At 41.9% G+C, this 57,671-nt stretch carries 55 protein-coding genes and 1 pseudogene; 43 read left to right on the top strand and 13 right to left on the bottom strand.

What is annotated here, in order from left to right:
• Window positions 1-131 precede the first annotated feature (131 nt).
• From HMPREF0623_RS06900 to HMPREF0623_RS06910, 3 genes are all read left to right on the top strand, one after another.
• Window positions 132-1,148 carry an aldo/keto reductase gene (locus tag HMPREF0623_RS06900; protein ID WP_036671382.1) on the top strand — a complete coding sequence of 339 codons (1,017 nt, stop codon included), beginning with the start codon at window positions 132-134 and terminating at the stop codon, window positions 1,146-1,148.
• Between the two features lie 102 nt (window positions 1,149-1,250).
• Window positions 1,251-2,414 (top strand): galactokinase, encoded by a 1,164-nt coding sequence (locus HMPREF0623_RS06905; RefSeq protein ID WP_036671384.1) that lies wholly within the window; start codon window positions 1,251-1,253, stop codon window positions 2,412-2,414.
• Between the two features lie 366 nt (window positions 2,415-2,780).
• Complete coding sequence (locus HMPREF0623_RS06910; RefSeq protein WP_229785791.1) at window positions 2,781-3,269, top strand: sigma-70 family RNA polymerase sigma factor; 489 nt, start codon at window positions 2,781-2,783, stop codon at window positions 3,267-3,269.
• A gap of 105 nt (window positions 3,270-3,374) precedes the next feature.
• Here HMPREF0623_RS06910 and HMPREF0623_RS06915 read toward each other — a convergent pair whose 3' ends face one another.
• The 3 genes from HMPREF0623_RS06915 to HMPREF0623_RS06925 all read right to left on the bottom strand — a co-directional run bounded on the left by HMPREF0623_RS06915 (window position 3,375) and on the right by HMPREF0623_RS06925 (window position 8,072).
• Window positions 3,375-4,190: a manganese catalase gene (locus tag HMPREF0623_RS06915; protein ID WP_002830662.1), complete on the bottom strand. Its 816-nt coding sequence runs from the start codon at window positions 4,188-4,190 to the stop codon at window positions 3,375-3,377.
• A gap of 114 nt (window positions 4,191-4,304) precedes the next feature.
• A complete protein-coding gene (locus HMPREF0623_RS06920; protein WP_002830661.1) occupies window positions 4,305-6,566 on the bottom strand; it encodes a hypothetical protein in 2,262 nt (753 codons plus the stop codon).
• 30 nt (window positions 6,567-6,596) lie between these two features.
• Window positions 6,597-8,072 (bottom strand): BglG family transcription antiterminator, encoded by a 1,476-nt coding sequence (locus HMPREF0623_RS06925; RefSeq protein WP_004166473.1) that lies wholly within the window; start codon window positions 8,070-8,072, stop codon window positions 6,597-6,599.
• 585 nt (window positions 8,073-8,657) lie between these two features.
• Here HMPREF0623_RS06925 and HMPREF0623_RS06930 point away from each other — a divergent pair.
• Complete coding sequence (locus HMPREF0623_RS06930; protein WP_002830828.1) at window positions 8,658-8,933, top strand: helix-turn-helix domain-containing protein; 276 nt, start codon at window positions 8,658-8,660, stop codon at window positions 8,931-8,933.
• Between the two features lie 529 nt (window positions 8,934-9,462).
• On the top strand, window positions 9,463-9,711 hold the full coding sequence (locus HMPREF0623_RS06935; protein ID WP_002830829.1) for a hypothetical protein: 249 nt from the start codon (window positions 9,463-9,465) through the stop codon (window positions 9,709-9,711).
• A 449-nt stretch (window positions 9,712-10,160) separates the two neighbouring features.
• Here the strand turns inward: HMPREF0623_RS06935 and HMPREF0623_RS06940 are convergent, their stop codons facing one another.
• Entirely contained in the window at window positions 10,161-11,780 is a 1,620-nt protein-coding gene (locus HMPREF0623_RS06940; protein ID WP_226884893.1) for a mucin-binding protein, read from the bottom strand.
• Between the two features lie 81 nt (window positions 11,781-11,861).
• Between HMPREF0623_RS06940 and HMPREF0623_RS06945 the strand changes: the two genes are divergently transcribed.
• From HMPREF0623_RS06945 to HMPREF0623_RS06960, 5 genes are all read left to right on the top strand, one after another.
• Window positions 11,862-13,310, top strand: a complete 1,449-nt coding sequence (locus HMPREF0623_RS06945; RefSeq protein WP_004166475.1) for a hypothetical protein — start codon at window positions 11,862-11,864, stop codon at window positions 13,308-13,310.
• 820 nt (window positions 13,311-14,130) lie between these two features.
• On the top strand, window positions 14,131-15,138 hold the full coding sequence (locus HMPREF0623_RS06950; protein WP_004166477.1) for a serine hydrolase domain-containing protein: 1,008 nt from the start codon (window positions 14,131-14,133) through the stop codon (window positions 15,136-15,138).
• A 46-nt stretch (window positions 15,139-15,184) separates the two neighbouring features.
• Window positions 15,185-16,225: a glycosyltransferase family 2 protein gene (locus HMPREF0623_RS06955; protein ID WP_002830833.1), complete on the top strand. Its 1,041-nt coding sequence runs from the start codon at window positions 15,185-15,187 to the stop codon at window positions 16,223-16,225.
• Between the two features lie 2 nt (window positions 16,226-16,227).
• Window positions 16,228-16,392, top strand: a complete 165-nt coding sequence (locus HMPREF0623_RS09665) for a hypothetical protein (RefSeq protein ID WP_002830834.1) — start codon at window positions 16,228-16,230, stop codon at window positions 16,390-16,392.
• Window positions 16,393-16,415: 23 nt separating this feature from the next.
• Entirely contained in the window at window positions 16,416-17,531 is a 1,116-nt protein-coding gene (locus HMPREF0623_RS06960; protein ID WP_004166480.1) for a collagen binding domain-containing protein, read from the top strand.
• 87 nt (window positions 17,532-17,618) lie between these two features.
• Here the strand turns inward: HMPREF0623_RS06960 and HMPREF0623_RS06965 are convergent, their stop codons facing one another.
• The 4 genes from HMPREF0623_RS06965 to HMPREF0623_RS06980 form a co-directional block, all read right to left on the bottom strand.
• Window positions 17,619-17,804 carry a hypothetical protein gene (locus HMPREF0623_RS06965; RefSeq protein WP_004166482.1) on the bottom strand — a complete coding sequence of 62 codons (186 nt, stop codon included), beginning with the start codon at window positions 17,802-17,804 and terminating at the stop codon, window positions 17,619-17,621.
• A 25-nt stretch (window positions 17,805-17,829) separates the two neighbouring features.
• Complete coding sequence (locus tag HMPREF0623_RS06970) at window positions 17,830-19,245, bottom strand: PTS galactitol transporter subunit IIC (RefSeq protein ID WP_002830651.1); 1,416 nt, start codon at window positions 19,243-19,245, stop codon at window positions 17,830-17,832.
• Between the two features lie 184 nt (window positions 19,246-19,429).
• A complete protein-coding gene (locus tag HMPREF0623_RS06975) occupies window positions 19,430-19,732 on the bottom strand; it encodes a PTS sugar transporter subunit IIB (protein ID WP_002830837.1) in 303 nt (100 codons plus the stop codon).
• Window positions 19,733-19,760: 28 nt separating this feature from the next.
• Complete coding sequence (locus tag HMPREF0623_RS06980; protein ID WP_002830649.1) at window positions 19,761-20,258, bottom strand: PTS sugar transporter subunit IIA; 498 nt, start codon at window positions 20,256-20,258, stop codon at window positions 19,761-19,763.
• A 231-nt stretch (window positions 20,259-20,489) separates the two neighbouring features.
• Between HMPREF0623_RS06980 and HMPREF0623_RS06985 the strand changes: the two genes are divergently transcribed.
• From HMPREF0623_RS06985 to HMPREF0623_RS07010, 7 genes are all read left to right on the top strand, one after another.
• Window positions 20,490-21,257 carry a DeoR/GlpR family DNA-binding transcription regulator gene (locus HMPREF0623_RS06985; protein WP_002830839.1) on the top strand — a complete coding sequence of 256 codons (768 nt, stop codon included), beginning with the start codon at window positions 20,490-20,492 and terminating at the stop codon, window positions 21,255-21,257.
• A 17-nt stretch (window positions 21,258-21,274) separates the two neighbouring features.
• Window positions 21,275-21,703 carry a galactose-6-phosphate isomerase subunit LacA gene (lacA, locus tag HMPREF0623_RS06990; RefSeq protein ID WP_002830840.1) on the top strand — a complete coding sequence of 143 codons (429 nt, stop codon included), beginning with the start codon at window positions 21,275-21,277 and terminating at the stop codon, window positions 21,701-21,703.
• Between the two features lie 18 nt (window positions 21,704-21,721).
• Window positions 21,722-22,240, top strand: coding sequence for a galactose-6-phosphate isomerase subunit LacB (gene lacB, locus HMPREF0623_RS06995; protein WP_002830646.1), 519 nt, complete (start codon window positions 21,722-21,724; stop codon window positions 22,238-22,240).
• Between the two features lie 104 nt (window positions 22,241-22,344).
• Window positions 22,345-23,340, top strand: a complete 996-nt coding sequence (lacD, locus tag HMPREF0623_RS07000) for a tagatose-bisphosphate aldolase (protein WP_004166485.1) — start codon at window positions 22,345-22,347, stop codon at window positions 23,338-23,340.
• Between the two features lie 18 nt (window positions 23,341-23,358).
• Complete coding sequence (locus HMPREF0623_RS07005; RefSeq protein ID WP_004166486.1) at window positions 23,359-24,030, top strand: DUF4867 family protein; 672 nt, start codon at window positions 23,359-23,361, stop codon at window positions 24,028-24,030.
• Between the two features lie 14 nt (window positions 24,031-24,044).
• Window positions 24,045-24,173: a hypothetical protein gene (locus tag HMPREF0623_RS09795; protein ID WP_002830842.1), complete on the top strand. Its 129-nt coding sequence runs from the start codon at window positions 24,045-24,047 to the stop codon at window positions 24,171-24,173.
• Window positions 24,174-24,337: 164 nt separating this feature from the next.
• On the top strand, window positions 24,338-25,543 hold the full coding sequence (locus HMPREF0623_RS07010) for an MFS transporter (protein WP_004166487.1): 1,206 nt from the start codon (window positions 24,338-24,340) through the stop codon (window positions 25,541-25,543).
• Window positions 25,544-25,609: 66 nt separating this feature from the next.
• Here the strand turns inward: HMPREF0623_RS07010 and HMPREF0623_RS07015 are convergent, their stop codons facing one another.
• Window positions 25,610-26,353, bottom strand: coding sequence for a MurR/RpiR family transcriptional regulator (locus HMPREF0623_RS07015; protein ID WP_002830642.1), 744 nt, complete (start codon window positions 26,351-26,353; stop codon window positions 25,610-25,612).
• Between the two features lie 119 nt (window positions 26,354-26,472).
• On the opposite strand from HMPREF0623_RS07015, the gene pfkB reads away from it, so the two are divergent.
• The 3 genes from pfkB (at window position 26,473) to HMPREF0623_RS07030 (ending at window position 31,438) form a co-directional block, all read left to right on the top strand.
• Complete coding sequence (gene pfkB, locus HMPREF0623_RS07020; RefSeq protein WP_004166488.1) at window positions 26,473-27,417, top strand: 1-phosphofructokinase; 945 nt, start codon at window positions 26,473-26,475, stop codon at window positions 27,415-27,417.
• A complete protein-coding gene (locus tag HMPREF0623_RS07025) occupies window positions 27,410-29,290 on the top strand; it encodes a fructose-specific PTS transporter subunit EIIC (protein ID WP_004166489.1) in 1,881 nt (626 codons plus the stop codon). The genes pfkB and HMPREF0623_RS07025 overlap by 8 nt, the downstream gene beginning before the upstream one ends.
• 237 nt (window positions 29,291-29,527) lie before the next feature.
• Window positions 29,528-31,438 (top strand): fructose-bisphosphatase class III, encoded by a 1,911-nt coding sequence (locus HMPREF0623_RS07030; protein WP_004166490.1) that lies wholly within the window; start codon window positions 29,528-29,530, stop codon window positions 31,436-31,438.
• Here HMPREF0623_RS07030 and HMPREF0623_RS07035 read toward each other — a convergent pair.
• Window positions 31,435-32,340, bottom strand: coding sequence for a CorA family divalent cation transporter (locus tag HMPREF0623_RS07035; protein WP_002830637.1), 906 nt, complete (start codon window positions 32,338-32,340; stop codon window positions 31,435-31,437). The genes HMPREF0623_RS07030 and HMPREF0623_RS07035 overlap by 4 nt on opposite strands.
• Window positions 32,341-32,448: 108 nt before the next feature.
• Between HMPREF0623_RS07035 and HMPREF0623_RS07040 the strand changes: the two genes are divergently transcribed.
• Both HMPREF0623_RS07040 and HMPREF0623_RS09555 read left to right on the top strand, forming a co-directional pair.
• The gene (locus HMPREF0623_RS07040; RefSeq protein WP_002830636.1) at window positions 32,449-33,342 is read left to right on the top strand and encodes an SDR family oxidoreductase; all 894 of its coding nucleotides are present in this window, start codon (window positions 32,449-32,451) and stop codon (window positions 33,340-33,342) included.
• 12 nt (window positions 33,343-33,354) lie between these two features.
• Window positions 33,355-33,507 (top strand): annotated as a pseudogene (locus HMPREF0623_RS09555) (DUF2188 domain-containing protein); the annotation flags it as partial.
• 344 nt (window positions 33,508-33,851) lie between these two features.
• On the opposite strand, the gene HMPREF0623_RS07045 reads toward HMPREF0623_RS09555, so the two are convergent.
• Both HMPREF0623_RS07045 and HMPREF0623_RS07050 read right to left on the bottom strand, forming a co-directional pair.
• Window positions 33,852-34,973: a hypothetical protein gene (locus tag HMPREF0623_RS07045; protein WP_002830634.1), complete on the bottom strand. Its 1,122-nt coding sequence runs from the start codon at window positions 34,971-34,973 to the stop codon at window positions 33,852-33,854.
• A gap of 112 nt (window positions 34,974-35,085) precedes the next feature.
• Complete coding sequence (locus HMPREF0623_RS07050; RefSeq protein ID WP_004166493.1) at window positions 35,086-35,883, bottom strand: hypothetical protein; 798 nt, start codon at window positions 35,881-35,883, stop codon at window positions 35,086-35,088.
• 263 nt (window positions 35,884-36,146) lie between these two features.
• Between HMPREF0623_RS07050 and murQ the strand changes: the two genes are divergently transcribed.
• From murQ to HMPREF0623_RS07100, 10 genes are all read left to right on the top strand, one after another.
• The gene (gene murQ, locus HMPREF0623_RS07055) at window positions 36,147-37,040 is read left to right on the top strand and encodes an N-acetylmuramic acid 6-phosphate etherase (RefSeq protein WP_002830632.1); all 894 of its coding nucleotides are present in this window, start codon (window positions 36,147-36,149) and stop codon (window positions 37,038-37,040) included.
• Between the two features lie 12 nt (window positions 37,041-37,052).
• The gene (locus tag HMPREF0623_RS07060) at window positions 37,053-39,029 is read left to right on the top strand and encodes a glucose PTS transporter subunit IIA (RefSeq protein ID WP_004166495.1); all 1,977 of its coding nucleotides are present in this window, start codon (window positions 37,053-37,055) and stop codon (window positions 39,027-39,029) included.
• 37 nt (window positions 39,030-39,066) lie between these two features.
• Complete coding sequence (locus tag HMPREF0623_RS07065) at window positions 39,067-39,903, top strand: MurR/RpiR family transcriptional regulator (protein WP_002830855.1); 837 nt, start codon at window positions 39,067-39,069, stop codon at window positions 39,901-39,903.
• Window positions 39,904-40,020: 117 nt separating this feature from the next.
• Window positions 40,021-40,698, top strand: a complete 678-nt coding sequence (locus HMPREF0623_RS07070) for an MgtC/SapB family protein (RefSeq protein WP_004166496.1) — start codon at window positions 40,021-40,023, stop codon at window positions 40,696-40,698.
• A 365-nt stretch (window positions 40,699-41,063) separates the two neighbouring features.
• Window positions 41,064-41,558: a PTS galactosamine transporter subunit IIB gene (agaB, locus tag HMPREF0623_RS07075; RefSeq protein WP_004166497.1), complete on the top strand. Its 495-nt coding sequence runs from the start codon at window positions 41,064-41,066 to the stop codon at window positions 41,556-41,558.
• A 159-nt stretch (window positions 41,559-41,717) separates the two neighbouring features.
• Window positions 41,718-42,524, top strand: a complete 807-nt coding sequence (agaC, locus tag HMPREF0623_RS07080) for a PTS galactosamine transporter subunit IIC (RefSeq protein ID WP_004166498.1) — start codon at window positions 41,718-41,720, stop codon at window positions 42,522-42,524.
• Window positions 42,514-43,314, top strand: a complete 801-nt coding sequence (gene agaD / locus HMPREF0623_RS07085) for a PTS galactosamine transporter subunit IID (protein ID WP_004166500.1) — start codon at window positions 42,514-42,516, stop codon at window positions 43,312-43,314. The genes agaC and agaD overlap by 11 nt, the downstream gene beginning before the upstream one ends.
• Before the next feature lie 25 nt (window positions 43,315-43,339).
• Complete coding sequence (locus HMPREF0623_RS07090; protein ID WP_004166501.1) at window positions 43,340-43,771, top strand: PTS sugar transporter subunit IIA; 432 nt, start codon at window positions 43,340-43,342, stop codon at window positions 43,769-43,771.
• Window positions 43,772-43,900: 129 nt separating this feature from the next.
• The gene (locus HMPREF0623_RS07095; RefSeq protein ID WP_002830628.1) at window positions 43,901-44,377 is read left to right on the top strand and encodes a hypothetical protein; all 477 of its coding nucleotides are present in this window, start codon (window positions 43,901-43,903) and stop codon (window positions 44,375-44,377) included.
• Between the two features lie 213 nt (window positions 44,378-44,590).
• Window positions 44,591-46,264, top strand: coding sequence for a DUF2075 domain-containing protein (locus tag HMPREF0623_RS07100; protein ID WP_004166502.1), 1,674 nt, complete (start codon window positions 44,591-44,593; stop codon window positions 46,262-46,264).
• 92 nt (window positions 46,265-46,356) lie between these two features.
• Here the strand turns inward: HMPREF0623_RS07100 and HMPREF0623_RS07105 are convergent, their stop codons facing one another.
• Complete coding sequence (locus HMPREF0623_RS07105) at window positions 46,357-47,379, bottom strand: LacI family DNA-binding transcriptional regulator (RefSeq protein WP_002830626.1); 1,023 nt, start codon at window positions 47,377-47,379, stop codon at window positions 46,357-46,359.
• A 173-nt stretch (window positions 47,380-47,552) separates the two neighbouring features.
• Between HMPREF0623_RS07105 and HMPREF0623_RS07110 the strand changes: the two genes are divergently transcribed.
• From HMPREF0623_RS07110 to HMPREF0623_RS07160, 11 genes are all read left to right on the top strand, one after another.
• Window positions 47,553-48,266, top strand: a complete 714-nt coding sequence (locus tag HMPREF0623_RS07110) for a transaldolase (protein WP_002830625.1) — start codon at window positions 47,553-47,555, stop codon at window positions 48,264-48,266.
• A gap of 25 nt (window positions 48,267-48,291) precedes the next feature.
• Window positions 48,292-49,968: a PTS system mannose/fructose/sorbose family transporter subunit IID gene (locus HMPREF0623_RS07115; protein WP_004166503.1), complete on the top strand. Its 1,677-nt coding sequence runs from the start codon at window positions 48,292-48,294 to the stop codon at window positions 49,966-49,968.
• A 7-nt stretch (window positions 49,969-49,975) separates the two neighbouring features.
• The gene (locus tag HMPREF0623_RS07120; RefSeq protein ID WP_004166504.1) at window positions 49,976-50,419 is read left to right on the top strand and encodes a PTS sugar transporter subunit IIA; all 444 of its coding nucleotides are present in this window, start codon (window positions 49,976-49,978) and stop codon (window positions 50,417-50,419) included.
• Window positions 50,391-50,867 carry a PTS system mannose/fructose/N-acetylgalactosamine-transporter subunit IIB gene (locus tag HMPREF0623_RS07125; protein WP_004166505.1) on the top strand — a complete coding sequence of 159 codons (477 nt, stop codon included), beginning with the start codon at window positions 50,391-50,393 and terminating at the stop codon, window positions 50,865-50,867. Before HMPREF0623_RS07120 ends, HMPREF0623_RS07125 begins: the two co-directional genes overlap by 29 nt.
• Before the next feature lie 159 nt (window positions 50,868-51,026).
• Window positions 51,027-52,520 (top strand): BglG family transcription antiterminator, encoded by a 1,494-nt coding sequence (locus tag HMPREF0623_RS07130; protein ID WP_229785792.1) that lies wholly within the window; start codon window positions 51,027-51,029, stop codon window positions 52,518-52,520.
• A complete protein-coding gene (locus HMPREF0623_RS07135) occupies window positions 52,489-52,965 on the top strand; it encodes a PTS sugar transporter subunit IIA (protein WP_002830621.1) in 477 nt (158 codons plus the stop codon). Before HMPREF0623_RS07130 ends, HMPREF0623_RS07135 begins: the two co-directional genes overlap by 32 nt.
• Window positions 52,966-52,968: 3 nt before the next feature.
• Entirely contained in the window at window positions 52,969-53,289 is a 321-nt protein-coding gene (locus HMPREF0623_RS07140) for a PTS fructose transporter subunit IIB (RefSeq protein ID WP_002830620.1), read from the top strand.
• Window positions 53,290-53,293: 4 nt separating this feature from the next.
• Complete coding sequence (locus HMPREF0623_RS07145; RefSeq protein WP_002830619.1) at window positions 53,294-54,382, top strand: PTS fructose transporter subunit IIC; 1,089 nt, start codon at window positions 53,294-53,296, stop codon at window positions 54,380-54,382.
• Between the two features lie 13 nt (window positions 54,383-54,395).
• On the top strand, window positions 54,396-55,259 hold the full coding sequence (locus HMPREF0623_RS07150; RefSeq protein WP_002830618.1) for a class II fructose-bisphosphate aldolase: 864 nt from the start codon (window positions 54,396-54,398) through the stop codon (window positions 55,257-55,259).
• A 37-nt stretch (window positions 55,260-55,296) separates the two neighbouring features.
• Window positions 55,297-56,190 (top strand): ketose-bisphosphate aldolase, encoded by an 894-nt coding sequence (locus HMPREF0623_RS07155; protein WP_002830616.1) that lies wholly within the window; start codon window positions 55,297-55,299, stop codon window positions 56,188-56,190.
• Window positions 56,191-56,453: 263 nt separating this feature from the next.
• Window positions 56,454-57,356, top strand: coding sequence for an endonuclease/exonuclease/phosphatase family protein (locus HMPREF0623_RS07160; protein ID WP_002830615.1), 903 nt, complete (start codon window positions 56,454-56,456; stop codon window positions 57,354-57,356).
• The last annotated feature ends 315 nt before the right edge of the window (window positions 57,357-57,671 follow it).

Below are 57,671 nucleotides of genomic sequence, written 5' to 3' on the forward strand. Positions count from 1 at the left end.
AATAAAGCAAATTAGGAAACTCCAGGGCTGAGAGTAAGTGCTTTTTCTATAAGAAGTGAAGCGGTTACTTGTATTTTATTTTTATAAGCTGTATTGTTGCTGTGACGAGTGATCAAAAAGGAGGAGTAATAATGTATAAAGCTAGTGAACAGCGTTATGACAATATGATTTATAATCGGGTGGGTAACAGTGGATTGAAGTTATCCGCGATTGGGTTAGGCCTTTGGAATAACTTTGGTAGCGTGGATCCGTTAGAAAATCAAAAGGAAATTCTATTTAAAGCTTTTGACCTAGGAATTACCTACTTTGATTTAGCTAATAATTACGGACCCATTCCAGGGAGTGCCGAAGAAAATTTTGGACGGATTATGAAAAGTGATTTACACCACTATCGCGACGAAATGGTAATTGCCAGTAAGGCGGGGTTTGTAATGTGGCCCGGACCTTATGGAAATTGGGGATCCCGGAAGAGCATTATCGCGAGTGCGGACCAAAGCTTAAAACGGACTGGTTTAGATTATTTTGATATATTCTACAGCCACCGTGCGGATCCGAAGACTCCTGTTGAAGAAACAGCGTTAGCATTAGACCAGCTGGTTCGTTCTGGGAAAGCTCTTTATGTGGGAATTTCCAACTATAACGGAGAACAAACGGCGGCAATCACCAAGATTTTCAAAGAGTTACGAACTCCATTTATTATTAACCAACCCCGTTACAACATGTTTAACCGGGACGTAGAAACGGACCTCTTCCCCGTTTTGGAACGCGAAGGGAAGGCGGCAACCAGTTACAGTTCATTGTCGCAAGGATTGCTAACGGATAAATATTTACAAGGAATTGACGAAAATTCACGCGCACAGAAGCAAACCATTCCGTTCTTGAGTCCTGTACAAGTGGAAGAGACCCTTGAAACCGTCAAAAAATTAAACGAAGTTGCGAAAAAGCGGGGACAAAGTTTGGCACAAATGGCGTTGGCGTGGAACTTGCGGAAGCCAGTGGTAGCAAGTGTATTAATTGGTGCAAGTCGGGTACAGCAGGTAATTAACAACGTCAATGCACTCAAAAACCTCGACTTTACCGATGACGAACTCATGCAAATTGATCAAATTTTAGCTGCGCAAAGTCCGATTGATTGGGATGCGCGTTAAACCGCGCCTGGTAGCGTTTCGTTTAATCCTACTAAAAATTGGTGTAGAATATTACGTGAAACCGTTTCCCGTAACAGAATGAAACCAATTTGGAGGATAATTATGCTTAAAGAAGCAATTGCAGAAAAGTTCCATCAAATTTTCAAAACTGAAGCTGAAGAAGTCTATTTTTCACCAGGACGGATTAATTTAATCGGTGAGCATACCGATTATAACGGTGGTCACGTCTTTCCTTGTGCGATTAGCCTGGGAACTTACGGCGCGTACCGTGGTCGTGATGATACGCAGGTGAAGATGTATTCAGGAAACCTCCCGGATACTGGCATTATCGAATTTGACGTTAACGATCTTGAGTACGATGCGAAGTATAAGTGGAGCAACTATTTACGTGGAATGATGCTAGAAATCCGCGAACTCTCTCACGATTATGATCACGGTTTTGAGTTGTATTTGGAAGGTGATCTACCGGATGGGGCGGGGTTGTCATCATCAGCCTCGATTGAAATGCTGATGGGCACCATTTTAAACGACCAGTTTAACTTGCGGATTACGCCGATTGAACTCGTCAAGGCTGGGCAACGCGTCGAAAATAACTATATTAAGGTTAATTCAGGGATTATGGATCAATTTGCGGTTGAAATGGGACGGCGAAACGAAGCCACTTTCCTGGATACCAACACCATGGAATATGACTACGCACCGTTAGATTTGAATAATAACGTAATTTTGATCATGAATACCAATAAACCGCATGAATTAGTTAATTCCGAGTACAACACTCGCCGTGCGGAATGCGAAGAAGCGTTGCGGCGGCTGCAAACCAAACTAAACATTAACGCACTAGGTGAATTAACTAAGGATGCGTTCGACCAGTACGCCTACCTAATTAACGACGAAACGTTGATTAAGCGGGCCCGTCACGCGGTTTTTGAAAATCAGCGAACTATTGAAGCCCGGGAAGCCCTCAAACAAGGCGACCTAAAGCTCTTCGGGCGGTTGGTGAGTGCTTCACACGTCTCTTTACAATTCGACTACGAAGTTAGCGCTCCGGAGTTAGATATGCTTGTAGACGAAGCTTGGCAATCACCGGGAGTACTTGGAGCTCGCATGATCGGCGGCGGTTTTGGCGGGTGCGCAATTGCCCTAATCGAAAAGGATCAAGTCGATGAGTTAGTAAAAACGGTGGGGCAAAAATACCAAGACCGTTTTGGCTATGCGGCTGACTTTTATGAAGCCAAAATTGTCGACGGTCCGCATAAGGTTTAAAAAGATGCTGCAGATTGACTAATTTTTAAAAGCTTTATAATTTATACCAAACGGAAACTTGATTTCGAGAAATGAAATTCGAGTTTCCGTTTTTTGGTCTCATTAATTTGCGATTTTTTAATGGTAATCTCATTTTAACGGCAAACTACACTTTTTTGAGCGAAAACTGCAGTTTTAGTGCCGGAAACGTCCCGTTATATTTGCAAAGCCAGTTACGTATTATAAAAAGCGACCAAGGGCCCTTGGATCTTTTATTTTAGGAGATTCAAGCTATGTCACCAAAAAACCGCACTTTAAAAGCAGGATTAGACCACTTATTAACTAACGGAAACCAAAAAATAGTGTTTGGACGGAAACCAAAAAATAGTGTTTGGAGCACTAAAGAAACTAAACATTCGCCCGTATCAACCGGATTTTGAAGATTTTTTACAGGAAGCGCGGCTAACCTATGCCCGTGCATACGTACGCTTTCCCCGAAATCCCGAAAGTGACCTAAAGGAGTTTCGGATGTTTGCCTACCAAGCAATCTATTGGCGGACACTTAATTCGTTGAAACGCCAGACGATGGTTAAAAATTGGCAAACTGCCGAGCTATCCACGGACGTGACTAACCTTCCGCGACAATATCGCTGTTCCTCTCGTGAGCAACAGGTGTTAGCTGACGACTTATTCCAGCGAGTTTACGCAATTTGTACGCCGCCGGAAAAACGTTTTTTGTACTACCGGTACGTGAAGCAATTATCGGGCCGAGAAATCGCCCAACGAGAGGGGGTGAGTCCCCAGAGCATTTCCAAACGCCGGCGAAAAGTTGGACAGAAGGCGCTAAAGATTATCGCAGAAAATGCTGATAATTAGTTTCAAAGATAAATAAAAGTCCTAGTTATCCGGTTTCACATAACCTGGGTAACTAGGACTTTTGAGTTTTTTAAATGAAAAAAGGTGTTGATTTCTTACTTTTGTTTAAGAACCATACATTTTAGGGTTAACAGGTTTTAAGTCAGGAGCTTGACCTTCCGCTTTAGGTTCTGCTTGCCACTTGTATTCGCCTTCGCCATCAAGAGCTTCACCATGTGCCCAAGCACCTTGGCTACTTTCATCTCCTTTAGAGAAGTTGTAGAAGTCGTAGGCAATGTCCTTACGCTCTTTTTCACGTGGGAAATCGCTTGGCACCAGAATCGTTCCAACTTGTTCCTCTAATTCTTTGATTGCTGCCGCCCATTGATTTTGGTGGTAGCTATCCCGGGCAAGAAGTACGGCTAAGAGATCTTTCACCCCTGGATCGTCGACCATTTCGTAAATCCGCGCCGCTTGCAAACGGCCTTGTGATTCTGCATTAAGGTTGGCGCGGAAGTCAGCAAGTAAATTACCACTAGAAATGATGTAAGCTCCGCTCCATGGATTCCCTACACTATCAGCTGGCCGCGGTCCTAATCCTGCTACAATCGCATGTTGTGGATTCATACCGGCAATCACTGCTCCAACTACGGGATCTTGTTCCATTGCCGCCTGTTGGTCTTCGACAGGTGCATCTTCTAGTAGACGCGCTACCATAGTAGCTAACATTTCTACGTGTCCAATTTCTTCGGTAGCAATGTCGAGGATCATGTCCTTATACTTAGCTTCTCCGCGGCAACTCCAGCCCTGGAAGAGGTACTGCATGGCCACACTCATTTCTCCATACTGACCGCCAATTAATTCTTGTAAATACTTGGCAACCGTTGGATCAGGTTGAGTAGGCTTAGCTTCAAATTGTAATTCTTTTTGGTGTCGAAACATAAAATTCCCCCCTATTCTTTGGTGTGATGCCAATATAAAGGATAGGGGGGATGTTTTACAAATTTAATGCTTAGATTTTTTACTTTAGGTTGCTGAAAAATGTCCAGCAAGTAACTAGGTTTGTTGTGTGAAATTAACTCTGCCAGCTAATGCAGTGAAGAAGGCTCCTAGGTCAGGATCAACCTCGCCACCGTTTCCACCACCGCCGTGGGAGCCGCTAAAGAAGTTATTCGCAGCATCGTCAGGCGGCGCTAAAGGTGATTGTAAACGTGGATCAACCAGATTATGTTTTGCGGAAAAGTGCTGCTTAGCTAGATTTTCCTGTAGCCGAGACCGTTGGGTTAACTCTTCTACTAAAACGGGGTGGTCGCTATTTTTAGAATGAGAACGTTGGTTAGCTTTTTTAGCAGGTTGCTGGTTAGCGGTCGACTGATCAGCGGATTTGCTAGCGGCTAACGCGTTCGTAAATATAGGTGTATCCCGTTTTTGTAATCCAATCCGATAAGTAGCGTTGCCGGTGCCAAATTTTAGTTGGCTGAGTGGCGTTCCTGGCGAAACTAAATCGTAGCCATGACGCAGGAAACCTAAGATGTGGTCAGAAAGTTCAAAAGGAACCCGCGTATTTTGCCAACCACTGTAAATCTGTTGGTCGACCACGTGACCATTTTCATCAACAAACGCAATGGTTACCGTGCCTCGTTTTGGAGAAGCAGAAGCCGTTTTATGGGAACTTGATGGCGTTCCGTGCGAAGGATTCCGTGAACTTCCTTGATGGTCAGAATGGTTACTTGAATGATGATGGCTAGCCGTGGAACTCGAAGAATCTGCGGAATTGTTCGACGAAGCCTTACCGTTACTAGAGCTAGCTGAACCAGGTTCATCAGAATGGTCACTTTGGTGGTTATCCTTACTAGAACCATTATCTTTTGAAGAATGGTCGTCACCAGATGAACCGTTATCTGACGAAGAGTGGTCGTCGCTAGAGGAGCTGTTATCCGACGAAGAATGATCATCACCAGATGAACTACCATCTGATGAAGAGTGACCGTCACTAGAGGAACCATTATCTGGCGAAGAATGATCATCACCAGATGAACTATCATCTGACGAAGAATGGTCATCGCCAGAGGAGCTGTTATCTGACGAAGAGTGGTCGTCGCTAGAGGAACTATCATCTGATGAAGAGTGGCCGTCACTAGAGGAACCATTATCCGACGAAGAATGGTCGTCGCCGCTGGATGAATTATCGCCTGAATCTGAAGAATCAGATGAATCATCCGAGGCTTGGATTACTTTAACGGTCAGGTTGGCCGAACGGCTGATAGTAAGCCTATATTTGATTTTTTGAAGCTGTCCCGTAGCTAATTGATATCCCTTAGGCAAGTGAACTTGATAAATTCCAACATCGTTAATCAAGCCCTTAATTTTATCGGTCGCGACCGTTTTGCCAGTAGTTGCGTCTACGTAACTAACCGTGGCGGTTACTTCCGTTGGATTTTTAGGTAGTACGGTAACTTTTCCGGTTCCGACGTCGCCCAACGTATAGTGCTGGTGGTAAACCCAGTAATCTCCACCCATATCGCCTAACTTTTTCCGTAACGCTTGTTTACCAAGGTTGCTTAAAGTGTATTGGTAAGTCCCCGGTAAATTGGAATTCTTGTCGGTTTCAATCCAATCTTTTTCAATGGAGACTTTGTTAACTACTTTTCCGTCAGGATCCGTTAGACTGAGTTTCAATCCAGCAATATGATCAGCGAGGCTCTGTTCGTCAGTATAGTACTCCGCCGTTGGTAACGAAACGTTTAAAATCGTATTTACGTCCATTGGAAAGTCAGAAATAGGAAGTACTTCAGGAATGTTTGTAAATTTGATACGTCCGGAAGTTTTCGTGCGCACTACTTCGTGGACTAACTTTTGAATAATCGTTTTGGAAAGGGTAGCTCCATAGTAAGTATGCCCGTTTAAATTAATCGGATGGATAGCTCCCGTATTGATAACTTGGTCGCCAACGGTCAAGGTATAAGTTGCGTTGACCGGCGGGGAGTCCAGCTTAAACAGCATTACTCCTTCGGTATCAGGAGTGACAGAGCGATAGCTTCCCAAATGATTAATTAACAAAGAATAAATCCTACCATTAACTTTCACTGACCAACTTTTATCTCTGCTGGTGAACATATTTGTATCGTCGTCATAGTAAATGGAACTTAAGTCAGGGGTTTCATCAGCATGAGCGATTAATTCTGCCAATGGTAATCGGCAGTGTAAAACTGTATTTTTAAGTAGAGGAGCGCTAACGATCCCCACGGTAGCTAAGGAAAAGGCAAATGTCGACCGCAAAAGAGTTGTAAACTTTTTACTTGAATTTTTATTAGACATTCCTTGATTTCTCCTTAATCTTATTAATCATTAGTAAATTGGTTGGTTAAACAATGCAAAAGCTTTTTTAGCTCGAACGTTTTCAATGATATCCCCTAAATTAGTCCAGTCTTCTGGAGTTGGAGGATCTTCCCAAGTTAATTGAGGTTGCTTTACAGATTGTGAATAAATATCAGATACAAAGATGTCTGTATTTTTAGAAATGTTTGTCTCAATAATAATATTCGCATGATGAAACGCATCTAAAGAATTGATTACATATTCGGTATATAAATCTCCTTGAGAAAAATCAACCGCCACGTAAACTCGTTCTTTTAACAAACGGGCGGGGATGTTATTGATTAACGCAAACATATAACCATAGTAAAGGTTAACCCACTTAGGAGCGTCCAGGGTAATTTCGTGTTCAGTCTGGATGCTCTGTAAAAATCGGTGAATTAGAATATCAAACGATGGGTAAGTTTTCCCGAAAAATTTGATGGAATTTTCCCGTACGAAAGTAGATGGTTCAATATAAAATGAAGTTAATTGAAGGTTAACGTTAATTAAATCGTGGCGAAGGGACTCCTCGGTGTTTTCGTCTAGAGTTGACGTAATGGGGTAGTCCTTTAGCCACTGAATAAGACTGTTAGTTAACTGGGTTGCTAAAGGAAAGTTATTTGATATAACCCGGTTGCTAGAGTCGGAAATATAGCCTTTTGCAAGCAAAAAGCCGTAGAAGTAACTCATTTCATACCTATTTAAATTAAAATGACGCCCGAGAACGCGTTGTAAACGTTGAGACAACTGCTGATATTGATCGTTATTTTCGTCAACATCGACGGTTAAGGTTTCGTTGTAGTTTTGATTACGATGTCGAAGAATCCAGATTCGCAAAAAGATTGACAATTTAAATTTTTGACTTAATCGTAAGGGGTGCGTGAAATAAGGTTGGCATGCTTGAACGATTTGGTCAACTAGGTCGTTTAGTTCAGGAAATGGCGAATCAAGTCCGTTGTAAAGGCTGTAATAAAACTGAAATAAAAGTAACCGCTGATGAAATTCTTCCCCCACTTTTCCATTTTTAGGGTTGTCCTTAGAATAATTAGCGATGATTTTATTCAGCATTTTAATTTGTCGGTAAAATACTGATCGGCTAATTGGAGTGTCTTGTAAATACTGGTTAGGAGTCTTTAGGTTTTCATAAAACATTAAATACTCAAACACAGGTAAAAGGGGAGAACGTAATACGTACACCAACCGAATTTTATTGATTACTAAACTGGAAAGGTTTTGTGCTTGCCACAGCCCTTTTTGTAATTCGTTAATGTGGATATTTTGCTGGGGAGCGAGTTCACGTAAATCAGTGTTAATGGTACTCAACGCAGCATTTAATTTGTACGAGCTTACTTCTAGCTTGTCCGCAACGTGATCCATGTTGACAGGTGCGTCCGCGGCACGGTTGATTAAGGATAAAATTTCAAAAGATAATTGGTCTTTTTTATCCATTAATAATATTGGATCCATAAATACCTCCTAGAGCTCTTCTATTAGTAATAATACCGCTTGTTGAACGTTGCCACAATTGAAATTAGCGTTAAAAACAGTCGGTAACAATTTTTAAACTTTATGGTGTTAATTTTGTCTGACAAATTAGACATGTCTTCGATACAAATTACAATGCTTGGCGAGAATAGGGGATGGATTAGGGTTAGTTAGATTATTTACGTAGGACGGAAAACATTTTAGTACGTTTTGAATTAATAAGTTCTATAATCATTACTTTATGTACAAATTAAGTTAAAGTGGTTAATATCCTTAAAAGGTTTAAATTCGACTAGGTAAACCGATGCGTAGACGGAAAATGGTGCCGAGTGACCATTTTTTTCAGAAAACAAAAATTATGAGAAATTTACTTCTGAATGATGATATATACTACCTAATGTAGATGGGGTTTACCAAACGGCGCGAAAAACCATGATAATAGATGATGGTTTAACTGCGTAGTTAAGGTAATCAATTGATCCATTGCAACCCCTAGTTTAAAAATGTGACCGAGTTATGGTCGGAAACAACAAATGTAGCAATGATTTAATTAAGGGAGTTATTTTTATGGGCATCGATTTGCGCGAATTAGAGGTATATAGTGCCAGCGAAGCGGCAATGATGTGGGGAAAGTCGCAAAATTTTGTTCGCCATTTAAAAATTAACGGGACAAAAGTATTTCCTGAAGGGACCATCCGCAAGTTTGGGAATAGTTGGTTAGTTACCCGTGAAGGAATGGAAGAAGTTCTAGGTTGCGGCCCCCAAATGACTTTAGCTCAAGCACAGCGAGAGTTAAGGAAAATTAACCGAGAAAGAAGAGCTAAGTATAAGCACCAGCACTAATAAGTTGGTGAGTCAGTCAGGAGATAGTGACTGAACGTACAAAACTATTTTTGTAATGAAGTTAAGGGTGGCTAGTTGCTAAGAAACTGATGCAGTGTTTGTCAGGCTAGCAACGTAGTGACTACTTTTAAACTTAACTTTATAAAAAATAAACTAACATAACGTCCCCCAAATACGTGACCATTTTCTTTACGAAATTGGCCACGTTTTTTTGTTTTGCCATCTATTTTGAAATGAGATTTCAAAATAGATGACTATACAAGGTAAAAAAATGAAATACGCAAGAAAAGTTTGCTTGTGAATCGCTAAAGTGCCTTGATGGTTAAGGCCGGTAAATTAATATTTTGAGCGAGAAAGTTTGTGAAATTGATACTTTTTGTGAAATGGAGCTATAAAACGCTTGCACTTTTGAATTTTAAAGTATATTATAACAACACAAGTTAAGTTTTAACTAATCAAAGGTATAAATAAAGTTTAAAGTGATGGTAGCATTAGTTACAGGTAATAGCTTTTAAGGGGGATAATTCACATGGGACCACAAATTTTTCACAGGGAAAATAGCCAAGTAAATAACAAAGTTGTCGATTTTGAAATTTACAAAAGTCGGCAAAAATTGCGACAAACGGCAGCAGCTTTGACAGATATTTTTAACGAAGTACTTGCCGATAAACCAATGTTTTGGCAATCAATTCCGGTGAAAAAACGGATGTGGCAAGCAACGGTAGTGAATATCTTTGATTTTATGGAAAACCGGACTCCGAAGTTCGAATCGCAATAGTGCCTCAATCAAGTTTTAAAGATTGTTGGCCGAGAATGCATTTACCAAGGGGTCGCAGTAAACTTAAACAAATAATTTTTAAAATACCTTTGTCCCACTTAGTGGGAGTAGACGCATACAGAAGAACTTTGCTTTTATTGGGGGATAATTGCAGAGTAGCTATAGAAAACCGGTTGAATTACGTAAGCGGGTTTCAAAAATAGCTAAAAAACTGGAGTTGGATTCTTAACGTCCAACTCCAGTTTTATTTTAGAACTTTTTTTGCATTTTTAGAGAAATAACTTACAGAAGGATAATTATTTCTTGTACCCGCATTATATGTCCGGGGGTAACGATGGATTTGCTCTGCAATGCAGCCGAAACGTGTTCGGGAACCCAATTCCTTCCGGATAACTAAATTACGACATCAATTGCTAAAACCGCAATTAATGTCGTAATATTGTTAGTCCTCAGGAATTACCTGGGTTTCCGAACACTCTTTGTCCCATTACCAACCTACCCGACATTTTATACCACACCTGGCCCAGCTGAGTGTGGTTTTTTGTATCTCCGTTTAACTTAATTATTTTTTGGACGTGGTTATTCCAATCGTCGAAAGCCAGTACGGGATAGTTATCCCTTGGGAAATACCATTTTAAATCCAAACGGGCAAGTAAATCTGGCACCGGAGTGGGCTGCTGATCAGCCACCGCCAGCGGAATCGTACCCGCATGAACCGGATAACGTGGCTGTGATTGAGCAGGTCGCGGGCGACTTGAGCTATTAGAAAGCGACTTACTTGGTTGCTGCGGATGACGCTCGGCGACCGCTGGTTGAATCGCTGGCGTTGCCCGACGTAAGGGGCTGACTGGTAGCGTAGGATGTTGCTCCTCCGGCACCAAAGCAGGTGGCGTTACAGGCTGAGATGATGATGGCATTTCCGAAGGAGTAGGTTTAATCGCCGCAGGAAGGACTGGTGGCGTTTGCGAACGTAAATGAACTTCGTAAAGGTGACCAGATTCCTTAATTTCATCAAAAGTGAGCGGTCCTTGCGGCAAATCACTGCTGACTAAGCGATAGTCTTGATGATTGAAGGTTTCAGTTAAATTGGTCTGGGGATGCTTAACGTCCACGTTGACCGTTTTGAAGGAAACTATTTTTCCCGTCCGGTCGTCAATCCACCGGATTACGGCCGTTTTCTTTTTCAATTGGTAACGGACCGTGATGTTTAAGTCGGTACTAGAAGGAGTTACGGGCGCGGCCGGTACCACATCCTTAGCTGGATCCGTTAGTTGGTAACCATGGGGCAACGGATCGGGTACCTCGGCAAAAGTAGCTTGTGTACCACTATGCCAATTTTCAGAATCCCGAGGATTGCCTTGATCATCCATTTGAAAATTAGTCGAGGTATTCGAAAAATAGTTTTTTGTCACATGTTCAGCTAAATTATCAACGGTCACAAAGGTAATGGGCTGGGCTACGTGGGTTGGCGCGACCGTTTGGCCATTTTTATCGACATAATGTATAGTTTCGTTGATAGTTTTAGCTTTGAAGTGGTATATTGGAGCGTAAATATAAGTAACCATACCGTTGTCGCCATCTTTGTTAAGTCTTCCCCGAGTTGGAAGACTATCAGGCGCGGTACCGACTAGCCGGTAATTTTTAATGGACCGGGGCTGACTAACGTAAGGCTCGCCAACGTGGGGGCCGTGCGGATAGTACGCTTGCCCGGTTCCTAGCAAATGCCCGGACTGGTCAACGTACCGTACGCTAACCGTTGCATGGCAATGGTGATGCCAATGATGGTGATGGTGCTTATTTCCCCAAAAATAATGGTGCGGATCGGCTGATGATGAGGCGATCGCACTAGCAGATGATCCCCAGTAATCTAACCTCGGCGGCCGACTTGCGGCCTCTTGCGGTGCAATTTGAGGAGATGATGCCGGATAAGTTGATTTGGATACTTGATCACTAGCAGCTACGGAAATGGGGGACAACATAACATTTAGTCCAATGGTCACACCGACTAAGCTAGTGATGAACCATTTACGACCGTAATTATAGAACCGTTGGTAGTGATTTGTTCCCAAGATGATGAACCCTCCAGACATATTTTTAGAGTTGGATCTTTAAAAATATCTTCAACAAATCATCTTAAGGAGTTTTTATTTATGATCGAAAAGTTTAACCGTTTATTGGACGACGAACAACAATTGGTGCTCCAAATGGCCGAACTTTACATCCACGATCCAGAAAAGAAGCTATCAATTAGCTATCTACAAAGTGAATTAGGCGTTAGCCGTCACCAAGTGCTGATGGCCTTTGATTTGCTGAAAGATACCGTTGCGTCACTTAACCTGAAAAACATCGACTTGGCCTACGATGGGAAGGGGATCATTGCCATGTATGGCTTGACGACGTCATTGCTTAAACAGCTTTTGGAAGAAATGGCGCTAAGGTCGATCCGTCTAAATGTTTTTATTAATTCCCAATTAGGAATTTACGGGACTCAAGCCCAATTCACGAAACGTTTTGGGATAAGCCGAGCAACTTATTATCGCAATATTATGGGAATCCGGCAACTCTTCACCGAAGAAATTTTCAACTATCGTTCGTTGACGGAAGCAAGGTTGCGGCAGGTATTGTTTAGTGTGATTCACCATTTTTTTAACGGAATTGACGGGCTCCCTGGTGAGTATCGAATGGAAATACCAACCGTTTTGGAACAAATTTGTACGGATTGTGGGATGTGTCTTAAATACACCGAACGGAAGCGACTGGTTAATTTTGCTTTTGTACAAGCTCAAAGAATTCGACAAGGGCACGTACTTGCAGAGTTAGCCGATTTAAGTCCGGTGACTACTGATGACGAAGATCCTGATTTTGGCCTCCTTAATCAGTTTTGGGGGCTGGAGGACGAGGATTTACGTCGGGAAAAACAGTACTTAACGATTTATTGTCGTGTAAACGAGCTGCTGGATTTTTCAATTGATCAATGTTGTGGACCGCAGCTACAAGAGCGTTTGCAGGATTTGGTGGATAGTCAAACAGAACTTTTATACAGCACTTTTGCGGACGCAAGTTTGGAAAAGGCGATTGGCCGAATTAAACGAGCCTTAACTCAAACGAACGCAAAGGTGTTTTCGCCGTTTTACTTTAGCGAAACGTTGGTCGATCCCACAAAAATGCCTTTCTTTAACGAAACTTATCCCGCAATTGACGCGGTGGTAAAGCAGTTGTTGGGCGAGGTGGCTAAACGCCGCCAACTATACATCGATCAGGACGTGTTGACCCAGTTGTACTACACGTACATGTTGATTCTATTGGAACATTTACCGGTGAAATTTTTAAGCCGAACGGTTAAGATTACGGTAGATTTTTCGAATGGACCAATCTTTACGAAGTATATCGTGGCGCAGTTGCAGCAGTTTGCACCGCTAAATATTGAAATTATGATGGAACTAACGGAAGAAACGGATATCTTCCTCTCGGACCAATCGTTTGCGGAACTAGATTGTGAACAAATGATATGGGAGTCGCCACCGTTAGCGGCGGATTGGGAGCAGTTGGGAGATATGATTGTGAGGATTAAGAATCAGAGTGTTTTGGAATCCGGGTAGCTCTCGAGGATAACAGGATTATGGCTCCAGTCGCGGTTTAGGCGATTGGAGCCATAATTTTGTTAACCGGAGAGAGTTGGATTCCAAAACACGTTTCGACTATGCTGCAGTAGGAAGCCCCCCCGTTAATCGCGATTTAAGCGATTGGCGGCGGGATTTTATTAACCGGAGGGAACTGGGTCCAGGAGCACGTTGCTAAAAAATTAGCTTTTTGAACTGAAAAGGCTGAAAGAGTTAATAAATCGTTTTGCGATATTGGCTTTAATAGAGCCAAAACGTATGCCAAAAGTCAGTTCGTTTAACCCTAATCGATCATTATGCCAGATTCGAGCATAATGATCGATTTTTAGTTATGCCTCACAAACTACCCGGCCTTTGCTTTAAATATTATTCTAATTTTGGCTAAAAAAGGAACCGCGTTGATACCCGGTAGTGACCGATTCTCTCAAGTTTTTCAAATCAATTTCAAAATGTGAAACGTCAGGAGCCTTTACTGTCAAGGGGCCGGATTATATGATGAAAAAGTACTAATCGTTGAATTAGTACAGGGGGGATCATTTTGAATATCCTAGCAGCTTAGGATATGGGGACAACGGGAGGCTGGAAGAAACTAATCGTTTTTTCTGGCCTCTGCGTGTTTATATGGCAATTATTCAGGTCAAAAAGGATAGTCCCTCACTGGCCAGTTCAAGAACTAAAAGCGAAGCCGGCCTTCGCTAAATCCCTGCCCATTTTAATTTAGAAAGGTGGTCGCGCTGCAATTAAAAAGCGATATTGGTTTTGGATAATAATTGGGTTACAAGTACTGTTTGTAGCAAAAATGGTACATGACACCTACTTCAGTGATCGCTGGGCCACTCGTTACGTGGTAAAAGCCCGTGGCGACGTGGTTACCAACGTGGACTATACTTTAACGAAAAATCGGTTTAGCGGAACGGCTTTAATCGTTAAAGATCATAAAGTGTTGTTACATAAGGGTTACGGTAAGCAAGATGCCACCCATGCTAACGATGTAAAAACGTTATATAACATTGCCTCGATTGAAAAGAGTATGACTTCAATCATGGTGGCGAAATTGGTTCAGTTAGGAAAGTTGTCTTTTGATACAAAGCTAGCCCGTTTTTATCCGACAATTCCTAATGCTAAAAATATTACCATCCGCGATATGTTAACGATGACTTCGGGATTGGAAGCAAGTAGTGATCCGGAACGGGCACTAAACGAAAAACAGCTTACAAACTATTACGTGCACCATTTGGCGGTGGATCCGCGAAAAGGCTGGGATTATGACGCGGTGAATTTTCACTTGTTGGTAGGTGTGATTACCCAACTTACTCACCTAAACTATCAGGACAGTTTCCAACAGCTGATTAAATTACGGCGGCCCATTAAAATCATGAGCATGCCCGATTTTAAAAATCCGCATGTGGCAAAAAGTTACCACAAAAACGGTCGGGCATATCCTAACCCGGCTTACATTTACCGTAACGAGGTTGGTACCGGAAGCTTTTTTATGACCGCAGGCGACCTGTACCGGTATTTTGCGGCACTGGTGAACGGTCAGATCATCCCGCTTAAGGTGGTTAAGCAACTTTTTAAAACTTCTACACAAAGCGTCTATGCTGGGGGAGTTTATCAAAATCGGTTATATTACCGCGGACATGGGATTTTACGTGGATACGAGCCATCGATTATTTTCAATCGCTCGGCGGGTACGGCGGTCGTTTTATTAGGTAACCGGCGTGGTCGAGAAACCACGATGAAATTAGCAAACAGCATTTATTTGTTAATTAACCAGACCCCTTATTTGGGCGGAAATTCATATTAACGAGGTAGCTGCGGATACTTTTACTTGGGGGGAGAAATGAAAAATTATGTACGTAACGGCAATTGTTCCGGCGCACAACGAAGCTGGAAATATTAAACGCGCGGTCCGAGCGCTAAAAAAACAGGTTGATAAAGTAATTGTGGTTTGTGACCGTTGTGATGATGATACATACCAACGCGCTCAACAGGCAGGGGCCCGCGCATTTGAAACTGTGCAAAATGAAGGTCGAAAGGCGGGGGCGCTGAACCAAGCGCTAGAGAATTACGTAGATTGGCAGCAACCGGACCAGTATTTGTTTATCTGTGATGCAGATACCGTGATTACGGAAGACTGGATTGAACACGCTAAGCGAGTAATTGCCCAGGGAGATTATGATGCGGTTGGCTCTGTCTTTTACGGAACGGCTAACCGCAATAAGCTGATTGAGTTTTGCCAACAGTTGGAGTGGTATCGCTACGCCAATCAAGTTCGCCGTAGTAAGAAAGTTTTCGTCTTAACCGGGACCGCGTCGTTGATCCGAGCAGAAACGCTGCAAAAGGTTCGGCAACAAATTGGGACCTTTTACCGCGAGGATTCGATTACCGAAGATTTTGCCCTAACGCTAGATTTAAAAGCAGCGGGGGCCAAAATGATTTCGCCATTATCGTGTTATTGCACGACTGAAATTATGCCGACGTGGCGCTTGCTATATTTACAACGGCGCCGCTGGTATTTAGGGGCACTTCAGCAGGTGACCCGCCGACGTTGGGACAAAATGATGTTGCCGTATGTTTTTCAGCAGTTGATGTTATTAATTTCGGTGTTCGCTTTTTTAGGATTGATTGTGTTTACCACGTACCTGATGCTCGAAAATTTAATGATTTTTAGTTTGCTGTGGTTCGTAATTGGCGTAATTTTTGCTACCGAGCGGGTGGTGACCATTTGGGACCAAGATTTCCAGGCCAAATTTTTTGCCCTCATGATGCTGCCGGAACTAATGTATAGCTTGTTTTTACAACTGGCTTACTTAGGCGCGCTGCTTCAATTGCTCCAGGGGTCAACGGGGACTTGGAACCACTTAAATACTGATCAATCAAAGGAGGCATAAAAATGTATACCAATGTACAAAAAAACGGAATGTTATGGATTGGATTTAGCTGGAACGGCCTGTATCATGGGTTGGCCATCGTTTCGATATTCTTTGCTATTTTAGCGGTGGGAACCATCCTGCGGAGTATGTGGGCCCGGACGCATTTTGACCCAACTTGGGAATAGTTAAGTTTTAAAAGGAGATTAGTGTGAGGAAAAGATGGCTACTTGGATTAGTGATCGCAATTATTTATTTTTGGGAAAGCAATCAAACCATTGCGTACTCATCCACTGATTGGGGCGACCAATTTATTACTAACGTGAGTTTGGGAGATGCGCAACACAACGACCGTACTAGTTTTGGTTTGTACGACAAGCTGGTTGGAAAATGGGAATTTAAAATTCCTGCCAACGTACCGGTCAAGGCGCAAGACCAACTCACTTTTAAAGTACCCCGAAATTTAAGACTGGTTAGCAACGCCCAATTCAATCTGAAAGACCGGCATGGGCAAGTGATTGGACGGGTAGATGCACAACGTGGGAGCGGTAAAATCACGGTGCGGCTAGCGCGCTACGTTACGCAACATGACGGTGGCATCTACGGCAACTTTAAATTAGGACTTTTATGGGACTACGACCGGGTCAAACCCGCTTCCACCGTAGCTGTCAGTTGGCCACGTTTACGAACCGAAAAATATAAAATTTTACCGCATCGGGGTCCTAATTCCCGAGAAACGGTGTATTCATGGGGGTGGTATGATACTAAGGACCCCCAATTAATTCATTGGCGAGTACGCCTTAATTATGCAAAGCAACCGCTCCGGCAAGTAACGTATACGGACTTGATCGGGGTAAACCAGCAGTTAGTCTCGGATTCGATCAAGGTTAAAAAGGTTAAATTTGATCGGAGCGGTCGCAAGTTTAAGGTGTTGGCAAGTCGATCGCCAAAACGAATTACTCAGTATAGCCAACTACGGTTTGCGGTGGCGCTAGGCGACTTGAATGGTGCCAACTTGATTGATTTTGAAACGCGGGCAACTAATTCAATGGCCCGGTGTTTTAAACACCAAGCGCAGTTAACCGGGGTCAACCTCAACGAAAAAAATACCGGTAAGACGCCCGTAAAGCGGGCTTCGGGGACTGGAAGCAGACTAGGAGGAATCCGTGGAGTGAGCTTGCGAGATGACGATGCCCGCCAGCCCCTTCCGCTGCGGTTAGACACGGTTTTAGCCGGGGATGATCACCAACTAGTAATTAAGTTTGGTTTAGTGACGCTGGGGTTGGTAGCTTGCGTAGGCTGGTTTGTCTACCGACGTCCACGATAATAGAAGTAGTTAGCAAAAACCCGCCAGGTTGGCCTTACCAACTTGACGGGTTTGCTAATCTAATTAAAAGGGAGGAATTCTATCCGGCTACTTTTTAGGAACAGCGGACTGTTTCTTTGAGATTTGGGTGAAGGCGACCACGCACATCAACGCTTGAAAACCAAAGGTCCAAACGTTACGACCGAAGAGGGCAGGAACCGTAGATGCGGCGACCACTACCATGGCCCAAGCAATGATTCTGGACATTTTAGTTTGATGCTCTGGTTTTATCATAATGCAGGTTCCTTTCGGTTAAAAATTATTTTGCGTTAGCAGCTTTTTCAGCAGCGTAAGCAGCGTTGCGTTTCTTCATTTGTTTTGCGTACCACCAGAAGAGGAGGACGTAAGCAGCGAGTGCTAACAACGCATAAATCATGAAGGTGATTTCACCAGTCGAAGCTTTACCAACTAAGTAAGCTAAGAATTGTTCGATTGGTCCTTCCTTGGTTGATTCAGCAATCTTAGTACCAGCGCTCAAGCCTGCTGGGAAAGCCCCAACTTGTTTAGCAACGTTAGTAATGAATGGAGCACTTAAAGTACCTGCCCAAAGGAAGATTGGCATTTCAATGGCCCCGATGACGATCATCCGAATAATCTTACCGCGGGTAACCACCAACAGTGCGGGAGTAACCCCCATTGCGATGATCCCACCGAGTGGAAGGATGTGGTTGCCAGGCAATACTAAGGCTTCAAGCAACATCACTGGCGCTAAAACGTTAGCAGCTGCCCAAATTTCAGCACGGCCTGCGATAAATGGCCAGTCCAAACCAATGTTCAACTTCCGTCCGTGAAGGTGCTTGTTAGCTAAGTCAGTAACCCCTTGGGAGAGTGGTTCAACAGCAGCGATGAACCAAGAGCCAATTTGGGAGAATAACTGCAAGCAGACCCCGCCGGTAAAGGCTAAAGTTAAAATTTCTTTTGGATCTTGCCGAGCAACTAAACCGATGAAGACCCCCAGATAGCAACCAATGGCAAAGTGGCTGCCCCAGAATCCAATCCGTTTGTTTAATTCAGCAGAGTCAAAGTCGTACTTATCTAACCATGGGAAAATTTTGTCAAAAATCTTGTCGAACAGCATGATTATCGGGTTCATCATGTAGTTTAAATGGGTAGTAGTCATTGGGTTATCATCTGGCGCGTTTAATAAATCGTTAAACGTGGGCTTCATTAAGTCGGAGTTGATAATCTTTAGAATACCGATAATTAAAATCAAAATAATTGCAATTAATAAATTGGCACCAAAGTACATCGCCATCAATGCCGTAAATGAAATGTGCCAGATGTCAAACACGTCGACGTCCAAAGTGTTGGTCCATTTCAAAGCTAACATAATCAAGTTCAAAATCACCATCAAAAGCAAGAAGAACAGGGTGTATGGCGAGCCCCAGGTGATGGTAGCCAATGGAGCCCAACCAACGTCGGTAACCGACAGATTAATCCCTGTCGACTTAACAAAAGCGGCCAAAGGAGCTTGGTAAGCGGTGGTTAAAATATTAATAATGGCACTAATCCCGGTTAAAGCAATCGCGAGCTTAATACCGCCTTCCAAGGCTTTGGAAAACTTAACGCCTAATGCCCAAGCCAATAAAGTTAAAACAATCAGCATGATTGGGGCAGCCCCCAAGTCAATGATTGGCTTGAAAATCAGGTTGGCAAAATGAATGATTCCATTCATATAATCTCACTCCTTTATTTAGTTGTAGTTATGATTTGTAAAATTGAAACCAGATTGATTAATGACCGCTTAAAATGAGCAGCCATGGGGAACGCCATCTAAATCAATGAAGGCGCTTACTTGGATGGCATGAAAGAAGGGGAATCCGAGCCAATTGGGGATTCCCCTTTGTTTAAGTAATTAATTAGCCTTGGATTTTCTTGATTTCTGCTTCGATTTGGTCGTAAACAGGTTTAGCCATTGCAGGCATCCGATAAAGAATTGCCCCAGCATCGATTTCAGGAATATCAATGTCAAAACCAAGGTCCGGATGGTTGATTGGTAAGAAAATTTGAACGCCTTCCATCTTTTCAGGAGTAACGTCTTTGATCATTTCTGCGTCAACAGAAACGTCGTAACCACGGTTTTTCATTTCTTCTTCGACCGCATCCTTAATTTGATGACTTGAATTAACACCAGCACCACAAGCAGTTAACATTTTAATCATAATAAATACCTCCACATAAGTAATTTAATTATTTTTCATCAAAGTTAGTTGACAAGAAATCAAAGATCTCTTCCGGGGAATCACTTGCAAACAGGTGTTGCAAGCTATCCCACGGGGTGTGAGTCAAAAACTCCATGATTTCAGCAAGTACGTTAGCTTGACCTTCCGGGTCGTTATTCAAAATCATGAATAAAAAGCGGACGGTCATGGTTTGCGTGGGATTGATCATGTTATGAAACTCGACGGGATGTGCGAGCTTTACGGGAACAATCCGGCGCTTATAAACAAAGTTGGCTTCCGTATGAGGAATGGCGACGTTTGGATATTGGGATCCCACCACCGATAAATCCATGCCCGTCGGATAAGCATCTTCTCTGCTATTCAGATTGTCGAGAAAGTTATCCTTAACGTACCCCTTTGCAACTAAGTCGTCGGCGACTTCCTTGAAAACGGCCTGTCTGGTTGTACCTGAACTAACATAGACAATCTTTGGATCAAATAGAGACTCGATTGCTGTTTCGCTCATATACAGATCACCTCTTTCAAACATTGGCAAGGTAAAGTTTATTTATGTTTGCCTTTGTTTATTTTTGATTACAGCTTCATTCTAATTAAGCGCTTTCATATTGTCAACCAGTTTTTTTGGTTAGGCTTGGATTAATTAAAGCGTTGACATTCGGGAGTGCAAATATTATTCTTAGTTTGTAACACAAATGAACAAAAACAAACATTTAAAAAGCAAAAAGGAGGGGTGCGAGTGCTAAAAAATGAACGAATGATGGAAATTTTAAACGCAGTTAATAGTAAAGGAACGATCACGGTTAACGATTTGGTCGATAAGCTGTCAGTTTCGTCAATGACTATTCGGCGGGACCTTGACGAACTCGAGAAGCAGGAAAAAATTGTGCGAGTTTTTGGCGGGGCTCAAAGCGTTAACTTAGTGTCGCAAACCGAACCCTCATATATTCAAAAACGTAAAATTCATTTAGCTGAAAAAAATGAAATCGCTAAAGCAGTGGCAAGTATGATTAAACCTAACGAAACTGTTTTTCTTGGCCCGGGGTCGACGAATGAATTGGTTTCTAAGTATTTGGAAATCGATGATTTACGAATCGTGACCAACAGTTTACCAGTTTTTCAACGCTTTTCAGATGAGCACGACTTTGACCTTTGCTTAGTTGGCGGAACCTACCGACGTCGGAGCGGTGCGTTTGTGGGAAGTTTAGCGGAAGAATTTTTACGCAACATTAAAATGCATAAGGCATTTGTGGGGGTTAACGGAATCTCTAATACGAGCGTGATGAACGCCGATACTGATGAAGGCGCGTCGCAACGGGTTGCTTTGGAGCAATCGCAGAATAAGTATATTGTGGCTGACCACCATAAGTTAGATCACGACGATTTCTATAATTTCTATGATTTAAGTAATGTTAACGGTTTGATTACCGATGCGGGCGTTAAACCAGCAATCTTACGACGTTACCAGCAAATTACCACCGTCCACGTTGCTAAAAAGATTGAATAAGAAAAGGAGCAGTGAGCATGAAAGTTGTAGTAGGTGCAGATAAAGCAGGTTTTGACTTGAAGGAAAAGGTAAAAACTTACCTTAAAGGACATGATTACGAGGTGGTGGACGTTAGTGAAACTCCCCAAGCGGACTTCGTAGACTCTTCCTTAGCCGTTACGGATAAGGTTTTGAACGACAAAATTGAAAAGGCTATCATGTTTGACGAATACGGGGTTGGTTCAGCAATGGCAAGCAACAAGGTCAAGGGTATGGTCACGGCTAACGTAGTCGAAGAAAATACCGCCCACATGACCGCCATGCATAACGGTGCTAAGGCCATTGCCATCGGTGCCGGTGTCGTTGGTGAAAAATTGGCTTACAACATTGTGCAATATTACCTAGATACTGAGTATGCGGGGGGTCGTCACCAAATCCGCTTAGACATGCTTAACAAAATGATTTAATGAGGGAGGAAGCATAGAATGATTATTTCAATTGGAAACGACCATATCGTTACAGACGTAAAAATTCAATTATCAAATTTCTTGAAATCCTTAGGTCACGAAGTAATTGACGAAGGAACTTACGACACCACCCGGACCCACTACCCAATTTACGGAAAACGGGTTGCTGAAGACGTGGCGGATGGCCGTGCAGACCTTGGTGTGGTCCTGTGTGGAACCGGAATCGGGATCAGCACCGCGGCAGATAAGAACGAAGGCGTCCGGGCTGCGCTAGTTTCTAACCTAGTTGCCGCACGTTACGCTAAGGAAGAACTTAACGCTAACGTAATTGGTTTTGGTGGTGCGACCGTTGGTGAACACCTCTGCGAAGACATTATTAAGGTGTTCTTGGATTCAGAATACAAGGAAACCGAAGAAAATAAGAAGTTGATCGACAAGATTGATCACATTGCTACACCAAACCCAGATCAAAAGGATAATCCACACTTCTTCGACGAAGAAAACGAAAAGTGGGCTGAAGGATTTTACCACGATTAATTAGGCCGATTATCAATTTGTGCAATTTTTTGTTAAAATTGTAAGCGGTACCTGAAAGGGCATTCAAAAATATTTTTTTAAACGAAAAGGGGAAGTTGGACACTATGAAAACATTGACAGAAGGAAAATTACGGGGATTGAAGGCTTTATCAGATGAAAACGGCGTAATCAGCGCTTTGGCAATCGACCAACGCGGTTCGTTGAAAAAGATGATTAGCGCGGCAAGCGGACACGAAGCTAGCCAAAAGGAAATTGAAGACTTTAAGGTAGCAATTTCTTCCGAATTGACTCCATACGCAAGCGGAATTTTGCTTGACCCAGAATACGGCATTCCCGCAGCACGGGTTCGTGATGAAAACGCTGGCCTATTAACGGCTTATGAAAAAACTGGTTATGACGCAACTGAACCGGGCCGTTTCCCAGACATCCTTGATCAATGGTCAGTACGTAAACTTAAGGAATTAGGTGCGGACGCTATCAAATTCTTGTTGTATTACGATGTTGACGAAGGTGAAGAAATCAATGAACGCAAGCACGCCTTCATTCAACGGCTCGGCGACGAATGTAAGGCTGAAGACATTCCGTTCTTCTTGGAACTAGTTTCGTACGATGCTAACAATGATGACGTAAAAGGTAAGGAATACGCTAAGATTAAACCGCACAAGGTTATCGAAATGACTAAGGAATTTTCTAAACCCGAATACGGCGTCGACGTTTTGAAACTGGAAGTACCAGTTAACCAAGCTTACGTAGAAGGTTTTGCGGAAAACGACGCAGACGTAATTTACAGCAAGGAAGAAGCTGCGAAGTACTACAAGGATCAAAGCGACGCTACCGACTTACCATTCATCTTCTTGAGTGCTGGGGTTTCTGCAGAATTGTTCCAAGAAGAACTCCAATTTGCGCACGAAGCAGGTTCAAAATTCAATGGAGTACTTTGTGGCCGGGCAACTTGGCGCGGTGCAATTGAACCATTTGCTGGTGAAAGCGAAGAAGTTGGTCGCAAGTGGCTTCAAACCCAAGGTAAGAAGAACATTGAAGACTTGAACAAGGTTTTGGCAAAGAGTGCGACCCCTTGGTTTGAAAAGGTACAAAAATAATTTGTAAGGGCCCAGAAGATGACGAACTATGAAAAAATCCAAAAGGCGAACCCTCAGTTAACGATATATCAGGTGGGTGACGAACAATTTCGGGATTACGGTGTCGTATATAAACAATTTGATTTAACGGAAATTAACGATTACATGGCTAGAATGGCGGTCACCGCTGCAAACCAGTACGTACCGAAAAATCCTGCAATTGAACAAATGAGCGTGATCCATGAAATCAGCAGGGATGTATTTGGCGGAATGGCGCTTTCAGCAGGCCAGTGTGTGGGCCACTGTGATGCCTTTTCAGCCATTGAATTTCACCAAGGTAGCGAAGTGAATATCACCTTTAGCGACGTGATTATGGTGTTAGGGAAGCGACGTGATTTACGAAATTACGAATTCCACGCCGTTGACGACGCGCAAATTTTCTACATTCCGCAAGGGACCGTCTTTGAAATGTTTAGTGACACATTGCATTATAGCCCCATTGAGGTTACGTTAGCGGGATTTAAAGCGGTGGTGGTTGTATTGAATGGTACGAATGAATCTCTCCCAAGTTCATTTAAAACCCATAACCCCATGCTAGTGAAGAAAAATAAATTCCAGTTGGCGCACGCGACGCGGACTGATAAGGTCAAAGCCGGAATCTTGCCGGGGGTTAAGGGGCCATTGGTTCAGGTTCGTCCGATTCAAGATTAGAGGAGGCCATTAAAATGGATTGCAATGTCGATGAAGAAAAATTAACTGCCGAACAAAAGGCGGAAATTGAACGGCAAGAAGAATTGCATCGGGCAATGATTAAACGTCAGTTAGAAGAATTTCCGGTTAAGGACCCCTTCTAAAATCAGCGTTAGTTAAAGCCAAAAACGAGATTCGGAAATTCCGGTCTCGTTTTTTTGTGAGCGCTTCCTCGGAGCTGATTAGATAAAACTAAAGGACTTCCGAAGAATCCCAAAATACTCTGGTACAATAAAACTATGATTATTTAAGGTGAGGAAGGATACGCATGAACTGGAGAAAAAGTAAAATAGGCATTTTTGCCATGGTTTTAGTGGTGATTTTGGTGGGATCGATGATGCGCACCCCAATTACTACGATTCCCTTGATTTTGGGCAATTTAGCGCAAAGTTTGCGGGTGGCCCAGGGAAGCCTAGGGATTTTAACCACTTTGCCATTGGTGATGTTCATGGTGTTTTCAAATTTTGCTTCACAAATTTTAAAACGGATGGGCTTTAAACGGTCACTATTGCTGGCGTTAGCCATTTTAGTGCTTGGATCAGCACTACGAATGGTTGTAACGATGCCCACGATGATTGGCGGAACGATTTTAATCGGGGTGGCAATTGCCTACCTAAACGTTTTTATGCCGTCGTTTGTGGCGGCCTATTTTCCGCAACGGATTGGGTTATACACCACGCTCTACACTTTTTCAATGATGATGGGTAGTGCAGTTTTTAACTTGATTACCGCGCCAATCGTTAAATTGACCGGATGGTGGACGATGTTATTGATTCTAACGGTGGTGCCGTTACTGGCCTTGCTAACGTGGGGATTGATTGTGCCCCATTTACCAGAGGAGATGGACGGACGGGTGCCAACGCCGACGGACAATAAAGCTCCAACTAAAACGGTGATTTGGCAAAATAAGCGGGCGTGGTACTTTCTATTGGTGTTCGGCTGTCAATCGGTAATGATGTACACTTTCACGGCGTGGATGCCGTCGTTAATGGCCTACCATCACGTTGGCTCGGGCGTCATTGGAGCAATTATGGCGTGCTTTTCGTTGATCGGCTTACCAGTCTCGGTATTTTTACCCCAAACCTTGACCCGGGTGAGTCGGCAAACTCAGGTTGGGTTGATTCTATCCGCAGGGATCGTGGGCCTCGGGGCAGCCGGAATGCTCTTCGTGCAAAATACCGCCGCTACTTGGTTTTGGTTAATTGAAGCCTTGTTAATTGGTTATTCGGTAAACCTCTTCTTTGTTTTCGTGATGACCATGTTTGCCATGAAGACGGCTTCGCCATACCAAACAGCACAACTATCCGGCATGTCTCAAGCCGGTGGTTATCTCATCGCAGCTTTGGGCCCCGTACTTTACGGGATGGCCTTTTCTGCTAACCCGGTCGGTAGTGCACAAAACGTGGTTTACCTCGCCATCGTTTTAGTTGCCACGGTAGCTGGCCTAGCAGTAGTAAAAATGGATCAGATTTAGTAAAGTTACGTAAAAATAATATAACCCCTTGCCGTCCGCAAACAATGAAGTTGCGGATGGGAGGGGTTATTTTTTAGTGCGAATTACGTATGAATCTAGCAGAACCCGGGTAATTACTTGTAAAGGCAAGCGGGAGTGCACTTCATACGCCGGAAAGTAAGTAGTTTCGGACTTAAAACCACATAAAATTAAAGAGGCGTATTTTCCAATGCTACTAGTACCGTTGGTGGTGATCAAAAGAATGGGGGCGCGGTTTTGTGATATACGGCGGGCAGCCTCTACTAATTCGGGAGTTTCTCCATTAAGTGAAATAATAATTACTAAATTGCCAGGACGAATATCGGTTGCTAGGGTTTGAATAATGTTGGGATCGTCGCTAAGCTGACAGTTTTTCTTTAATAACTGAAGTTTTACTAAAAGTTCTTCAGCGATTAGTTCAGAAAAGCCCCGGGCAAAAATGTAAATGATTTGGGCACGTCGAATTTGCTGCACCGCTTTTTCAACGTCAGCAATCTTGATCATTTTAATGGTATTGGTGACTTCGTGTTCATTTTTCATGATGGCGCTGCGAATATCAGAATCAGCGCGAGCAAGGTTGGTGTAGGAACCTTGGTTCTCTTCAACTAGATGGTGTTTAAAATCACTGTAACCCTTGAAGCCACGTTTGCGAAGGGTCCGAATGATAGTTGCTGTAGAGACGTTTGCCTGCTGACCGAGCGCAACGATGGAAAGTGCCGGGATACTTTCTAGGTGATCTTGGATAAATTGCCACGCGTATTTTTCCGAATTACTTAATTTTTGCTGTTTCAAATTAGCCGCCCCTAAATGTAAATTCTTTTTCAAGAATACCACAGAAAAAGATTTTTTTGAAAACATTTACAACGCGATGGCGCCTACAATTGAGGTAGCAGAAAGAAGAGGTGCCTAAAATGATTTACACATGTACTTTAAATCCAGCAATTGACTTATTTATTGAAACTGATGAATTAAAACCGAGCAAGGTTAATCGAACGAACAGCTATGATATTCTAGCCAACGGAAAGGGCGTAAACGTTTCTTTCATTTTAAAGATGTTGGGCATTGAAAATCAGGCGCTAGGCATTGGAGGAGGTTTTACCAACGCATTTATCGAAGAAACGTTGCGTGAGCGGGGTATTGAAAATCATTTTGTGCATACGGATCAACCAACGCGGATTAACGTCTTCACCCGGGTGTTAGCAGAAGGAACCGAGTACAAAGAAGTTAATGCGGGACCCCAAGTTACACCAACGCAGGTGACGGAATTCTTAGGATTGATTGGAAAGCTGACTGCAACAGACACTTTGGTCATTTCAGGAAGCTTTTCCCGCGGAGTGGAACCACAAATTTTAGTAAAAATCGCGCAAAGGTCCCAAAAGCAAGGTTTTAAATTGGTAATCGATACTAATTATTCGGCAGTTTTGGAAACGCTACCATACCAACCGGAATTGCTAAAGCCAAATGATGAAGAACTAAGTAAGTGGTTTGGGTTAACTAAACGGCCAACCTTAACAGATTTAATTGAATGTGGCCAACAATTAGTGGCACGGGGAGCCCAAAACGTATTGCTGTCGTTAGGTAGTCAAGGCGCGCTCTTAGTTAACGCAACCACCGTCCTGCTTGGAAATGCTCCTAAAGGAACGGTAGTCAATACGGCCTGTTCAGGGGACACCATGTTAGGCACTTTTTTAGCCGGAATGGAACAACAAAAACCATTAGATGAAAATTTGAAATATAGCATCGCGGCAGGAAGCTCAACGGCTTTTCGGCCAGGATTAACTGATTTTACGGACGTTGACGAATTAAGTAAACAGATTACGATTAAAGTGATTAAGGGAGGAATCGAGAATGGCTAAATACCAAATTATTGCGGCAACTGGTTGCCCAACGGGAATTGCCCATACCTACATGGCCCAGGAAGCTCTGGAGCAAGCTGCCAAAAAGCGGGGCGTTTCCATTAAGGTTGAAACTCACGGCCAAAGCGGCACTGATAACCCATTTACTGATGAAGAAATTCAAGGCGCTGATGGCGTGATTGTTGCAGCAGATAAAGACGTTCAAATTGAACGATTTGACGGCAAGCGGTTGATCAACGTGTCCGTCACCAAGGGAATGAAGGAACCTGACCAATTAATCGACAGTATTTTAAATGATGACGTCCCCGTTTACCACGCCAGTAACCCAGCTAGTGTTAAGTCCCAGGGTAGTGAGGCTAACGGGACCTTCTGGCACAATATTTACGTTGATTTGATGAACGGAGTTTCTCACATGTTGCCGCTTGTGGTAGCCGGCGGGGTATTGACTGCAATTTCCTTTTTCTGGGGAATTAACTCGGCCGACCCTAAGAGTGCGGACTTTAATAGTTTTGCGCAGTTACTGAATACCATCGGTGGTTTTGCAATGAATCTGATGGTCCCCGTACTGTGTGCTTACATTGCAGAGGCAATTGGGAAACGCTCCGGATTGGTAGTTGGTTTTGCTACGGGGATGATTGCCTATACTAACGGAACTGGATTTCTTGGCGGAATCGTCGGCGGTTTTTTAGCAGGTTACACGGTAGTCTTACTACAACGCTTATTTAAGGCATTACCTAAATCATTGGACGGTTTGAAACAAATTTTCCTTTTTCCAGTTATTGGGGTTTTTATTTCCGGCGCAATTATGTGGTATATGTCAATTCCGATGAAAGACATAAATACCGGGATGATGAGCTTCTTGAAAGGGATGGAAAATTCAAACCCGTTAATTTTGGGATTAATTATCGGGATGATGTGTGCGTTTGACATGGGCGGCCCAATTAATAAAGCAGCCTATTTGACGGGAACGGCCCTACTTGCCCAAGGAAACTACTTCTTCATGGCGGGAGTATCCGCAGCCTGCATTGCACCACCGCTGGCAACCGGTTTTGCCGTATTATTCAACCGCAATGCCTACTCCGACAATGAACGGAGTGCAGGATATGTAAACTTTCTACTAGGTTCCACGCACATTACGGAAGGGGCGATTCCATTTGCGGCGCGAAATCCGTTGGTTAACATTCCAATTTTTATGGTGGGATCGGCAGTTGCCGCAATTTTAACGTATATGACAAGAATTAGTGTTCCGGCTCCCCACGGTGGGTTTATCGTGCTGCCGTTAGTTAATAAACCATTTCTTTGGGTGGCCTTCATTGTTATTGGAGCGCTAATTTCAGGCTTTCTACTTTCGTTAGTTGCGGGCCGAACTAAGGCTACGGAACGTGATGTAACGAATCCAACAACCGCAGAGGCAACCACGGACAATCAAGAGCTAGCGCAAATTTTAACCGTTAAGAATGTTAAAACGGCCGTTGAAGTTAGCTCACGTGACGAATTGTTAAAATATTTAGCGAATTTAGCCGTAAAAAATGGGTATAGTACGGATGCCAAGGCGGTTTACCAGAAGTATTTAGCACGCGAAAAAGCCGGTTCTACTGGTATGGAACGTGGCATTGCGATCCCCCATGCACAAGATGCCAGCATCAAAAATTCGGCAATGCTAGTCGTTAAGCTACAAAAACCGATTACTTGGCAAACCTTTGATCAACAGCCCGTAGATACGATAATTTCGTTTTTAATTCCGGAGCAGGATCAAGGCAACCATTTAAAATATCTCTCAGCAACTTCTAAATTATTGATGCACGAGCAGTTTGTTACGCAGTTAAAGCAAACTAACGAACCTACGGCAATTTATCAGTTATTCAACCAATAATGAGCTTCTTTAAAAAAGGCTGGAAGACCTTCACTAACGGAATGGAGATTAAATTCTGCTATGGTTAGTAGGGGTCGCCGGCTTTTTATTTTTGAGAAGAAACCTAAGCCCCTAACTGCTGTTTACCAATTTTGCCATAACGGGGAGGGTGTTTAATAAATTGAACTTGTAAGCGCTTATTTTTGTGTTATCATCAAAGTATCAAATAAATAATTAAACGTAAAAGGGTATATACCAATGTATAAAGAAAAATACTTTGAAGAGCTGAAAAAAGAATTTAATAACGAAGATGAGATTGTAACCGAGATCGTCAACCTGGAGGCTATTTTAAATTTGCCGAAGGGGACCGAGTATTTTATCAGTGATATTCACGGCGAGTATGATGGGCTCAACCATATTTTAAAGACCGGGGCGGGGATCATTAGCGAAAAAATCAACCTCCGTTTCCCTGAAATGGCGGCGGCTGAGAAAAAGGAATTAAATTTCGTGGTGGCCTATCCTAAATTCATGATTGAAAAAGTGCAGCAGGGTAAAAGTGCCGACGAGTTGATTCAGTGGTATACCACCATCATTCCGCGGATGATTGAGGTTACCCAATATTGTGCAAGCAAATACTCGCGTTCAAAGGTCCGGAAGACGTTGCCTAAGAAGTACGCCTACATTATCGAAGAGCTATTGTACGTAGAAGGTAGCCCGAAAAACAAGCAAAAGTACTACGCACAGATTATTAATAAGGTCATTGAATTGAATCGGGCGCAAGATTTTGTTCAAAGTTTGGCTGCGACGATTCAAAAGCTGGTGATCGATCACATTCACATTGTGGGCGACGTTTTTGACCGAGGCCAAAAGTCTAACCAGGTTTTGGAACTGTTGGAAAACGCCCACTCCCTGGATTTTCAGTGGGGGAATCACGACGTCCTCTGGTTAGGCGGTTACGCCGGTTCACAGGCCTGCATCGCAACCCTTTTCCGGATTGCGACTCGGTACGGCTATATTTTTGATTTGGAGCGGGAATACGGAATTAACTTACGGGCCTTGTTTACCTTTGCCGACCAACATTATGAAGCCGACCCGTTTTTCTATCCGAAAACTGGGGAATTTAACCAACCAAACGCAGATCTGTTGTCTAAAGTTCACCAGGCCCTGACCATTATCCAATTTAAATTAGAGGGCCAGATTATTGCCCGACAACCCGACTTTGAAATGGAAAACCGCCTGTTTTTGCAACAAGCGGTCACCGGAGCAGTTGAAATTGACGGTCGGACCTATCCTTTAAGCCACGAGTGTTTTCAAACGGTGGATCCGCAACACCCCTACAAGCTGACCGCGGAAGAGCAAGAAGTTATCCAAAGTTTAGGGTATTCGTTCCGACATGCCCCGCAAATTAAGGCCCACATGGACTTTATTTTGCGAAAGGGGAGTATGTACCTAATTTACAATAATAACTTGTTGTATCACGGTTGCATTCCGTTAACCGAGGACGGCGACTTTGACGAGTTTGAATACCGTGGTCACCGTTATGCCGGTCGAAAATTACTTGATTTCTTTGAAGAACACATCCGGGCCGCCACCAGCAAAAATGATTTTACCGAAACCGATGATACTGACTTAATGTGGTACTGCTGGATCGGTAAAAAATCACCGCTTTTTGGGCGGACGGCCATGACCACGTTTGAACGCTACTTTATTGACGACAAAAAGACCCACCGCGAAGGCGATAACCCGTACTTCATGCTTCGCGACCGGCTTTCTACGGCGCACTATATTCTAGATAAATTCGGGTTGGACGAGCGCTCCAGCTACATTATTAACGGGCACACGCCGGTAAAGGTGGGCAACGGAGAGTCGCCAATCAAGGGCGGTGGTCAAATTTTAGTAATTGACGGCGGTTTATCAAAGGCCTATCAGAAGGCGACTGGAATTGCCGGTTATACGCTGATCAACAATTCATACGGGTTTCAAATCGTTACCCATACGCCGTTTTTGGGAGTGGCTGAGTTGTATAATTCGACGACTGGCTCAGCAACCTTGAAACGGGTGATCGATCGAGATCTTCCCCGGCGCAACATTGCCGACACGACTATCGGAATGGAGCTTAAACGTCAAATTGACGACTTGAAATTTCTGCTGCAAAACGACGACAACTAGTCGTTATACTTTTTGGAACGCAAAATTCGCCAAGTAACCAAGGCGAGCACCAAACTGACAATAATCATCATTAAAAAGCCGAATTTAGTGTGTTCACCAGGCAGCCCGCCGGTGTTCATTCCCCATAGCCCGGCAATTAACGAGGGGACCGAAATGACCAAGGCGGCGGAATCTAGGTATTTCATCAAGTGGTTCAAATGGTTACTCATAATGTCGGTAAATAAACCGCTGATCGCTTCAATTAAGTCACGATAAATGGCAATTAACTTCGTGATTTGGCGTTCAGCGGTTTTAATGTTGTAAATCATCGCTTCGTCTGCCAAATTATCGGTAAATTCCGCTAACTTAAAAAGCCGTTCTAACGCCTGGTGTTGGGTATCAAGGGTGTGTTCTAAGATGACGGCCTCCTTTTTGATATTTTTGATTTCGATGAGATATTCATTTTTGGTAGTTTCCGTAGACTGTGCTTCAATTTCTTCGAGCTGCTCTTTAATGTGCGCGAGTTTTACGCGGTAGTTGGAGTAAATTTTTAAGAGGAAGCAGGCAATCAGACCTTCGTTGGAATTAAACAGGGTGGTTTCGTAAAGCTGTTGAATTTCAGTGGCGCTTGCCGATTCTTCATGGACCAAAAAGGTTAGTTGCTCCGGCTCTGAAACGATGATTAAAGGGTCTAACAATACCTGAGAGTCAAGAATGTTATCGGTAGGCGCGAGGTTACAGACTGCAATCAAATAGGCAATTTCATCTTCGCCATGCTTGAAACGCATGGTTCGGGGAAAGACCTCGGGAGTTTGCAGGCCAGCCGTAATGGTTGATGGCCACTGATGTTTTTGGATTAAATTGTTGAGAGAATCAACACTAGTGAAAGTTTCAATTTTGAGATGGACGTGGTGATTAGGCATGCCGGAACTCCTTTCTCGCTAAACGTTTACATAACGTGAGCCTTTTTCTTTTTAAAAACATTCTATTATATTAAAATGCTAATTACAAAAGAAAGGAGTTGTATGCACATGAATCAACCAGATTTAAAGGATCCCCGTACGCTGTACCACACGGATAAATTTCCGGCGCAACAACAGGACACCCCAGCGATCCAAGGGAAGATGACTCCCGTACCCGACTGTGGTGAAACTAGTTACGTAGGTCACGACCTGCTGTTAAACCGAAAGGTGCTTGTAACCGGCGGTGATTCCGGAATTGGTCGCGCGGTGGCCATCGCATTTGCCCGGGAAGGCGCCGACGTAGCCATCCAATTTTTACCAGGTGAAGAAGCCGATGCAAAAGAAGTGGAACACTACATCACTTCCGCAGGGCGTCAAGCGCTCTTACTCCCGGCTGATTTACGCGATTCAAATGCTCCCGAAGAAATTATCCAACGGGTGGTCGATGAATTTGGTGCACTCGACACGTTAATTTTAAACGCGTCCCAACAAATTGCGCACGAAAAAATCGACGACTTGCCGATCCAACAAATTAAGGATAGTTTTGACGTGAACGTGGTTGCCATGTTAGCCATGGTGAAGGCAGCCAAACCGCACCTTCCAGCTGGTGGCGCGATCGTTACCACTACCTCGATTCAAGCGTTTAACCCAAGCACCCAATTGTTAGATTACGCCGCAACTAAAGCAGCAATCGCGAACATGACGATTAACTTGGGGCAACAACTGATTGAACAAGGGGTGCGGGTTAACGGCGTGGCTCCAGGACCAATTTGGACTCCAATCCAATTGGATCATGGTCAACCAGAATCCTCGATCCCTGAATTTGGGCAAGATTCACCGATGGGCCGGGCTGGACAACCAGCTGAATTAGCCCCAGCATACGTTTTCCTAGCGTCCAACTTAGCTAGTTACGTAACTTCCCAAATTTACGGCGTAACTGGTGGCGAACCAATCAACCTTTAAGGAGGAATGGCGATGCCTTGGACAAAAAAAGATTATCCCAGCTCCATGAAAAATCTCAAGGAACGGGTGCGTAACAAAGCAATTGAAATTGCAAATGCTTTGTTACAAGAAGGTTATGATGAAGACCGAGCGATCCCGATTGCCATCAGCCAAGCAGAAAAATGGGATTAGGACCACCCTGAAGATTAGGTGAGCACTAAAAATTGTAAAAAACGAGTGCACTAAACAAAAAACGGTTCATGGGGTGAAAGCTTCCTCATGAACCGTTTTTATTTTGTTTTTTTGACTTCCATAGAGCCAAAACGTGTGCCAAAAGTTAGTTTGTTCTGCATAACCAAAAATTGACCATCATGCCCAATTCAGGCATCATGGTCAATTTTCAGTTAATGCTCGCAAACTACCCGATTTTTGTCACTCTCATTTTTGATTAAGCGGAATAAACTAATTTTTTCAGCTGCTTTTAATTTGCAAAAACCAGCCAGTTTTGTTTCCACTACGTGTTTTTGATATTAACTTTGGGTGGAACTACTGTTAGATCCGCTGCCCGTATAATTGTAATAAGCAGGGTTGGTATAACTATTTGATGAATAATTACCATCGTATGCAGGAGTGTAAGTCCCATCAGTATAACTACTATCATAGCTAGAACTTTCTTCTTCCGCTGAAGATGCGGCAGCTGCGCTTTCTTCGGCTGCCTTGGAGCTGGATTCCGCCGCGGCCTTAGAACTAGCTTCCGCCGCCTTGGAAGCTGATTTAGAAGCTTCTTTAGAGGCAGACTCTTCGGCTGCTTTGCGTGCGGCTTCTTCTTCAGCTTCTTTTTGGGCTGCAATGGCGGCTTCTCGTGCCGCTTTTTCGGCCGCCTTATTTTCCTTATTAACGATTGAACGCAGACTAATTAACTTAGTTTGTTCGTCGACGGTCCGTTGAGACTGCTGATTCTTGCGCATGTCCTTAATTAACCCATCAATAGTGGAAACGCTAATTTTTTGGTTTTGTTGGTGAGCTTTAATAATGGTGTTGTAGCGGCGACTAAGTTTATCCGCCGTTTGAACAATTTGACGTACTTTTTGTAGATGCTCTCGATACTTTTTATCGAAAGCTTGCGGAACGCTGTTTGCCGACAAAGCCTTCATTTGGTGATTGACTTTTTTAGTAGTTACCTTCAAGTCCACCCGGTTTTGTCGGTTAAACAAATGTTGGTAATCCTGTCGAACTTGGTAAGCGTTGGCAGCTTGGTTTTGTGCCTTTTGCAACGCTGGTTTCTTCGGCCGGTCCTTTAACTGAGCGACATCATGCTTAAGCGTGGCAATTTGTTGCTTGGTGACGTTCTTTTTTAGATCCGAATGTTGGGAATCAACGTACAACCGGTCGATCCGGGTCTGCAGCCGGTCAACTTTGCTAGCGTAGAGCGTTTTACTGATTCCCCATCCGCCACCAAAAAGCACGGCACACACTAAAATAATGCTACCAATTAAAATTGACCAACGACGCATCACTAAGCGCCGATGCCGTCGTTTAGCGGACCGCCGCCCCCGGTACAGATCGTCTTCGACAAATTCGTTTTGGTACGGATCGCGCGGATTGATCCAGTGCTTAAATTTCTTTATCCATCTATTTAGTGTTTCGTTCATAAAAACTAATCCCCCAAGGTGTCAGCCAACACGTTTAAATTTAGTTAAATTAAAGTACGAATTATAACTAATTTTATTATACTTTGTTTTAAGAAATTAGGGCAAAAAAACATTACATTAACTCTAAATTATTACTCATTTTTTTGAGTTTATGTGTGGCTTCTTCCATAGACATGAGCGATTCGTCGAAAAATGACTCACTAAGCGTAACAAATAAACGCGCGGACAATCCGATAAAGGTTTCGTCTAGGGGTTTAGCTGGTAAAACTTGCTTCGGAAGGCAATGATCCGTGCGCGCAAAAACTTCTTTTCGCGGTTTGATAACGGCCATCCCGAATGTTTCTGAAAGGCCTTTCATTATTAAGTAAGTTAATTCGGCCATCTGTTGGGCCATCAGTAATTTATTACGAATGAATGCTTCTTTAAGCGGTACTTGGAGCTGGAGACACTTGTCATGGCAATCAAAATTCAAGAACGAAGAGTTCGGGTGATGTTGATCCGTGTAAAAATCACTGAGGTGGTGGGCAAAAATCCAGTTCGCGGGCCGCCGGGTAGTTCCGTTTAGCGGCACTACCCGTTGGGTACCTAAAACCACCGGGCGAGCTTGTTTAATGCCTAAATAATCGGTTACCACGCGCAAAAAGATGTCGCAACACGGTTGGTTACGTAAAAAGTTACGGATAAGTTTTCGAGTTGATTGATTAGTAATATGGGGAGGTCGTTCGGTGTCAATAATCAAGGTAGAACCGGGGCAGCGCCAATGGCTAATATCTTGCAAATAAAGGGTAGTATCGCTAAAAATTCGTGCATCTTTGATGAATGGTAAGTTAATATCCCGATTCTGATCCGAAAAAATTTGACTTGAGCTGAGCTGCTGAAATTCATCATAGTAGTTCAGTTTGACTTCCATATTAAAATAATCTCCTCCGAAATGATTACTAATCAATATTTTTTTGCATTTGAATATTATCAAAGCGCTATCACGCTAACAAGTATTTAAGGCGAAATAAGCCCATTTTGCCCATTAACCGGTAACTTAGCAGACACATTTGTTTTTAAATGAAATGTGGTTTCACATTTTTGAATAAATTTGCAAATTTTATTGAAATGGTATTTCAAAAGCGGTACAATTAAGCAACTCGAATGAAAGCGAATACATGGAGGTGCAGAATAATGTTAGATTTAAGTCGGTTAACGACGGAAACCCGTAATCCGCAGACGATGCGGTTGGATGAATTATCAACGGCAGAAGTCCTCGAAATTATGAACCACGAGGACCAAACCGTGGCGCAAAGCGTACAAAAAGCGCTCCCGCAGATTACTCAAGCGGTGGACCAAATCGTCAAAAACTTTAAGCAAGGCGGACGGCTCTTTTATATGGGCGCGGGAACCAGCGGCCGGTTAGGCGTGTTGGATGCTGCTGAATGCGTGCCCACGTTTGGGACTGATCCGGAAATGGTCCAGGGACTAATTGCTGGAGACGAAAAGGCGATGACCGTGGCGGTAGAAGGTGCGGAAGATTCCTTGACTTTAGGACCGGCAGATTTAAAGAAACGACACTTAACGGATAAAGACACGGTAGTGGGCATCGCCGCTAGCGGTCGGACACCGTACGTAATTGGCGGATTAGACTACGCGCGAGCAATGCACGCTGCCACGATTAGTTTGGCTTGCAACGCGGATGCAGAAATTAGTCAACATGCCGAAATTGCGATTGAAGTGCCGGTGGGTCCCGAAGTCTTGACCGGGTCCACCCGGTTAAAATCGGGGACCGCACAAAAATTAGTGTTAAACATGCTTTCAACGGTTTCGATGATCGGAATTGGAAAAGTTTATAAGAACTTGATGGTCGACGTTAAACCAACCAACGCTAAATTAGTGGAACGTTCTAAACGTATTATTATGCAAGCCACTGACGCAGATTACGAGACCGCAGCCACAGTATTTGAAAAGGCCCACCAAAACGTTAAGGTTGCCATCGTGATGATTTTGACGGGGGTTGACGAAACGGAAGCTCAAAAGCGGCTTCAAGAAGCCCATGGTTTTGTTAGAAAGACGATTGATTAGGAGGGAAAAGTAATGACGGATGCAAAAGTAAAGCAAATCGCGCAGGCAATTTACGCTAACGTGGGCGGTCCCGGCAACGTAGCCAAACTGATCCATTGTATGACGCGGGTGCGCATGACCATTAAGGATCCTAGCTTGGTTAACATGGCCGGGTTAAAACAAATTGACGGTGTGATGGGAGTCGTGGACGACGATACTTTACAAGTAATCGTGGGTCCCGGTACGGTTAACAAAGTTGCCGAAGAAATGGTCCGCGAAGTTGGAGTGAAACTAGGCGATCCTTTCCCTGAAACGGTGATGGACACAAGTAAGATGACCGACAAGGAGATTGTGGAAGCTAAGGCAGCTCAAGTAAAGGCGGCCCAAAAGGCTAAGCAAAAACAAACCCCCGTAAAGCGAATTTTGAAATCGATTTCAAATATTTTCATTCCGTTGATTCCGGCCTTTGTCGGAGCTGGTTTGATTGGGGGAATTGCCGCGGTGCTCTCCAACTTGCTCGTGGCTGGTGATATCAGCAAGAGCTGGACGGATTTAATTTTAGTACTGAACATCATTAAAAACGGGGTGTTTGCCTACCTTTCCGTTTACGTTGGTATTAATAGTGCAACCGAATTTGGCGCGACCCCTGGTTTAGGGGGTGTGATCGGGGCGGTAACCTTGTTAAACGGGATGACTCCCGAAGCTCCGTTACACAATATTTTTAACGGGCAACCCATGAGTGCCGGCCAAGGTGGAATCATTGGGGTGATTTTTGCCGTTTGGGTACTATCTTTAGTTGAAAAGCAACTTCATCGCTGGGTACCAGATTCAATTGATATTATTGTGACCCCAACGATTACGTTATTAGTTATTGGAATATTTACCATTTTCCTAGTGATGCCAGTTGCCGGCGTAATTTCAAGTTCCCTAGTTGGTGCAATTAACTGGATTCTAAACATTGGCGGCGCGTTTTCTGGATTTGCATTGGGAGCCTTATTCCTCCCAATGGTAATGTTTGGTTTGCACCAAATTTTAACCCCAATCCATATTGAAATGATTAACAAAACTGGCGCGACTCCGTTACTGCCAATCCTTGCCATGGCGGGTGCTGGACAAGTCGGTGCGGCCTTTGCTCTCTGGATTAAATGTCGGCGGAACCGCCAGTTGACTAACTTAATTAAAGGCGCCTTGCCAGTTGGAATTCTGGGAATTGGCGAACCCTTAATTTACGGGGTAACGTTACCACTAGGACGGCCGTTCATCACTGCATGTATCGGTGGTGGGATCGGTGGTGCCGTAGTTGGCGGACTTGGTCACGTGGGCGCGATTGCAATTGGTCCTTCCGGAGTGGCTTTAATTCCGTTAATCACTAACGGCCACATTTATGCCTACGTCCTCGGACTCTTAGCTGGATATGTCGGCGGATTCGTGGCCACCTACTTCTTTGGAATTCCTAAAGACGCCCTCGTTGGCGATGCTGAAGTTAACGCTGAAGTTCAAAATGAAGTTCAAGACGACGTGCCAAACAGCTCGACAGCTGTGCGCAGCGGTTCGGTGACCGTGACAACTCCCGTTAGCGGTAAAATAGTCGGACTTGATCAAGTTCCTGATCCAATGATGGCCCAAGAAGTGATGGGAAAATCGGTAGCGGTAATGCCTGACGAAACTGATTCCCAAATTTACGCTCCGGTAGATGGAAAAGTTACTATGGTCGCTGACACTAAGCACGCGGTTGGGTTCCAAGATGAGATTGGTGAAGAAGTCCTCGTCCACATCGGGGTGGATACCGTGAAGTTAAATGGCAAGGGCTTTGAAATTAACGTTCAAGCTGGTGACCAAGTGCACCAAGGTGACGTAATTGGTAAGGTCGATTGGTCCGTAATCCGGGAAGCACAACTTGCACCAGTGACCTTGACAATCATCACCAATTCGGGTGATTATCAAGTTGATAAAAAAATTGGACAAACCGATGTCCAAGCTACGTCAATTTTAATGGAGAATCAACGCTAGCCACTTATTCATTACGCCAGCGTGAGGAGGGGTGTCGATGAAAAGTGTTGTATTTACTTTGAAAAATCAGTTGGGTGATTTTACCAAAAAGGAAAAGCAGGTTGCCCGCTTTATCATTAAGTATCCGCAAGCGGTAATTGATTCCAATGCCAAACAGGTTGCTGATCAAGTGGGAACGAGCGCTGCAACGGTAATTCGCTTAGCCAAACGGGTTTGTAAAAACGGGTTACCCGAGCTGAAAGAACGTCTGAAAAACGAAACGATGGTTAACGACAAGTTCTTTGAAGAAATCGATCCGGCAGATACGCTTGAAGTGATGAAACAAAAGATGGAATACCGGATTAACCACACCATCGAGCAAACCAATCGAACGGTTAAGGGCGGCGCAGTCCGTAATGCAGCCAAACTGGTGGATCAAGCCGACGTGGTTTACACTTATGGAATAGGAGCTTCTCATTTAGTGGCAGATGATTTGCAACAAAAGTTTGGTCGGCTTGGTAAGCCGGTTGCTCAAACGCAAGATGTTCACCTGCTGGCGGCGGAAATGTCCAAAGGCCGTGGCGTGGTCGTGCTGATCTCTAACTCGGGAGAAACTAAGGAAACGTTACAATTACTAGGTGCCGCCCGGGCGTTAGATTTGCCGGTAGTGGCGATTACCCGGGTATTGAGTAGCCCCCTGGCCCGACAAAGCACGGTGGTTCTTGCCCATAGTGATAGCGGGGAAGGTAACCAATTGCGAAGCGCAGCGACGACCTCGCTGATGGCCCAACTGTACGTGGTTGATCTACTCTACTACTCCTTTTTAAAATTACATTTTGAAGATAACGTAGATCAATTGACGAAGTCTCGCAAGATTATTAAAAGTAATTTCTAAACGAACCAAACACGATTCTTGGTGGCGAAAGGCTACTGGGAACCGTGTTTTTATTTAGAGTGGTAAAATTGAAGCGAAGAATCTGGACGATCTTAATTGCTATAAGGGGGTTAAGAAATGCAAGCCATGGATTTAGACTGGTGTTTTCGGCTCGTGGTGGCGGCAATTTGTGGTGGTTTTATTGGCTACGAGCGCTCGGCCCGGCTGAAAAATGCTGGAATTCGGACGCACATTATCGTAGCTTTAGGAGCTGCCTTAGCTATGTTAATCTCTAAATATGGTTTCTACGATTTGTTACAACATCCTGGAATTGGGTTAGACCCTTCCCGGATTGCGGCGCAAATCATTAGTGGGATTAGTTTTATCGGTGCCGGAACCATCCTAGTGCGGGGCGCCGGTGTTAACGGCCTAACTACCGCCGCCGGGGTGTGGGCCACTGCCGCGGTCGGGATGGCAATTGGCTCGGGATTGTACTTCATCGGAATCGCGGCCGCCCTCCTAATTGTGGCCTCGCAGTCCTTGTTCCGGGACAATTTAGTTTTAAAGTATTTATTACGACACAAACATTTTCACTGCCAGATTTTATTAAAAAATGACGCTACGACTTTATCAACGATTCACGCGATTTTTCATGACGTGGGGTTTACCCGGAACACATTTTCCATCAGCAACGTAACCACCGAGCGGATTACGGTGGAATTGGAAGGGGTTTTAACTGACAAGCAAGATATTGACGCAGTTTTAATGAAAATTGCGAAGAATCCGGCGGTCGTGGAAGTTCAGCGGGAAGATTAGGCGCAGGATTTGTATGAGTTTGCTGGCTGGTCAAGGCCGTAAAGATTAGTAGTTTAAGCACTACCCGAAGGATGGAAAAAATATAAAATCATTTGGGTGTGCTGACTTTATTAGCATCAAAAGTGCTTCTTGAGGATTTTTAAGTTCTGAAGAAGCACTTTTTTAGTTGGTAAAACTTTCAAGTTTAAGAATCGGTATATACATCTTAAAGGTGATAAAGATTGTGTGGAGATAGGGTTACTAATGCAAACCATTTTTAATTAAAAAATGGCAATTTAACGATTGTCTTTGGTTAGATAAAGGTTATACTTTATTTGTAAACGTTTACACTTGTTGAAGTTAGATGGGATTTATCTGATGAGGAGATGGATGTAATGGCAGCGAATATTTTAATGACGCGAATTGATAATCGTTTGGTACATGGACAAGTCGGGGTGACCTGGACCAGGGCGGTAAAGGCCAACTTAATCGTGGTGGCTAATGACGACGCGGCCAATGACGAACTGCAACAAAAGTTGATGGCCACCACCGCGGATTCTTCCGGGGCGGACATTCGATTTTTTACGATTGAAAAGACGATTAACGTGATCAACAAGGCTGCGGATCGGCAACACATTTTTTTGGTGGTAAAAACGCCTGGTGACTTGCTTAAGTTAGTGGAGGGCGGCGTGCCCGTTAATAAAGTTAACGTGGGCAATATGCATTTCGCGCAAGGTAAACGAGAAATCACCAAAAAAGTTTACGTTGACGATCAAGACGTTCACGACCTCCTCGCAGTAGCCCACCAAGGAATTGAAATTTTTATTCAAGATTACCCGGGGGAAAAACAATATCCGATTACCGAACAGTTATTGAAATAACAGCTAGTTAGTGTAAAGGAAGTGATTTTAGCCCCCCAATTTTATGACAATATCGCTAAACGTGCTCAGTAACTTGAGTATTCGGGCTTAGCCAATTAGTTTTAAACATACCTGACGATTCAGCTACTGCGCGCTGCTTATCAAGAGAGGTGAAAATAAATGTCGGTTACTCTCACACAAGGTATTTTAATTGCGATTTGGGCAATGATTTCCGGCCTTGATGCTTGGCTGCAAGCCTTATTCATTTTCCGGCCCATCATTGTCTGTACGATTACTGGTTTGATTTTAGGAGATTTACAATTGGGGGTTATTGCCGGCGGGCTGACTGAATTAGCCTTTGCTGGACTAACTCCGGCGGGAGGAACTCAACCGCCTAACACAGTTTTATGCGGGATCATGACCGTAGTAATTGCGGCCACGAATAATACTAACCCCACCACCGCGATTGGCTTATCGTTGCCATTTGCGATGCTCATGCAGTATATTTTGCTATTCTTCTATTCATCATTTTCCCTATTCATGTCTAAATTTGACCAATACGCAGCGGAAGGCAATGCCCGTGATTTCAAACGGCTTAATTTTATTCCGCTAACGATTGTCATCGTTTCGTTTGGCGTGGTAGCTTTCCTCAGTGCCTACGCTGCGCAAACTCCAATGCACGCTTTAGTAAATTCGATGCCGCATTGGTTGACTCACGGCTTTGAATTGGCTGGTGGGATCTTACCTGCGGTTGGTTTTGCAATGCTGCTTAAGGTAATGCTGAAACCTAAATATATGCCGTACTTAGTCTTGGGATTTGTAATCGCCAGCATGATTCCATTTTCAAACGTGTTACCGGTAGCGTTGATCGGGGGCGTTTTTGCCGCGATTGAATACTTCCGGACCCGGGAAAACATGGCTTTAAAGGCCCAAATCAAGGACCTTTCTGCCCGTTCGCAAGGAGGTGGCATGGACGATGGTATCTAAGAATAAAAAATCCATTTTCAGCAATCATGAAATTTCAATGCTCGGTATTCGTTCTAACCTAGTACAGGCTTCGTTTTCTTACGAACGGATGCATTCGCCAGGATGGACGTGGGCACAGCTGCCCTATTGGGAGAAAATTTATCGTGACGATCCCGAGGGGTTAAAGCGGGTAATGACCGACAACATGGAATTTATTAACAGCTCGCCACCGTTATACCCCATTCTCATGGGGCTGCTGTTAACCATGGAAGAAGAGCACGTTGATTCTACCACTATTAAGGGGTTGAAGAACGCGTTGTTCGGGCCGATGGCTGGAATCGGGGATGCAATTTTTTGGTTCACCATTATGCCGATTGTGGGCGGGATTAGCGCTTCAATTGCTAAAAACGGAAACGTCTTTGGTCCCATCCTCTTCTTCGTGGTTTACCTCTTCCTCTTCTGGTCCCGGGCGCCCCTGGCTCATCTTGGGTACAACCTAGGAACCAAAGCCATTGACGTAATCCAAGAAAATTCGACGGTCATTTCGCACGTTGCTTCTATTCTGGGATTGACCGTAATTGGTTCCCTAATTGCGTCGTACGTAAAGATGCAATTGACTATTAAAATTGGGGCCGGGAACACCGTTATTGACCTGCAAAAGCAACTTCTAGACAAGATTTTTCCCAACATTTTGCCATTTGCCTTTGTATTCTTACTGTTTTGGTTGCTGCGAAAGAACATTAGCCCGATTTGGTTGATCGTGGTGACCTTTGCCTTGTCAATTGTTATGGCGGCAATTGGTTGGATGTGATTAGCGAATAAAACGGAGATAATTGATGAACGAGATTAAAGTAATTGTTAGTGGCCACGGCAAATTTGCGTCTGGAATTCAAGCGGCCCTAAGTTTACTGATTAAGGTGCCGGAAAATTGGCGATTTATTGATTTTACGACCGGGATGAGCGACCAAGATTTACATCAAGAATTCATCCAAGCCTTAGGTGCTGCACCTTTTGAGGAAACCGTGTTCTTTACTGATTTAGCTGGTGGAACGCCGTACAACGTGGCGGCTACTTTGGCAGCAGACGCGACGCAATTGCAAGTGGTCGCGGGATGTAATTTGGCTTCGTTGATGGAAACCATGTTCCAAACGTTTGGGAACGCGCACCAGTTGGCCAACGCCTTAATTAGCACCAGTCACGCAAGCATTAAAAGGTTTGACCCAAACGCTCCGATTAGCCGAAATGCGGACCTGGATGATGGGATTTAGCAGGGGGAACTCGGCAGATCGACGGAGCGGCATTTTCGAAATGGGTTGGTTTAAATTGCTCTGTGCACCAACGTTTAAAAACGAGACCGTGATGATTGAAAAAGTATTAAATTGGAGAGGTTGTTAAATATGGATACCATTGGAATAGCGGTGATCGTAATCGCGATGATCGCTGGAGGTATGGCAATTAAAATCTATCAAGAGCGACGATACTTTTACCTAAGCACCTTTTTTTATAAAGAACCACAAAGCAGCAACGTATTGTTTTTAGGGAAAAGCGGGCGATATATTTTAAACCGGACTAAGGTTAGCGAGGCTAACCAACAACCAGCTAAATTTATTATTGATGAAGGAACTTTCACGGTCACTGCCGACCAACTGCTTTTGCAAAGTCATGACGGGCTAGTGATCACTTATGACAATGTGCGTAACCTAGTGATGAACAAGAATCCGCACGTGCGACGACAGAGTCCAGCGGTGTCAGATTTAAAAACCATTGAAATGAAAAACCATCGATTAATTGTTGCCCAACAACCGTTAAAAAGACTGGGCGACCACCGCGCTAAAAGCGTGGTTTCAGTACGAAAAATGCTGGGGCAGGCGTAGGTCGGTTAGCAGCCACGTCGGAATATTTCTGGGAATCTTCGCGGATTCTGTGAGTTTTATTATATTGGTTAGGAAGAATTGGGCTTTAGTTTAGCGTCTGCCTTGGGGTGGGCGTTTTTTTGTGGGGAGAATTTGCAAATTTTAGATGTTAAGCCCACCTTTTTAAAAGAAAATGTATAATACAATTAGTAAAAATTAATTGCAGGTGTAAAAATGGCTAACGTAAATGATCCAGTTGTAGAAAAAATTTCATTTAATAAAAACGGGTTACGATTGTTAGATGAAAGAAATGAACAGCTTTTATTAGACTACCCAACTGTTTACATTATTTATGCAGAAAACAAAGATAGTTATAGCGTTTATGTTGGAGAGACGAATAATATTAAGCAGCGAACAAGAGAACATTTTCAAGAGATGCGCTATGCTAAAAGATCCAAAATGTTTGTGGTTGGACATGAACATTTCAATAAATCATTAACACTGGATATAGAAAACAAGTTAATGCTCTACATGACTGGTAGTAAAGCCGTTAAAAATTTATCCAACAAGCGGGCTAACCCGCAGTATAAATATTTTCCTGTAGAAGAGATGAACGCTATTTTTTCAAAAATATGGCGTCAGTTACATAGAGAAAACAATCAATTATTTCCGGTTGAGGAGGTAATTGAAGAAAATGCGCTATTTAAAGCTTCCCCTTTTCACAAGTTGACAGAAGAGCAAATGAATGCTGAAATCACTATTCTGGATCATATAAAGCAAGCGCTTAACGAAGAAAAAGAGAATCAATTAATTCTAGTGGAAGGGTCAGCAGGTTCAGGGAAAACAGTGTTACTAAGTTCATTATTTTATTTGCTTAGTGGGCAAGATGAAGAATTTAAAGGGAAAAGTTCCTACATGTTAGTGAATCATGATCAGCAAGTGAAGGTCTATAACAATATCGCTAAAAAACTAGGTATCCAAAAGAAGTTTGATGAAAAAGTAATGAAGCCTACAAAGTTTATCAATAATTTTACAGACAAGGCGGATATTGCTTTAATTGACGAAGCTCATCTTTTGTGGACGCAAGGAAAGCAGTCTTATCAAGGGAAAAACCAGCTTAACGATATTATGGATCGTGCTAAAATTACTATAGCAGTTTTAGATCCACATCAAATGCTTAGAACTCAACAATATATTGAAGGGCAAACGTTAAAAAAATTAGAGAACCGGGCTAAGAAGAATGGCCATTTAATTAAATTAAGAAATCAATTGAGAATGAACGCAGCAAAAGATACTGTAAAATGGATTAAAATGCTAGTTTATGGAAATAGAATAACTAATTTACCAAGGGATGATAAAGATTACGAACTGAAAATCTTTAAGAGCCCAGGTGAAATGTATAAGGCAATCAAAGAAAAAAATCGAGACCAAAGTAAGGGGCTTTCCCGAATGTTGGCTACGTTTGACTGGGAGTTTAAAGAAAAACGGGACAAAAATCACGATTTATATCAAGTAACGGTAGAAGATTTTAGCTTGCCGTGGAATCTACAAACCAAAAGCAATGATAAGAATTTATCCTGGGCTGAACGACCAGAAACAATTAATGAAGTAGGGTCTACCTACACAATCCAAGGGTTCGACTTGAATTACAGTGGTGTAATTATTGGTCCGTCAGTCAAATATCGTGATGGTAAAATCGTTTACGATCCTAATGCTAGTGCGAATAAAAATGCGGTATCAAATCGCACGTTAAGTGATGGAAGCAAAGTGAAGGTATATAATCAGCTATTACCCAACGAGCTAAATGTGTTGTTAACTAGGGGAGTTAACGGGCTTTATATTTATGCCGTTGATGATGAATTAAGAAAAGTATTGCTAGCAGCTCAAAATCAGGAAATACAAAATTAATGTAAAACATTACAAATTTATAGGTTGATAAATTACTAATTAATAAGAGGTTGAATTCTAATTTGAATTTCAACCTCTTATTTTGTTGGATTTTAATTTTTTAAAAAAGATTCACGATAAACCATCGCAATCGGGGCAATGATTTTTTGCGGCTCTGTGGGAGTACTTTGTCCTATGTTTTGTAATAGAATGTCAACAGCTTGTTCAGCTAGTAATGTTGTGTTTTGGTGGATAGTTGTTATGGTTGGCGTTGCAATATTGGCGATTGAAGCGTCATCGAAACCAATTACGCTAAGTTTTTGGGGGACTGCAATGTGTAATTTAGCAGCTGCTTTAACAACCATAAAAGCAATGTAATCATTAATTGCGAAGATTCCTAAGGGTTGTGGGTCAGAAGAATGTTCGATTAAGAATTCTTCCAACAATGTATTTTCTTCTAAATATTGATTTGAAGACACATTCAACCTAAAAACATGCTTTTCGGGATTTTTAATATTAGTTTTCTTTTTAAGGGTGTCGATAAAACCGTGAGTCCGCTCTCTAGTTGGTGAGTAATTTGTTTTTGACAAAATCAAATAGGGATCTCGGCCATCTGTGATGATTTCATTGGTGGCTTTTTGTGCTCCCGCATAGTGATCAGATTTAATGATGTTTTCGTTATCAGATTGAGGAGCTCGATCGATGTAGACAATGTTTTTATTTTGGCTGGCTAAATCAGCGTTAATGCTGTCAGTAGCTGAAATGATAATTATTCCCTCTACCATCAATTCTTTTAGAACTTTTAGATAATTTTCTTCCTGAAAATAATCCCGCTCGGTATTACAAATAATGGTTGTGTATCCTGCTTTAAATAAAAGTCCTTCACATTTTTTAACTATTTTTGAATAGAATTCATTTCTTATATCAGGTACTAAAATTCCGATTAATTTTGTGTGTCCGGTTTTTAACGTGGAAGCAAGCCGATTGGGCTGATAATCTAGCTCATCCATTATGGCATGAATTTTATTTCTGGTAGCAATGCTAATATTACCAGTATTATTAATGACCTTGGAAACGGTAGTTTTAGAAACCCCGGCTCGGTTAGCAATGTCTTGAATGGACACTTTATTTTTCATGGTTATAAAATACCTCCAAAAAAATATTGACAAACATTATAGATGGCTGTTACACTTATCCTGAAATTAAGGTTACCGGTAACCTTAATTAAACAATATTATACGTATAATAATATCACTTATTTAAAAATCTTTTTAGGGGGAACGGTATCCCCAAGTTGAGGAGTAAAATTATGGACTTATTTGATATTGATATTTACGCAGATGGTGCAGTTGTAGACGATATGGTAGAAGCTAAAGAACAATTAAACGTTAAGGGATTTACCACTAATCCTAGTTTGATGAAAAAAGCTGGAATAACTGATTACATGAAGTTTGCCAGAAAAGTTATGAGTACAGTTGGTGATCTTCCAATATCATTTGAAGTATTTTCTGATGATTTTAAAACCATGAAAATGGAAGCGCTTAAATTGGCAGAATTAGGAAAAAATGTTTTTGTGAAAATTCCGATTACCAATACCAAGGGTGAATCATCAGTTCCTCTAATTAAAGAGCTGTCAGAGCAGGGTGTTTCAATCAACGTTACCGCTATCTTAACAATAGATCAAGTTAAAGAAGTAGTTCCCGCATTTAGTGAAAATACTACAAACATTGTTTCAGTCTTCGCTGGGAGAGTCGCTGATACAGGCGTTGATCCAACAAATTTAATGAAAGAGTCTGTACAAGTGGTTAAAGAAAGCAAAGGAAACACTAAGCTATTGTGGGCTAGTTGTCGAGAAGTACTAAACATTAAACAAGCAGCTGATTTAGGAGTAGATATCATTACGGTGACAACTCCTGTATTAAAAAAATTAGGCATGGTAGGAAAAGACTTAAAGAAATTATCCTTAGAAACTGTTCAAGGTTTTAATAACGATGTAAAAGATTTGGGATTTTCAATTATTTAAGCTGGACTAAAGGAGGAAAACAAATATGATCTTGTCCGCTATTTTAGTTGCAATTCTTGCGACAATTTCGCAATGGTGGTTTTTTGCACCCATTACGCGATGCATGACGTATCCGCTAACTACTGGTATTTTAGTTGGAATATTTATGGGCCACCCTATGTTAGGGATGCTAGCAGGAGCAAATATTCAATTAGTATATCTAGGATGGATTAACGCCGGGGGTGTGATGCCTAGTAACACTATGGTAGCTGGTATATATGGGACGGCGCTAACAATTTTATCTAGTGCTAGCCCAAAGTTGGCAGTTACATTTGCGATTCCGTTTAGTTTACTAGGGTTACTAATGGTCCAAATTTATCAAACGCTAAACTCATTTTGGGTACATAGAGCAGATAAAGCACTGGCCGAAGGTAACGTAAATCAAATTCGATTTTTAAATTTTGTTCCATCATTTATTGTGTCTTTATTGGTATATGGATTGCCAGCATTTTGCTTGGTATTGTTTGGTAAAGGCTGGGCGACAGCACTAATCAATGCGATTCCTGAAAGCTTAACCACAGCTTTAGAAGTTGTTGGTGGTCTAATGCCGGCACTTGGAATCGCAATGCTATTAAGCTATTTAGGAAAGAAGAGTTTAAACGCATATTTCTTCATTGGATTTTTCCTAGCAGTTTATCTAAAACTTGATACAACGGCAGTAGCAATCTTTTCAGCAGCAATTGCCTTTTTGATTTTTGTTAGTCAAACAGCGAAAAAGAAAGAAGATAGCCCTAAAGAAAAGAAGGTAAAACGCTTGACGTTGAATAATCGAAAAGGAGCTACTGAAGCAGTTCAACCAGCTGCTAACTCCACGGATAGCGCAAGTGTGATTACTACTGACGATTACAAAGTTCAATTGAATAAACGGGATTTGATCAAGACGTGGTTATGGCAACAATCAGATGAAGCTGCTTATAATTATGAACGTTTGCAAGCTTTAGGACTTACTAACATGATGTTGTATCCGATTCGGAAACTTTATAGTGATCCTCAAAAGCAAGCCGAAGAATTGAAAAAGTACATAGTGTTTTTTAATACAGAACCACACATGGTTGGCCCAATTATTCACGGAGTGGCTTTATCAATGGAAGAAGCTCGAGCAAATGGACAAAACGTTAGCGCAGAGGATATCAACGGTGTTAGAACTGGACTAATGGGACCAGCAGCAGGGATTGGTGATACAGTCCAACAAGGAATTATTTTTCCGATTTTAGCTAGTATTGGTGCAACAATGGCTTTGGATCATAACTTTATTGGCCCGGTCTTCTTTACGGTAGTTTTTGAAGCAATTATTTACACGATTGGTTACCTGATGTTTATGTTTGGCTATAAGAAAGGGAAGAGCTCTGTAATTACCATTTTGAAGAATGGAATCATCGATAAAGTTACAAATGCTTTCAGTATTGTAGGTTTAATGGTAGTGGGGACTATGGCAGCAACCCGGATAACGGTGGATACGCCGTTAGTTTGGTCAATCGGAAAAAGCACGATGAAGTTACAAGAGATTTTGAATACGCTGGCTCCGGGATTAATACCGTTAGCAATTACTTTAATCGTTTGGCGTTTGGTTGCCAAAAAGGTTAACCCAACGTGGATAATTCTTGGAATTTTTATAATTGGTATTGCTCTTTCATACCTAAATCTTTTAGGAGTAGTTAAGTGAGGAAATTATGGTAAAAATATTTTTAATTAGTCATGGACCATTTAGTAAAGGACTTTTAGAAAGCATTGAAATGATTGCTGGACCTCAAGAAGGCATTACCTCTCTATCTTTAGAGCGTGGAGAGAATCCTGAGGAGTTTCGGAATCGGTTACAAGAAAGCTTATCTGAAAATTACGATGCAACTAATGGAGTTTTAGTGCTCTGCGATTTAAAGGGTGGAACGCCATACAATTCAGCAGCATATTTAAGTCAAAAATTTAAAATGAAGTTGATTACCGGAATGAACGTACCAATGGTGATTACCTTAGTCACGACGAGAACTGCCGAAACATCATTGGATGAGTTAGCAACGTTAGCTACAAGTTCAGAGTCGACAAATATTGAAAATGTAAATTTGAATTTTAAACAAGGAGGAAGAAAACATGGAAAACTTAGTCTTAACAAGAATTGATGATCGGTTAATTCATGGGCAAGTAATGACTGCATGGATTAAGAACAAAGGTGCGGATCAAGTAGTAATTGTTGATGATGGAGTAGCCAAGGATGACTTTATGATTAATGTTTTAGAAAACGCGGTACCTGATAATATTGCAATTGGAATCTTTTCTAAAGAAGACGCGGTAACTTTTTTCTCAGAACCATTAGAAGCACCCACCATTATTTTGGCTAAAACCCCCCAAACGCTAGAATATATGGTTGATAACGGCATTAACATTGATGAAATTGATTTAGGTGGTATGGGAGCCAAGGAGGGGCGCGAGCGGCTTTATCATACTATTTCAACTAATGCAGAAGAAAATGAATCCTTTAAGCGTTTAATTGAAAAAGGCGTGGACGCATTTATCCAAATTATGCCACAAAATGAAAAAGTGAACCTAAAAGATATTCTAAACAAATAATAGTGATGAACCCTTAGATTCAGAGACTTCAAGGCGGTGACGCTTTGAAGTCTTTTTATATATCATAAATTGTCATCTACAGGTGACAGTTAGTAATAAGCACGGACATGTTCCAAATGAAATAATATGGTTGTGGCCATGAAGAAGAAGGTGAAACGGGTGGATAAAAAAGAAACACAAATAATTTATTCGCTAGCTAAAAGTGACGCATATGTGACATCAAACCAACTTGCTTCGTTACTTCATGTATCAAATCGATCGATAATTAGAATGATTAAAAGAATAAATTCAAATACGGGAGGAGAATTAGTACGTTCTAAGAAGGGACGCGGATACAAACTTAATTACGAAGCATTTTTAAGAAATGCGCATATATTGAAAAATTTTAAAGCGTATTCTCCTATAGAACGAAGAAAAGAAGTTTTATTAAAACTGCTGTTTAAATCGCCGGAAAAAATTGGAATTAACACATTATTTGAAAACTTTTATATTAGTGAATCTGTTGTTAGTACTGATATAGCGATATTAAAGCAACAGCTAAATAAAAAAGGAGTGCTGTTGATTAACAGAGACCGAACGCTAAGGGTACAGGGAAACGAATCGACAATCCGAAAATTAATAATTCGACTAGTTAATAAATGGGAGGTGGATGATTATAGTTCAATTGGGACAGAAATACCAAATTTAGCTAAACGAGATCGGGATTTCGTTGTTGGACAAATGGATTATATCGAACATAAACTGCGGTCTCCGATCTCTTTCCCGTATAACGTGAACCTTTTTTATCATTTATGTATTTTAATTAAACGATATAAAAGTAAAAATATAAAGTTTGAATTTGGAGAACCAATTAGCACCGTAGAAAAAGAAATGCTAGAAAACAACCAAAAGTTATCGGCAGTAGCTGGGCACATTGTTGATACTTTGGGAGATTATATTAGTTTAAAAATGCCTCTGATTGAAAAATATTACATTTTTCAATATTTGAATTCTGCAAGGTTAATCTCTGAATCTAAAGATAAAGAATTAAAGTTCATTAATTTAACTAGGCTACTTCTTAAAAACATTTCTGAAATTTTAAAGATAACCATTCAAGGAGATGGCATTGAGGAAGATTTATTGCTTCATGTGGAGCCAATGTTTAAGCGAATTATAAATGGTATAGAAATTAAAAATCCTATCTTAGAAGATATTAAATTGGAATATCCAAATATTTTTCAATCTACCGAAATAGCAATGAAAAAAATATTCCGAGAATACTATAGTAGCAACGTTTCTGATGATGAAATTGGTTTTGTTGCTATATACATTGCAAAATTTATTGAGCAACACGGACATAATATGAAGGCACTAATAATGTGTTCCAGCGGTATAGGCACTTCTGAGCTGTTGAAAGTAAAAATAGAAAAAGAGCTTCCTAATTTGGTTATTGAAGATGTGATTTCTTTTAGAATGTACGAGAAAAATAAAGAAAAGTGGAATCGTAAAGTGGATTTGATTTTAACTACAATTGCAACCAACGAAAAGGTTGTTGATAAACCAATCGTATTAGTGAATGCGATGTTTACGAAAATAGACAAAATAAGAGTTGAAAAGTTGATTGAAAGGTTAAGCCAGAAAAATGGAAAAGACAATTTTAAACCAAGTGATTGATGAAAAATTAATTGAAATGAATTTGAAATCAAATACGAAAGAGGGGGTAATAAGAGAATTATCGAAAAGATTATATGAACAGGGAAATATAAATGATTTAGAAGCATTTGTGGAAGACGTCTTATTACGTGAAAAGGAAGGAATTACTGGACTTGGACAAGGAGTAGCTATTCCCCATGGTAAGTCGAAGTCAGTTATTAATACTACGATTGCGATTGGTAAAAGTGAACATGATATCCCATGGGAAACGTTAGATGAAACGCCTATCCGAGTGGTAATCCTGTTTGCAGTTCGGGATACTGATGCAAGCACTGTTCATATTAAATTGCTCCAAAATGTCGCCAGATTCTTATCAGACGATAATTTTATTAATGATTTACACAATGCAAAAACTAAAGACGATCTTTTGAAATTACTAAAAAATTCAAAGGAAGGAGATGGATAGTTGATGAAAATTGTTGGTGTAGCAGCATGTACGTCGGGAATTGCCCACACTTACATTGCTAGAGAAAAAATAGTAAAGGCAGCTCAAAAATTAGGATATGAGATTCACATGGAAACTCAAGGAACAATCGGTACGGAAGATGAGCTAACAGCTACAGATATTAAGGAAGCAGACTTTGTTTTACTAGCCGTGGATATTAAGGTTAACGGAAAAGAACGGTTTACTGGTAAAAAAGTTGTTGAAGTACCTACAAATACAGCAATAAAAGCACCTACCAAATTATTGAAAACAATTGTTGAGAAGTTAGGCCTTAACGGAGGATAAAGCTATGAAAAAGTTGCAACTTAAAAAGCATGCAATGACTGCGATTTCATATATGCTTCCTCTTGTGGTGGCTTCGGGTTTATTAATCGCTATTGGAAATTTAACTGGAGGACATGAATTAACTAATTTTAATGGTAGTTATGGTATTCCATCTGCTTTAACAACGTTAGGCGTTTGGGGGATGGGATTGCTTGCACCAGTGATTTCGGCAGCAATTGCCTATTCAATTGCTGATCGTCCGGGGATTGCTCCAGGTTTATTAAGTGGAATGATTGCTTATAAAATCGGTGCAGGATTCTTAGGCGGAATGTTGGGTGGATTTATTACCGGATGGATTGTGTTGCTTCTGGTGAAATATATAAAAGTACCGAAATGGGCAGAAGGTTTAAAACCGATGATGGTGATACCACTAATTTCATCAGTAATTATGGCAATCCTAATGTTTTATATAGTAGGACAGCCCATTGTACTAGCAACGAATGCTTTAACGGAGTTCCTTAATAGTATGGAAGGTTCAGCACGCTTCATTTTTGGATTTATCTTAGGTGGAATGGCGGCCTTTGATTTTGGAGGGCCGGTTAATAAAGTTGCATCGCTATTTGCAGATGGGATGCTGTTACAAGGCGTTCAACAACCAGAAGCAGTAAAGGTAATGGCGTCAATGATTCCTCCTTTTGGAGTGACGCTATCATGGGTACTATCTAAGCTTATTCACAAAAATATTTATACAACCCAAGAAATTGACAATATCAAAATCGCTTTTCCAATGGGAATTGTCATGATTACAGAAGGAGTAATCCCCATTGCAGCAGTAGATCTTTTTCGAATGATACTAAGTTGTAGCTTTGGTGCTGCAGTTGGTGGAGGTTTATCAATGTCATGGGGTATTAAAAGTCCTGTTCCATCCGGTGGGATGTTCATTGTGCCGGCAATGAATAAACCTTTGCTATTTATACTGGCATTGTTAATCGGTTCAGTAGTTACTGCTAGCTTGCTAATTCTTCTCAAGAAGAATATAAAAACCCAGAAATCTGAGACAACTGTTGTAGAGGAAGAAGAAAATATTGACTTAGACGATATTAAAATTAATTGAATGGAGGAAAGCGATGCTCGTTTCGATGAAAGATATACTAAGTGCTGCTAATCGAGGAAAATATGCGGTACTAGCTATAAACTGCTTTAATTTGGAAAGCGCTTGTGCAACGGTCAAAGCAGCTGAAAAAAGACGATCGCCCATCATTATTGATTTACTGCAAGAACATATGGAAAAGCATATTGCGAAAGAAATATTATTACCTTCAGTGGTGAAGATGGCAAAACTGGCTACTGTAGACGTAGCGATTAATCTTGACCATGGTAAATCGGTAGATTACGTAAAAGAGTGCATAGTAGATGGATTTACAGGCGTTATGATTGACCAGTCAGAAGGAAATTTTAAAGATAATGTTCGAATTACAAAAGAGATTATGGACTGTGCCCTACCTAAAAATATTGGTGTGGAAGCTGAAGTCGGTAATATGGGAGCCGTGAAGAATAACCAATTTACAAAGCAGGAGATGTATACCGATCCAAAGGAAGCAATCAAATTTATTAGGCGAACAAATGTAACCGCTTTAGCGATATCGTTTGGCTCATCCCATGGTGTGATGCCTAAGGATTTTATTCCAAAGTTTAACTTTGATATCGTCAAAGAAATTAAGAAGGCAACGGGAATTCCGCTCGTTATGCATGGTGGATCAGGATGCGGAAAAGACAATATTGCAAAAGCCGTTACAGTGGGAATAAATAAAGTTAACGTAGGGTCAGATATTTTAAAAGCACAATCGGAAGCTGTCTATGTACAACAACAAGAGGATAGATATATGGATTATGTAGATTTACTGCAGATAACGATGACCGAAGCTGAAAAGGCTGTTGATGAATATATCAATGTTGTTGGCTCAACTAATAAGACATCAGTAACTTTATAAATTTAAAGTTTGTAATAAAAATTGGAGGAAAAATTTTATGTTAATTAATATGAATCAATTGTTATCAGTGGCTAAGAAAAACAATTTTGCTGTAGGAGCTTACAATGTATCTAATGCGGAATTATTAAAATCTGCTGTTGAGCAGTGTGAAGAAGACAATGCTCCAGCAATTATAGCCGTACATCCAACAGAAATGGCCTATGCAAAAGATGACTTCTTTGCATACGTATTACAACGAATTAGAAATAGTAAAATACCATTTGTATTACATTTGGATCATGGTGATACTTTAGAAAATGTAGCAAGAGCGATTCACAATGGTTTTAGTTCAGTAATGATTGATGCTTCATTAGAAGAATGGCAAAATAACGTTGACATTACAAGAAAAACAGTTGATATGTGTCATTTAGTTGGAGTATCAGTAGAAGCAGAATTGGGTACAATCGGACAAACTGGAAATCATATTAAAGAACATTTGCAAAATGGAATCTATACTAAGCCAGAAGATGCAGAACGCTTCGTAGATGAAACAGGAGTAGATACCCTCGCGGTGGGAATCGGAACGGCACATGGAATTTATCCTACTGATGTTGAGCCTAAAATCAGAATTGATATTCTAAAGCAAATTACGGATGTTGTTGATATACCTTTAGTTTTGCATGGAGGATCTTCAAACCCAGATAGTCAAATTGCTGATGCCGTACACAATGGTATTTCAAAAGTTAACATTTCATCGGATTACAAATATGCATTCTTTAAAGAAGCGCGTAAAATTCTCAAAGAAGATGATGGCTGGGATCCAAATAATTTGTTCCCTAAGGCAATTGAAGCAGCTAAAGAAGTAGTACATCACAAAAATGAACTCTTTGACTCGCTTGATAAAGCTGATCTTTACCAAGGGATGGATCCTTGGAGGGGACAGTTGTTGTAAGGGAATGATACAAAATATTAAAGAGTAGCTATTAACACAAAATCGTTGCTTAATTTTAATGATTAGGCAATGATTTTTTGTGTGGCTTTAGTACTTTTAAATCACGCGAGAAACTTACTTCTGGAAAGTTTAGGGAGATAATTTTGCAATAAATAGCCAAATAAAAGCTCTGGTCATACCTTAATCGCTAATTGACTCTCCTTAACAATCTTGGTATATTCCTTTTAGATTAAAGAAAACGCTTTCTAAAAAGGAGAATCACAATGAAAAAAGCACGGTGGAAGTTGTTACTCGCGGGACTAGCATTATTAGGTGGAATTAGTTTAGATCAAAATATTATTTCAGCTAACACCACCATCCGGGTGGGAACGTATAATTTAAGGGCGCCTAAGAAAAACGACACTAATAAACAAAAAGACCTGTTGGAAAATGATCAAGTAGAAATCGCTGGAACTCAAGAGATTAATTATAAAAATCACCGTTTTTCAGGTAAAAGTAAATATAATACGTTAACTAACTTCAAGGATGATTACTTTAAGAACATTTTTTACAGCAACGCAATTGATTTCGCGGGAGGTGGGTATGGAATTGCAACGGTATCCGCTTTGCCACTGAAAGATTCTAAAACTGTAAAGCTATACAGTAGTGAGGCTGGGAAACATCTCCAAAAACTAAAAAAGGCCTATCGTGAATATAATCCAGATAAAAAATCAACGGTGAAAAATTTGGATAAGTTAACTGCCAAGTATGGTAAAAAATTAGTTGAGCCCCGGGTCTATCAGCGTTCGGTTATTGAAAAAGACGGCAAAAAAATTGCGTTTTATAACACTCACTTAAGCTACGAGTCGACGAAGATTCGGCAAAAGCAGTTTAAAGCGTTGGCAAAGGCGATGAGGAAGGATAACACTCCTTATAAGGTTTTGGTGGGAGATTTTAATGCTGATCAAAATACTACAGAGTGGAAAACTTTCAAGAAGAATTTCAACATTACCAACGGTAAAGATGGAATCTGGCGGGATACCTTTATTGGAGAAGATCCAACCATGAATGTTAATTCGATTGATAATATCATCACAAGTAAAAATATCAGTATTTCTAATATCCATACTATTAAATCGACAGCGTCAGATCACGTTCCGTTGGTTGCAGATTTGACGCTTAAATAAAAAAGTTAAAAATTCTTATTAGCATTTGCCTGATGTTGGTAAGAATTTTTTGAAATTCGGCCTTTGAAGAATAACCGCTTGCTGTGGTATAGAAAAAGCAGTTTCCCTAGGTGAGACTATTAAAAGCCGGATAAAAGTGTTCAATATAACGCTGTTTGTTAATGGCTTTGATAGGCTCACCTTTTAAGTAGAATACAGGAAAAGCTGCTGGTTTACGTATATAAAAATAGGCGATAAAGTAATTGTTTAAGGCGGCACGTATATACTGAAGATATACAAGACGAAGGGCTGAATACATTGGCAAATGATAGCGTA

Source organism: Pediococcus acidilactici DSM 20284 (genome assembly GCF_000146325.1).
Classification (GTDB): Bacteria; Bacillota; Bacilli; order Lactobacillales; family Lactobacillaceae; genus Pediococcus; species Pediococcus acidilactici.

Bases quoted from the DNA above. Each gene is read 5' to 3' on its own strand.
- HMPREF0623_RS07025 (WP_004166489.1), top strand. From the start codon at position 27,410: ATGGCTAAATACCAAATTATTGCGGCAACTGGTTGCCCAACGGGAATT.
- HMPREF0623_RS07005 (WP_004166486.1), top strand. From the start codon at position 23,359: ATGACGAACTATGAAAAAATCCAAAAGGCGAACCCTCAGTTAACGATA.
- HMPREF0623_RS06975 (WP_002830837.1), bottom strand. From the start codon at position 19,732: ATGATTAAAATGTTAACTGCTTGTGGTGCTGGTGTTAATTCAAGTCAT.
- HMPREF0623_RS06950 (WP_004166477.1), top strand. From the start codon at position 14,131: ATGGTACATGACACCTACTTCAGTGATCGCTGGGCCACTCGTTACGTG.
- HMPREF0623_RS07160 (WP_002830615.1), top strand. From the start codon at position 56,454: ATGAAAAAAGCACGGTGGAAGTTGTTACTCGCGGGACTAGCATTATTA.
- HMPREF0623_RS06955 (WP_002830833.1), top strand. From the start codon at position 15,185: ATGTACGTAACGGCAATTGTTCCGGCGCACAACGAAGCTGGAAATATT.
- HMPREF0623_RS07090 (WP_004166501.1), top strand. From the start codon at position 43,340: ATGAACGAGATTAAAGTAATTGTTAGTGGCCACGGCAAATTTGCGTCT.
- pfkB (WP_004166488.1), top strand. From the start codon at position 26,473: ATGATTTACACATGTACTTTAAATCCAGCAATTGACTTATTTATTGAA.
- HMPREF0623_RS09665 (WP_002830834.1), top strand. From the start codon at position 16,228: ATGTATACCAATGTACAAAAAAACGGAATGTTATGGATTGGATTTAGC.
- HMPREF0623_RS06970 (WP_002830651.1), bottom strand. From the start codon at position 19,245: ATGAATGGAATCATTCATTTTGCCAACCTGATTTTCAAGCCAATCATT.
- HMPREF0623_RS07035 (WP_002830637.1), bottom strand. From the start codon at position 32,340: ATGCCTAATCACCACGTCCATCTCAAAATTGAAACTTTCACTAGTGTT.
- agaD (WP_004166500.1), top strand. From the start codon at position 42,514: ATGGTATCTAAGAATAAAAAATCCATTTTCAGCAATCATGAAATTTCA.
- agaC (WP_004166498.1), top strand. From the start codon at position 41,718: ATGTCGGTTACTCTCACACAAGGTATTTTAATTGCGATTTGGGCAATG.
- HMPREF0623_RS07050 (WP_004166493.1), bottom strand. From the start codon at position 35,883: ATGGAAGTCAAACTGAACTACTATGATGAATTTCAGCAGCTCAGCTCA.
- HMPREF0623_RS07155 (WP_002830616.1), top strand. From the start codon at position 55,297: ATGTTAATTAATATGAATCAATTGTTATCAGTGGCTAAGAAAAACAAT.
- HMPREF0623_RS07115 (WP_004166503.1), top strand. From the start codon at position 48,292: ATGATCTTGTCCGCTATTTTAGTTGCAATTCTTGCGACAATTTCGCAA.
- HMPREF0623_RS06920 (WP_002830661.1), bottom strand. From the start codon at position 6,566: ATGTCTAATAAAAATTCAAGTAAAAAGTTTACAACTCTTTTGCGGTCG.
- HMPREF0623_RS07060 (WP_004166495.1), top strand. From the start codon at position 37,053: ATGACGGATGCAAAAGTAAAGCAAATCGCGCAGGCAATTTACGCTAAC.
- HMPREF0623_RS07110 (WP_002830625.1), top strand. From the start codon at position 47,553: ATGGACTTATTTGATATTGATATTTACGCAGATGGTGCAGTTGTAGAC.
- HMPREF0623_RS06935 (WP_002830829.1), top strand. From the start codon at position 9,463: ATGGGACCACAAATTTTTCACAGGGAAAATAGCCAAGTAAATAACAAA.
- HMPREF0623_RS06930 (WP_002830828.1), top strand. From the start codon at position 8,658: ATGGGCATCGATTTGCGCGAATTAGAGGTATATAGTGCCAGCGAAGCG.
- lacD (WP_004166485.1), top strand. From the start codon at position 22,345: ATGAAAACATTGACAGAAGGAAAATTACGGGGATTGAAGGCTTTATCA.
- HMPREF0623_RS07150 (WP_002830618.1), top strand. From the start codon at position 54,396: ATGCTCGTTTCGATGAAAGATATACTAAGTGCTGCTAATCGAGGAAAA.
- HMPREF0623_RS07145 (WP_002830619.1), top strand. From the start codon at position 53,294: ATGAAAAAGTTGCAACTTAAAAAGCATGCAATGACTGCGATTTCATAT.
- HMPREF0623_RS07120 (WP_004166504.1), top strand. From the start codon at position 49,976: ATGGTAAAAATATTTTTAATTAGTCATGGACCATTTAGTAAAGGACTT.
- HMPREF0623_RS07010 (WP_004166487.1), top strand. From the start codon at position 24,338: ATGAACTGGAGAAAAAGTAAAATAGGCATTTTTGCCATGGTTTTAGTG.
- HMPREF0623_RS06925 (WP_004166473.1), bottom strand. From the start codon at position 8,072: ATGGATCCAATATTATTAATGGATAAAAAAGACCAATTATCTTTTGAA.
- HMPREF0623_RS06965 (WP_004166482.1), bottom strand. From the start codon at position 17,804: ATGATAAAACCAGAGCATCAAACTAAAATGTCCAGAATCATTGCTTGG.
- HMPREF0623_RS06915 (WP_002830662.1), bottom strand. From the start codon at position 4,190: ATGTTTCGACACCAAAAAGAATTACAATTTGAAGCTAAGCCTACTCAA.
- HMPREF0623_RS07070 (WP_004166496.1), top strand. From the start codon at position 40,021: ATGCAAGCCATGGATTTAGACTGGTGTTTTCGGCTCGTGGTGGCGGCA.
- HMPREF0623_RS07045 (WP_002830634.1), bottom strand. From the start codon at position 34,973: ATGAACGAAACACTAAATAGATGGATAAAGAAATTTAAGCACTGGATC.
- HMPREF0623_RS06980 (WP_002830649.1), bottom strand. From the start codon at position 20,258: ATGAGCGAAACAGCAATCGAGTCTCTATTTGATCCAAAGATTGTCTAT.
- HMPREF0623_RS07135 (WP_002830621.1), top strand. From the start codon at position 52,489: ATGGAAAAGACAATTTTAAACCAAGTGATTGATGAAAAATTAATTGAA.
- HMPREF0623_RS07030 (WP_004166490.1), top strand. From the start codon at position 29,528: ATGTATAAAGAAAAATACTTTGAAGAGCTGAAAAAAGAATTTAATAAC.
- HMPREF0623_RS07125 (WP_004166505.1), top strand. From the start codon at position 50,391: ATGGAAAACTTAGTCTTAACAAGAATTGATGATCGGTTAATTCATGGG.
- HMPREF0623_RS07100 (WP_004166502.1), top strand. From the start codon at position 44,591: ATGGCTAACGTAAATGATCCAGTTGTAGAAAAAATTTCATTTAATAAA.
- HMPREF0623_RS06905 (WP_036671384.1), top strand. From the start codon at position 1,251: ATGCTTAAAGAAGCAATTGCAGAAAAGTTCCATCAAATTTTCAAAACT.
- HMPREF0623_RS07105 (WP_002830626.1), bottom strand. From the start codon at position 47,379: ATGAAAAATAAAGTGTCCATTCAAGACATTGCTAACCGAGCCGGGGTT.
- HMPREF0623_RS07095 (WP_002830628.1), top strand. From the start codon at position 43,901: ATGGATACCATTGGAATAGCGGTGATCGTAATCGCGATGATCGCTGGA.
- HMPREF0623_RS09795 (WP_002830842.1), top strand. From the start codon at position 24,045: ATGGATTGCAATGTCGATGAAGAAAAATTAACTGCCGAACAAAAGGCG.
- HMPREF0623_RS07065 (WP_002830855.1), top strand. From the start codon at position 39,067: ATGAAAAGTGTTGTATTTACTTTGAAAAATCAGTTGGGTGATTTTACC.
- murQ (WP_002830632.1), top strand. From the start codon at position 36,147: ATGTTAGATTTAAGTCGGTTAACGACGGAAACCCGTAATCCGCAGACG.
- HMPREF0623_RS07140 (WP_002830620.1), top strand. From the start codon at position 52,969: ATGAAAATTGTTGGTGTAGCAGCATGTACGTCGGGAATTGCCCACACT.
- agaB (WP_004166497.1), top strand. From the start codon at position 41,064: ATGGATGTAATGGCAGCGAATATTTTAATGACGCGAATTGATAATCGT.
- lacA (WP_002830840.1), top strand. From the start codon at position 21,275: ATGAAAGTTGTAGTAGGTGCAGATAAAGCAGGTTTTGACTTGAAGGAA.
- lacB (WP_002830646.1), top strand. From the start codon at position 21,722: ATGATTATTTCAATTGGAAACGACCATATCGTTACAGACGTAAAAATT.
- HMPREF0623_RS06900 (WP_036671382.1), top strand. From the start codon at position 132: ATGTATAAAGCTAGTGAACAGCGTTATGACAATATGATTTATAATCGG.
- HMPREF0623_RS07040 (WP_002830636.1), top strand. From the start codon at position 32,449: ATGAATCAACCAGATTTAAAGGATCCCCGTACGCTGTACCACACGGAT.
- HMPREF0623_RS06945 (WP_004166475.1), top strand. From the start codon at position 11,862: ATGATCGAAAAGTTTAACCGTTTATTGGACGACGAACAACAATTGGTG.